At 72.5% G+C, this 43229-nt stretch carries 40 protein-coding genes and 1 riboswitch; of the genes, 21 read left to right on the top strand and 19 right to left on the bottom strand.

Translation table 11 applies throughout. The features are described from left to right. Nucleotides 1–329: 329 nt before the first annotated feature. A complete protein-coding gene (locus IG62_RS0130650) occupies nucleotides 330–974 on the top strand; it encodes a pentapeptide repeat-containing protein (RefSeq protein WP_030810585.1) in 645 nt (214 codons plus the stop codon). A gap of 155 nt (nucleotides 975–1129) precedes the next feature. Here IG62_RS0130650 and IG62_RS0130645 read toward each other — a convergent pair whose 3' ends face one another. The 3 genes from IG62_RS0130645 to IG62_RS42490 all read right to left on the bottom strand — a co-directional run bounded on the left by IG62_RS0130645 (nucleotide 1130) and on the right by IG62_RS42490 (nucleotide 4447). Then, nucleotides 1130–1627, bottom strand: a complete 498-nt coding sequence (locus IG62_RS0130645; RefSeq protein WP_030810582.1) for a hypothetical protein — start codon at nucleotides 1625–1627, stop codon at nucleotides 1130–1132. Nucleotides 1628–2060: 433 nt separating this feature from the next. After that, nucleotides 2061–2957, bottom strand: a complete 897-nt coding sequence (locus IG62_RS0130640; RefSeq protein WP_037839688.1) for a response regulator — start codon at nucleotides 2955–2957, stop codon at nucleotides 2061–2063. Then, nucleotides 2954–4447 carry a sensor histidine kinase gene (locus IG62_RS42490; RefSeq protein WP_037839707.1) on the bottom strand — a complete coding sequence of 498 codons (1494 nt, stop codon included), beginning with the start codon at nucleotides 4445–4447 and terminating at the stop codon, nucleotides 2954–2956. Before IG62_RS42490 ends, IG62_RS0130640 begins: the two co-directional genes overlap by 4 nt. 704 nt (nucleotides 4448–5151) lie before the next feature. On the opposite strand from IG62_RS42490, the gene IG62_RS0130630 reads away from it, so the two are divergent. After that, on the top strand, nucleotides 5152–5718 hold the full coding sequence (locus IG62_RS0130630; protein ID WP_037839703.1) for a heme-binding protein: 567 nt from the start codon (nucleotides 5152–5154) through the stop codon (nucleotides 5716–5718). Nucleotides 5719–5960: 242 nt separating this feature from the next. Here IG62_RS0130630 and map read toward each other — a convergent pair whose 3' ends face one another. Continuing rightward, a complete protein-coding gene (gene map / locus IG62_RS0130625) occupies nucleotides 5961–6728 on the bottom strand; it encodes a type I methionyl aminopeptidase (RefSeq protein WP_030810570.1) in 768 nt (255 codons plus the stop codon). An 81-nt stretch (nucleotides 6729–6809) separates the two neighbouring features. Between map and IG62_RS0130620 the strand changes: the two genes are divergently transcribed. Continuing rightward, nucleotides 6810–7097 carry a helix-turn-helix domain-containing protein gene (locus IG62_RS0130620; RefSeq protein WP_030810567.1) on the top strand — a complete coding sequence of 96 codons (288 nt, stop codon included), beginning with the start codon at nucleotides 6810–6812 and terminating at the stop codon, nucleotides 7095–7097. A gap of 359 nt (nucleotides 7098–7456) precedes the next feature. Here IG62_RS0130620 and IG62_RS0130615 read toward each other — a convergent pair whose 3' ends face one another. After that, nucleotides 7457–8032, bottom strand: coding sequence for a TerD family protein (locus IG62_RS0130615; protein ID WP_030810564.1), 576 nt, complete (start codon nucleotides 8030–8032; stop codon nucleotides 7457–7459). Nucleotides 8033–8326: 294 nt separating this feature from the next. Between IG62_RS0130615 and arfB the strand changes: the two genes are divergently transcribed. Next, nucleotides 8327–8755 (top strand): alternative ribosome rescue aminoacyl-tRNA hydrolase ArfB, encoded by a 429-nt coding sequence (gene arfB / locus IG62_RS0130610; protein ID WP_030810561.1) that lies wholly within the window; start codon nucleotides 8327–8329, stop codon nucleotides 8753–8755. A gap of 122 nt (nucleotides 8756–8877) precedes the next feature. Here the strand turns inward: arfB and IG62_RS0130605 are convergent, their stop codons facing one another. Beyond that, complete coding sequence (locus IG62_RS0130605; RefSeq protein WP_420711134.1) at nucleotides 8878–9378, bottom strand: flavin reductase family protein; 501 nt, start codon at nucleotides 9376–9378, stop codon at nucleotides 8878–8880. Between the two features lie 437 nt (nucleotides 9379–9815). Here IG62_RS0130605 and cdgB point away from each other — a divergent pair, with 437 nt between their 5' ends. The 3 genes from cdgB (at nucleotide 9816) to IG62_RS45440 (ending at nucleotide 13165) form a co-directional block, all read left to right on the top strand. Then, nucleotides 9816–11483, top strand: a complete 1668-nt coding sequence (gene cdgB / locus IG62_RS0130600; RefSeq protein WP_030810554.1) for a diguanylate cyclase CdgB — start codon at nucleotides 9816–9818, stop codon at nucleotides 11481–11483. A gap of 303 nt (nucleotides 11484–11786) precedes the next feature. Beyond that, on the top strand, nucleotides 11787–12707 hold the full coding sequence (locus IG62_RS0130595; protein ID WP_030810551.1) for a CBM35 domain-containing protein: 921 nt from the start codon (nucleotides 11787–11789) through the stop codon (nucleotides 12705–12707). Nucleotides 12708–12829: 122 nt separating this feature from the next. After that, a complete protein-coding gene (locus tag IG62_RS45440; RefSeq protein ID WP_078872337.1) occupies nucleotides 12830–13165 on the top strand; it encodes a peptidase inhibitor family I36 protein in 336 nt (111 codons plus the stop codon). Nucleotides 13166–13272: 107 nt separating this feature from the next. On the opposite strand, the gene pfkB is transcribed toward IG62_RS45440, so the two are convergent. The 3 genes from pfkB to IG62_RS0130580 all read right to left on the bottom strand — a co-directional run bounded on the left by pfkB (nucleotide 13273) and on the right by IG62_RS0130580 (nucleotide 16481). After that, nucleotides 13273–14220, bottom strand: a complete 948-nt coding sequence (pfkB, locus tag IG62_RS0130590) for a 1-phosphofructokinase (protein ID WP_030810548.1) — start codon at nucleotides 14218–14220, stop codon at nucleotides 13273–13275. Between the two features lie 141 nt (nucleotides 14221–14361). Further along, nucleotides 14362–15564 (bottom strand): N-acetylglucosamine-6-phosphate deacetylase, encoded by a 1203-nt coding sequence (gene nagA / locus IG62_RS0130585; protein WP_030810545.1) that lies wholly within the window; start codon nucleotides 15562–15564, stop codon nucleotides 14362–14364. Then, nucleotides 15564–16481 carry an ROK family protein gene (locus tag IG62_RS0130580; RefSeq protein WP_051798816.1) on the bottom strand — a complete coding sequence of 306 codons (918 nt, stop codon included), beginning with the start codon at nucleotides 16479–16481 and terminating at the stop codon, nucleotides 15564–15566. Before IG62_RS0130580 ends, nagA begins: the two co-directional genes overlap by 1 nt. Before the next feature lie 270 nt (nucleotides 16482–16751). On the opposite strand from IG62_RS0130580, the gene IG62_RS0130575 reads away from it, so the two are divergent. From IG62_RS0130575 to otsB, 3 genes are all read left to right on the top strand, one after another. After that, a complete protein-coding gene (locus IG62_RS0130575) occupies nucleotides 16752–18020 on the top strand; it encodes an extracellular solute-binding protein (protein ID WP_030810540.1) in 1269 nt (422 codons plus the stop codon). Between the two features lie 73 nt (nucleotides 18021–18093). Then, nucleotides 18094–18375, top strand: coding sequence for a DUF3263 domain-containing protein (locus tag IG62_RS0130570; protein ID WP_030810538.1), 282 nt, complete (start codon nucleotides 18094–18096; stop codon nucleotides 18373–18375). Nucleotides 18376–18488: 113 nt separating this feature from the next. After that, entirely contained in the window at nucleotides 18489–19352 is an 864-nt protein-coding gene (otsB, locus tag IG62_RS0130565) for a trehalose-phosphatase (RefSeq protein WP_030810536.1), read from the top strand. 296 nt (nucleotides 19353–19648) lie between these two features. On the opposite strand, the gene IG62_RS0130560 is transcribed toward otsB, so the two are convergent. The 3 genes from IG62_RS0130560 to IG62_RS0130550 all read right to left on the bottom strand — a co-directional run bounded on the left by IG62_RS0130560 (nucleotide 19649) and on the right by IG62_RS0130550 (nucleotide 22893). Then, complete coding sequence (locus IG62_RS0130560) at nucleotides 19649–20344, bottom strand: hypothetical protein (protein WP_030810534.1); 696 nt, start codon at nucleotides 20342–20344, stop codon at nucleotides 19649–19651. A 96-nt stretch (nucleotides 20345–20440) separates the two neighbouring features. Beyond that, nucleotides 20441–21883, bottom strand: coding sequence for an alpha,alpha-trehalose-phosphate synthase (UDP-forming) (locus IG62_RS0130555; protein ID WP_030810531.1), 1443 nt, complete (start codon nucleotides 21881–21883; stop codon nucleotides 20441–20443). A gap of 47 nt (nucleotides 21884–21930) precedes the next feature. Further along, the gene (locus IG62_RS0130550) at nucleotides 21931–22893 is read right to left on the bottom strand and encodes a glucosyl-3-phosphoglycerate synthase (RefSeq protein ID WP_030810528.1); all 963 of its coding nucleotides are present in this window, start codon (nucleotides 22891–22893) and stop codon (nucleotides 21931–21933) included. Between the two features lie 186 nt (nucleotides 22894–23079). Continuing rightward, a riboswitch (SAM riboswitch) is annotated at nucleotides 23080–23224 on the top strand. Nucleotides 23225–23241: 17 nt separating this feature from the next. Here IG62_RS0130550 and thrC point away from each other — a divergent pair. The 7 genes from thrC to IG62_RS0130515 all read left to right on the top strand — a co-directional run bounded on the left by thrC (nucleotide 23242) and on the right by IG62_RS0130515 (nucleotide 30992). Further along, nucleotides 23242–24543 (top strand): threonine synthase, encoded by a 1302-nt coding sequence (thrC, locus tag IG62_RS0130545; RefSeq protein ID WP_030810525.1) that lies wholly within the window; start codon nucleotides 23242–23244, stop codon nucleotides 24541–24543. Nucleotides 24544–24598: 55 nt separating this feature from the next. Further along, nucleotides 24599–24877, top strand: a complete 279-nt coding sequence (locus IG62_RS0130540; RefSeq protein ID WP_030414914.1) for a MoaD/ThiS family protein — start codon at nucleotides 24599–24601, stop codon at nucleotides 24875–24877. A gap of 504 nt (nucleotides 24878–25381) precedes the next feature. Then, nucleotides 25382–25585 carry a cold-shock protein gene (locus tag IG62_RS0130535; protein ID WP_003986833.1) on the top strand — a complete coding sequence of 68 codons (204 nt, stop codon included), beginning with the start codon at nucleotides 25382–25384 and terminating at the stop codon, nucleotides 25583–25585. A 363-nt stretch (nucleotides 25586–25948) separates the two neighbouring features. Continuing rightward, nucleotides 25949–27571 carry a chaperonin GroEL gene (gene groL / locus IG62_RS0130530; RefSeq protein ID WP_030810521.1) on the top strand — a complete coding sequence of 541 codons (1623 nt, stop codon included), beginning with the start codon at nucleotides 25949–25951 and terminating at the stop codon, nucleotides 27569–27571. Nucleotides 27572–27865: 294 nt separating this feature from the next. Continuing rightward, entirely contained in the window at nucleotides 27866–28666 is an 801-nt protein-coding gene (locus tag IG62_RS0130525) for a DUF998 domain-containing protein (protein ID WP_078872336.1), read from the top strand. A gap of 403 nt (nucleotides 28667–29069) precedes the next feature. Beyond that, entirely contained in the window at nucleotides 29070–30551 is a 1482-nt protein-coding gene (locus tag IG62_RS0130520; protein ID WP_030810515.1) for an FG-GAP-like repeat-containing protein, read from the top strand. Nucleotides 30552–30713: 162 nt separating this feature from the next. Next, entirely contained in the window at nucleotides 30714–30992 is a 279-nt protein-coding gene (locus IG62_RS0130515; protein ID WP_051798812.1) for a hypothetical protein, read from the top strand. 16 nt (nucleotides 30993–31008) lie between these two features. Here the strand turns inward: IG62_RS0130515 and IG62_RS0130510 are convergent, their stop codons facing one another. The 3 genes from IG62_RS0130510 to IG62_RS0130500 all read right to left on the bottom strand — a co-directional run bounded on the left by IG62_RS0130510 (nucleotide 31009) and on the right by IG62_RS0130500 (nucleotide 34824). Further along, nucleotides 31009–32736, bottom strand: coding sequence for a PTS transporter subunit EIIC (locus IG62_RS0130510; protein ID WP_051798810.1), 1728 nt, complete (start codon nucleotides 32734–32736; stop codon nucleotides 31009–31011). A 151-nt stretch (nucleotides 32737–32887) separates the two neighbouring features. Further along, entirely contained in the window at nucleotides 32888–33835 is a 948-nt protein-coding gene (murQ, locus tag IG62_RS0130505) for an N-acetylmuramic acid 6-phosphate etherase (protein ID WP_030810497.1), read from the bottom strand. A 56-nt stretch (nucleotides 33836–33891) separates the two neighbouring features. Beyond that, complete coding sequence (locus IG62_RS0130500; protein ID WP_030810494.1) at nucleotides 33892–34824, bottom strand: MurR/RpiR family transcriptional regulator; 933 nt, start codon at nucleotides 34822–34824, stop codon at nucleotides 33892–33894. 132 nt (nucleotides 34825–34956) lie between these two features. Between IG62_RS0130500 and IG62_RS0130495 the strand changes: the two genes are divergently transcribed. Both IG62_RS0130495 and IG62_RS0130490 read left to right on the top strand, forming a co-directional pair. Next, nucleotides 34957–35319 carry a hypothetical protein gene (locus tag IG62_RS0130495; RefSeq protein WP_030810491.1) on the top strand — a complete coding sequence of 121 codons (363 nt, stop codon included), beginning with the start codon at nucleotides 34957–34959 and terminating at the stop codon, nucleotides 35317–35319. A gap of 8 nt (nucleotides 35320–35327) precedes the next feature. Continuing rightward, nucleotides 35328–35603 (top strand): DUF4031 domain-containing protein, encoded by a 276-nt coding sequence (locus IG62_RS0130490; RefSeq protein WP_030810488.1) that lies wholly within the window; start codon nucleotides 35328–35330, stop codon nucleotides 35601–35603. 164 nt (nucleotides 35604–35767) lie between these two features. Here the strand turns inward: IG62_RS0130490 and IG62_RS0130485 are convergent, their stop codons facing one another. Both IG62_RS0130485 and IG62_RS0130480 read right to left on the bottom strand, forming a co-directional pair. Beyond that, nucleotides 35768–37057, bottom strand: coding sequence for a Cmx/CmrA family chloramphenicol efflux MFS transporter (locus IG62_RS0130485; RefSeq protein ID WP_030810484.1), 1290 nt, complete (start codon nucleotides 37055–37057; stop codon nucleotides 35768–35770). An 85-nt stretch (nucleotides 37058–37142) separates the two neighbouring features. Then, nucleotides 37143–37850, bottom strand: a complete 708-nt coding sequence (locus IG62_RS0130480; protein WP_037839683.1) for a hypothetical protein — start codon at nucleotides 37848–37850, stop codon at nucleotides 37143–37145. 119 nt (nucleotides 37851–37969) lie between these two features. Between IG62_RS0130480 and IG62_RS0130475 the strand changes: the two genes are divergently transcribed. Next, complete coding sequence (locus tag IG62_RS0130475) at nucleotides 37970–38716, top strand: copper homeostasis protein CutC (protein ID WP_051798808.1); 747 nt, start codon at nucleotides 37970–37972, stop codon at nucleotides 38714–38716. A gap of 196 nt (nucleotides 38717–38912) precedes the next feature. Here the strand turns inward: IG62_RS0130475 and IG62_RS0130470 are convergent, their stop codons facing one another. Beyond that, complete coding sequence (locus IG62_RS0130470; RefSeq protein WP_078872335.1) at nucleotides 38913–40172, bottom strand: MFS transporter; 1260 nt, start codon at nucleotides 40170–40172, stop codon at nucleotides 38913–38915. A 217-nt stretch (nucleotides 40173–40389) separates the two neighbouring features. Between IG62_RS0130470 and IG62_RS0130465 the strand changes: the two genes are divergently transcribed. After that, the gene (locus IG62_RS0130465) at nucleotides 40390–40770 is read left to right on the top strand and encodes an ArsR/SmtB family transcription factor (protein WP_234326810.1); all 381 of its coding nucleotides are present in this window, start codon (nucleotides 40390–40392) and stop codon (nucleotides 40768–40770) included. 130 nt (nucleotides 40771–40900) lie between these two features. On the opposite strand, the gene IG62_RS0130460 is transcribed toward IG62_RS0130465, so the two are convergent. Then, the gene (locus IG62_RS0130460) at nucleotides 40901–42976 is read right to left on the bottom strand and encodes a HelD family protein (RefSeq protein ID WP_030810468.1); all 2076 of its coding nucleotides are present in this window, start codon (nucleotides 42974–42976) and stop codon (nucleotides 40901–40903) included. Nucleotides 42977–43229: the final 253 nt, after the last annotated feature.

The following is a 43229-nucleotide window of genomic DNA, read 5'->3' as shown; positions in this document are numbered from 1 at the left end:
GAGGACGGCGGGTGGGGGTGAGGGGCGAGGGCGGCGGGTGGGGGGTCTTCGCGCTGGTCAGGGCGTGTTGTCAGTGGGGTGGTTCACGATGGGTTGTGACGGGTTCCGACGGAGGGATTCCGGCGGAGCGTGACGGGTTCCGACGGAGGGATTTCGGCGGAGTGTGACGGGTTGCGTTGTGCGGGTGCGGGTGCGGGTGCGGGTGCGGGTGCGGGTGCGGGTGCGGATGCGGATGCGGATGCGGATGCGGGTGCGGGTGCGGGACGGGCGACGTGTAGGCGGTCGAGGGTGAAAGGGGTGATCGCGTGGCCGGGCGCGGTAAGGAGACGGTGCGGGCGGTGCGGCGTCCGGAGGTGCGGCTGCCGGAGCTGGTGGCGTACGACGGCGCGGAGTTGGAGGAGGACGGGGATTACGACGGGCTGGAGTTCGCGGACGCCGACTGGGCGGGGCAGTCGGCGCGTGGGGCGCGGTTCATGGACTGTGCGCTGCGTCGTTGCGGGCTCGACGAGACGGCGCTCGGCCGGGCCCGGATCATCGACAGCGTGCTGAGTGGGGTGCGTGGGGTGGGGACGGACCTGTCCGGGGCGACCCTGCGCGATGTGGAGGTCTCGGACGCCAGGCTCGGCGGGACGCAGCTGCACGGGGCGGTCCTGGAGCGGGTCGTGGTGCGCGGCGGGAAGATCGACTTCCCCAATCTGCGGAGCGCGAAGCTGCGGGACGTCGCCTTCGAGGGGTGCGTGCTGATCGAGGCGGACTTCGCGGGTGCCGAGCTGGAGCGGGTCACGTTCGACGACTGCACCTTGGCGCGGATCGATTTCTCCGAGGCGCGGATGAAGGACGTCGATCTGCGCGGCGCGGTGGCGGTGGACATCGCGCGGGGGATCGACCGGCTGTCGGGCGCGGTGATCAGTACGGCTCAACTGATGGATCTGGCACCGGCGTTCGCGGCGCAGGTGGGGGTGCGGGTGGAGTAGGGGAGGAGCGGGAGAGGGGGGAGGTGGAGAGGGCGGCGGGTTCTTTCGCGGGAGCCTGAGTTCGATGTTCGGGTCGGGCGGTTGGTGGCCGGTGGTCGGTTCGGGCGGGGGTCGTGTCTGCTCGGGCGACCGGTGTCCGGGCGGCCCGGTGGGGCTCAGACGCGGGGGAAGCGGGACTGGAGGTCCCAGATCACGGGGTTGTCTTCGAGGCCGTCGTGCATGTCGGTGAGGTCGGCGATCAGGTCGTGCAGGAAGTCGCGAGCCTCGCGGCGGAGCGCGGCGTGGTTGAAGGTGAGCGGGGGCTCGTCGGCCGGCATCCAGTCGGCCTCGACGTCCACCCAGCCGAAGCGCCGCTCGAACCGCATCCGGTCGGCGGATTCCGTGAAGTCGAGCTCGGCGTGGACGGGACGGGCCGAGCGGCTGCCGCGGGGGTCGGTGTCGAGCTGCTCGACGATGTCGCACAGCGCCCAGGCGAAGTCGAGGACCGGCACCCAGCCCCAGGCGGTGGACAGTTCGCGGTCCGCCGTGGTGTCCGCGAGGTAGACGTCGCCGCAGAAGAGGTCATGGCGGAGCGCGTGTACCCCCGCGGTCCGGTAGTCCGTCTGCGGTGGGTCCGGAAAGCGGCGGGAGAGGGAATAGCCGAGGTCGATCACGCCTTGATGGTGTCACGCCGGTCGGCGGACGGACGTTCGCACCGGCACTGACCGGGACCCGGCACCGACCGGCACTGACCGGGGCCGGCACTGACCGGGACCGGACTGACTGGGGCCGGCGCTGACCGGGACCCGCACCGACCGGGACCGCTCGCGGCCCGGAAGATGCGAGCGGTAGACGCGGAGGGCGCGACTGGCAGGGCCGGAGGGCGCGAGTGGCAGCGGCATCGGGCCATGGGATCCGGCGATGACGTCGGGCCATGACTGGGCGGTAACGGGGGGGCATGGCGTCTGTGACTTCCGTCCGTGACGTCCGTCCCTGACGTCCGTCCGCGACGTCGGGCGATGACCTCGGGTCCGTCTGGGCGCGGAGGTCATCTGTGGGGTGGGGCTCTGGCTTGCCTTGTGGGAACGGGGGGTGGGGGCGGCGCCGTCAGGGCAGCAGGCGTTGTTCCTTGGCTACGGAGACCGCGCCGGCCCGGGTGTCCACGGAGAGTTTGTCGTAGATGCGGCCGAGGTGGGTCTTGACCGTGGCCTCGCTGATGAACAGGGCGCGGGCGATCTCCCGGTTGCTCAGTCCGCGGGCGAGCTGGCCGAGGATGTCGAGCTCGCGGTCGGTGAGGGTGGGGCGCGGGCTGCGCATCTGGGCCAGTACCCGGTGGGCGACCGGCCCGGAGAGGGTGCTGCGTCCCGTGGCCGCGGCCCGGATGGCGGCGAACAGTTCCTCCGGTCGCTCGGCCTTGAGGAGATAGCCGGTGGCACCGGCGTCGATGGCGCGGGTGATATCGGCGTCGGTGTCGTAGGTGGTCAGGACGAGGACGTGGGGTATCGGGACGGTCGGGTGGGCCGAGCTCGTCGAGCGGGCGGGGCCGGTCGGGCTGGTGGGGCTGGTACCGGCGGGGCTGGTCGAGCGGGCGGGGCCGGTACCGGCGGGTGCGGTTTTGGTGGGGCGGGCGGCCGGCGGAGTGTGTGCGGCTGACGTAGCACCCGCGGGGTTGTCGGTTCCTGGGGTTTCCCGGGCGCCCGATACCCCTACGGTGTTGCCGCCCTTGGCGTGCTCCCTGGCGTGGGCAGTGATGCGGCGGGTGGCTTCGATGCCGTCGATGCCCGAGCCGAGTTGGAGGTCCATCAGGACGACGTCGGGGCGGAGCGCGGCGGCCAGCGCCACGGCCTCCTCGCCGTCGCCGGCCTCGGCGATGACCTCGATGCCGGGGGCGCTGCTGAGCAGGGCGAGCAGCCCGGCGCGGACGACCGCGTGGTCGTCGCAGAGCAGGACGCGTACGGGGGTGTGCGGCGCTTCGCCTGTGGAGGAGGTCGCGGAGGAGGTCATGGCGTGCGCTCCAGGGGGACGGCGGCGGACAGGACGGTGCCCTCGCCCGGTGCGGATTCAATGGTGAGCGTCCCGCCGAGTTGCCGCATCCGGGCGTGCATGGCGGGCAGGCCGTGGCCGCGCCCGTGCGCGGCGGCGGTGGTGAAGCCCCGGCCGTCGTCGGCGATGTCGAGGACGACCTGGTCGTCCAGGTAGCTGAGGGTGAGGGTTACGGTGCGCGCGGCGGCGTGCTCACGGACGTTCGCGAGGGCGCCCTGGGCGATGCGTAGCAGCGCGGACTGGACCCGGTCCGGGAGCGGTACGGGGGTGCCGTCCTGGTGGAAGCGCACGCTCAGCCGCCCGTCGGGCCCGCCGCCGCCCGGCCCGCCCGTGGCGGCGCCGGTCGTGGAGCCCGTTGTGGGACCTGTCGTGGGACTTGTCGTGGGGCCGCTCGTCGGTCCCGTCGAGTGATCGGTCGTGGGAACCGTCGCGTGAACGGACGCGTGAACGGACGCGTGACCGGTCGGGCGGCCCGTCGGGGGACCGGACGTGGGAGGACGCGTCGTGGGCCCCGTCGAGTGATCGGTCGTGGGACCCGTCGTACGGGTGGCCAGCCGGCGGAGGGCCTCCGGGAGGGGGGTGCCGCCGGCCAGGTCGGCCGGGGCGAGGTCGTGGACGAAGCGGCGGGCCTCGGCGAGGTTGCGGGCGGTGATCTCGGTGGCCGTACGCAGATGACCGCGGGCGGTCGCCGGGTCGCCGTCCCAGGTCCGGTCGGCGGCCTGCAGCAGCATCTGCTGGCTGGACAGGCCCTGGGCGAGGGTGTCGTGGATCTCCATCGAGAGGCGCTGCCGCTCGGCGAGCGTGCCCTCGCGCCGCTCGGTGGCGGCCAGTTCGCGGCGGGTCCGCAGCAGATCGTCGATCAGCGCGCGCTGGCGGGCCGCCTGCCGCTCCATGTGGACGAAGACGGCGGTGGCGAGCGCGGCGACGGCCGGCGGGGCCAGCACCAGGATGGGGTCGAAATCGGTGGACAGCCGGAGTTGGGCGGCCACGACGAACGCGGTGAGGAGGCCGACCAGCACCGATGCGGCGCCGGCCGACAGCGTCCGCAGGCCGGTGTAGAAGAGCGGCACGGCACACCAGGCGAAGCTCGGCGCGAGCAGGACCACGACGACCCAGACCGTCACGACCGCAGCCAGCCAGAGCAGCCGGCGGGTGTCTGCCTGCCCGGCGTCTCGCGTGTGGGGCCTGTGGGGCCTGTAGAGCATATGGAGCGTACGGGTTGTGCGAGGTGTGTGGGGTGTACGGGGCGTACGGGGATGGCGGCCGAGGGTGGGGCCGAGGACGTGGAGCAGGGCCAGGGCGATGATCCACGGGGTGCGGGGCTCTCCCGGGTGCCGGAGCAGGAAGCGGGTGAGCGAGGCGGCGAGCAGCAGGAAGAACGTCAGGTGCAGCACCGGGCCGAACCAGCGGGCGTCGGGGTCGCGGTCCGGGGCCGGGGTCCTTCCCGTCAGGACCGCGGTCGAGCCCGGCCCCGGGGCGGCGGTCGAGCCCGGCCCCGGGGCGGCGGTCGAGCCCGCGCCCGGGACGGCGGCCGACCCCGGCTCGGGGATGGTGACCGCGTCCGGCTCGGGGACGGTGACCGCGTCCGGCTCGGGGACGGTGACCGCGTCCGTGTTCGCGTCTCCGCCCGGGTCCCGGTCCCGGTCCCGGTCCACGGCCCTGCCCGTTTCCCTGTCCCCGTTCGCGCCCCTGTCCGGCGGCTGCTGAGTGATGTGCACCGTGGTCTCCTCGTAGGCCGACGTCCGTCAGACGGGCCCTGGCCGGGCGCCGACCTCGTAGTCGTAACCGGGTAGTCGTAACCCGGGCGGAGCGGCGCCCGCATCAACCGATCGGTCGACACCGGTATCCCCCATCATGCACGGCGATCCCGGCCGGACCGCCGATCCGGGCGGGCCGGTCTTCCTCCGACGATGAGGGCATGAATCCGAGAACTCCGTTCCGCTCCCACAAGGCCTCCCGCAAGGTCTCCCACGAGGCCACCTACAAGGTGTCCCACGAGGCCTCCCACAGGGCATCCCCCGAGGTCTCCCACAACGCCTCCTCCGAGGTCTCTCACGAGGTCCCGCGCAAGGCCTCCCGCAAGATCTCCCGCAGGATCTCTCGTAAGGTCTCCGCGGTCGGTGCCGTCGCTGCGGCCGGCGTCGTCGCGACCGTCCTGGTGGGCGCGGGTGTCCTCGGTGGCGCCTCCGCGACCGCCGCGCCCTCGTCCACGCACTCCGCCGCCGCCTCCGCGACCGCCGCGCCCTCGTCCACGCACTCCGCCGCCGCGTCCACGGCCTCCGCCGCGTCCTCGCCCGCGAACGTCGGCAAGGGCCTCACGCGTACCACCACCCACCTCACCCTCGACGCCGCCACCAAGGCCGCCCAGGCCGCGTTGAAGGCGGCCGAGAAGGCCGGGCAGCGGGTCTCGGTGACCGTTGTGGACCGCAACGGCAGCACGCTGGTCGCGCTGCGGGGCGACGGCGCCGGGCCGCAGGCGTACGAGTCGGCGACCCGGAAGGCGTTCACGGCGGTCTCCTGGAACGCCCCCACCTCCGAACTGGTCAAGCGCCTCGACCAGGCGCCGACACTCAAGGACATCCCCGGCACCCTCTTCCTGGCGGGCGGTGCGCCGGTCCGGGACGGGGACGCGCCGATCGCCGGGATCGGGGTGGCGGGGGCGCCGAGCGGAACCCTCGACGAGCAGTTCGCCCAGGCCGGGGCGCACGCCCTCGACGGGTAGCCAGCCCAACGGGCCAGAGGGGCGGAGCGGCGTAAGGATGGGCGTAGGGGCGGGACGAGCCCGAGCGGCGGACGGGCCGCAGCATCCCCGGCCCGGCTACGCCAGCGCCGGCCCCCGCGGTCGGCTACAACAGCGCCACCACCAGCACCAGCCCCCAAGGCCCGCTGTGACCGCGCCAGCACCAGCCCCCGAGGCCCGGCCGTGACCGCCCCAGCACCCGCCCCCCCGCACCCTCGCGCCGGTTACGGCATCGTCAGCACCCGGGGCCCGTCCTCCGTCACCGCGATCGTGTGCTCGAAGTGGGCGGCCCGGCTGCCGTCGGCGGTGCGCAGGGTCCAGCCGTCATCGTCCGTGACGTAGGCGTCCGTGCCGCCGGCGAGGAACATCGGCTCGATGGCGATCACCAGGCCAGGGCGCAGCACGAAGCCGCGGCCCGGCCGGCCGTCGTTCGGGACCGGCGGGTCCTCGTGCATCTGCCGGCCGATGCCGTGGCCGCCGAAGTCGCGGGAGATGCCGTAGCCGGCGGCGCGTCCGATGCTGCCGATCGCATGGGAGACGTCGCCGATCCGGGCACCCGGTACGGCGGCCGCGATGCCGGCTGCCAGCGCCCGTTGGGTGGCGTCCATGAGCCGTTCGTCCTCGGGGCGCGGGGTGCCGACCGTGAAGCTGATGGCGGCGTCGCCGGCCCAGCCGTCCACCACCGCGCCGCAGTCGACGCTCACCAGGTCGCCGTCGCGCAGCCGGTAACCGTCCGGGATGCCGTGCACGATCGCGTCGTTGACGGACACGCAGATGACGGCCGGGAACGGGGTGGGCGCGAACGACGGGCGGTAGCCGAGGAAGGGCGAGGTGGCGCCGGCCTCGCGGAGCACCCCCCGGGCGACCTCGTCGAGGTCCAGCAGCCGCACGCCCGGCGCGGCGGCCGCGCGCGCCGCGGCCAGCGCGTCGGCGACGACCCGGCCGGTCAGCCGCATGGCGTCCACCGCGGGTTCCGTCTTGATTTCCACCATGGATGACCTCCGCAGGGCAGGGGGAGCGTAGGAGCGGTATTTCTTTACCGGTAATTGTTTACCGGTATTAGTATCACGGGCATGGTGCGAACTCCACTGACTCCTTGGGAGCGGGAACGCGGTGAACGGCTCGGCGCGCTGCTGCGGGTGGCGCGTGGCGGGCGGAGCATGGTCGAGGTCGCGGCGGCGGCGGGACTGTCCGCCGAGACGCTGCGGAAGATCGAGACCGGCCGGGCGCCCACCCCGGCGTTCTTCACGGTCGCGGCGCTGGCCGGCACGCTCGGACTGTCGCTGGACGAGGTGGCGGTGCTGGCCTCGCCACCCGAACCGGCGGAGGGGGAGGGGGAGGGGAACGGCGCGGCCGCCTGAAACGCGCGCAGGGCCGGCCCCCCGAAGGGGACCGGCCCTGAAGCAAGCCCGGGACTGCGCGCCGGTGCGTCCGCGCCTCGGGCGCGGGTCACTCAGATGCGGACCACTCAGATGCAGACCGCGCGGACGCAGGCTGCGTGGACGCAGACCGGGCCGACGCAGACTGTTCAGGCGCAGCCCGCGCGGACGCCGAGGACTCAGACGTCGTTGACGACTCAGACGCCGTTGAGGACCCAGACGTCGTTGAGGACTCAGACGTTGTCGAGGCCCCAAACGCCAAGGCCCCAAACGCCAAGGCCCCAAACGCCAAGGCCCCAAACGCCAAGGCCCCAGACGTCGAGGCCCCAGATGTCGACGACTCAGACGTTGACGCCGAAGTCCTTCGCGATGCCGACCAGGCCCGACGCGTAACCCTGGCCCACCGCGCGGAACTTCCACTCCGCGCCGTTGCGGTACAGCTCGCCGAAGACCATGGCGGTCTCGGTGGCCGCGTCCTCGCTCAGGTCGTAGCGCGCGATCTCCGCGCCACCGGCCTGGTTGACGATGCGGATGTAGGCGTTCCGCACCTGGCCGAAGTTCTGGCTGCGGTTGTCGGCGTCGTAGATGGACACCGGGAAGACGATCTTGTCGATGTCGGCCGGCAGTGCCGCCAGGTTGACGTTGATCTGCTCGTCGTCGCCCTCGCCCTGGCCGGTGACGTTGTCACCGGTGTGGACGATCGACTGGTCCGGCGTGCTCTTGTTGTTGAAGAAGACGAAGTGCTGGTCGGAGTAGACCTTGCCGGTCGCGTTCACCGCGATCGCGCTGGCGTCGAGGTCGAAGTCCGTGCCGGTGGTGGTGCGGACGTCCCAGCCGAGGCCCACCGTGACGGCGGTCAGGCCCGGTGCCTCCTTGGTGAGCGAGACGTTGCCGCCCTTGGACAGGCTTACAGCCATGGGGATGTCCCTTTCCTAGTCAACGCGTCGAATCGTCGGGCTCCGTGCTGGCACGAAGCTACCGTCACCCACCAGAACGTCGTCGGGGGACCGTGAGGTTCCAGGTCTCTTTACTTTCTTTGCCCAATCCTGATGCCGGTCTCCAGGGGGCTTGCCGGTGTCCGTGCGGCAGGCCGGTGTCCGTGCGGTGCACCGCGCCGCTTGGCCGCTCGTGGGCGGAATCTGATGTGCGGCCAGGTCAAGTGGTGCGAAAAGCGGGTGACGGTGGGGTCGGATCCGCGGGATCATAGGGGCATGTCCGGGCCCCATGTCATCCGCGGTTCGGTCGTCCTTCCCGAGGCCGAGCTCGTCTGGCGTTTCTCGCGGTCCTCGGGTCCGGGCGGCCAGCACGTCAACACCAGCGACAGCCAGGTCGAGCTGCGCTTCGACCTCGGCGGCACGCAGGCGCTGCCGCCGGTGTGGAAGGAGCGTGCGCTGGAGCGGCTGGCCGGCCGGCTGGTCGACGGCGTGCTGTCGGTACGCGCCTCCGACCACCGCTCCCAGTGGCGCAACCGCGAGACCGCGGCCGTCCGGATGGCCGCGCTGCTCGCCGAGGCCAGCGCACCGCCGCCCAAGCCGCGCCGGAAGTCGCGGATCCCACGGGGCATCAACGAACGCCGGCTGCGCGAGAAGAAGCAGCGCGGTGACACCAAGCGCGGCCGCTCGGGCCGCGACTGGACCTGAGCGGCGGGGCCGGCCGCCTGCCGCAACTGCCCCGTAGCTCGCCACCCCACCCTCCTGGCGCCGCAGCCCACCGGACCACACTCTGCTGGTGCCGCAGCCCACCGGACCGCTCTCCCGGCCCCTCACCCCAACTGCCGGTACCGTCCCCGGAAGTACGTCAGCGGTCCGTCGTCCTCGTTCGGGATTCCGGTGGCCAGCACCCGTCCGATGACGAGGGTGTGGTCGCCGGCCGTGACGCGCTGCTCGGTGCGGCACTCCAGGGTCGCCAGCGCACCGCCGATGAGCGGGGCGCCGGACGCTTCGCCCCGTACGTATGCGATGTCCTCGAAGAGAAGCCGGTCGCTGATGCGGCCCTTCATGGCGAATCGTCCGGCGATCTGCCGTTGGTGCCCTGAGAGGACGGAAACGGCCCACAGTGGCTGCTCCGCCAGCAGGTCGTCCATCCGGGAGCCGTTGCGAACGCTCACCATCACGAGTGGCGGGTCGAGCGACACGGAAAGGAAGGCGGTGGCGGTCATGCCGGCGTCCTCGCCGCGCGGCCCGGCGTCCGGGTCGTGGGCGGTGATCAGTACGACGCCGGCGGCGAGCCGGGACAGGGCGGCGCGGAACTCGTCGTCACTCACCCCCACAGCATGCGGGATCGGCGCGCCACCCGGCGTGGAGGCCGGCGCGACGGTGGGGGCGGCGGTGGCAACGGGCCGGGCGGCCGCCGCATCGACAGGGGTTTCCGTGAACACGCCATGAACGCTAACTTCCCGCCGTCCGGACGCGCATCGGCCCCCGGGACCACCCGCGTCCTAGGTCCAGCGACGGAGGTCGTATACAGGTGGCATAACCCTCGGAATTTGCGTTCAGAAAGTGTAGAAAGAGTGAAGGCGGGTTCTCTCGGACGGGGTGGTGGGGCACGGTCAACGCTCGCTCACCGTCTGTGACTTGAGTCACAGCGGCCTCTAATTGTTGACCCTGTGTACCGAGTGAAGAGCTCACTGTGATTCAGTGAGCGTGGAATCGGACGACAAGAATCCTGGAGTTTGCTGTCGAGGTCTCAGGGGAGCGAGCGATGGAGACCGAGTCGGAGCCATACGTCCGTCTTGCGACCCTGCGGCAGCTGCACCGAGTGGTCGCCGAACTGAACACCGCACGCAGCCTTGCGGACACCTTGCAGACCGTCGCCGACGGCGCCGTCAACGGCCTCGGCTTCGAACTGTCCGCGGTCAACCTCGTGCGGCCCGACGGTGACCTCGTGGTGGCCGCGGTCGCCGGCAGTGCGGGCGCCGAGGCCCTGATGGCCGGCCGGGTCGGCTCGCGCTCCTCCTGGGACCGCCGGCTGTCCATGGGGGAGCGGTGGGGCGACCTGTGCTTCATCCCGTACACCGAGGGCTGGGTGCTGGACGACGACGACGTACCGCAGTGGCACACGGCCGGGCCGGCGCCGCGCTTCCCCGACGAGTGGCACCCGATGGACCGCCTCTTCGCGCCCATGTACACCGCGGGCAACGGCGGCGGCGAACTGCTCGGCGTGATCTCCGTCGACCGCCCGCGCAACGGCCGCCGCCCCGGCCCCTGGGGCCAGGAAGCGCTGCAGATGTACGCCTTCCAGTCCGCGATCGCGATCAGCAACGCCCGGCTGCGGGCGAACATGCAGCGCGCCCTGGTCCGGCTGGAGCGCGAGCAGCAGGCCCTGCGCGCCAGCGAGGAAAGTTTCCGGCAGGCCTTCGAGTACGCGCCGAGCGGGATGGCCGTGGCCGAAATGGGCGGGGACCAGCACGGGCGGCTGCTACGGACCAACGACGCGCTGTGCCGGCTGCTCGGCCGTACGGCCTCCGGGCTGCGCCGCTACTCCTTCTCCGACCTCGTCCACCCCGAGGACATCGGCACCCTGCTGCGCACCTCCGCCGAGGGCGGCCGGGCCGAGCTGCGGCTGGCCCGCCGCGACGGCTCGTACGTGTGGGTCTCGCTGCGCAACTCCGTCGTCGCCGACACCGCCGACGGCCCCCGCTATCTGCTCACCCACGTCGAGGACATCGAGGAGCGCAAGCGGCACGAGCTCCAGCTCGCGCACCGGGCCAGCCACGACTCGCTGACCGGCCTGCCCAACAGCGCCGAACTGCGGGCCCGGCTCGGCGCCCGGCTGTGCTCCCGGCCGGCCGGCTCGCTGGCGGACGCCTACGCCTCCTCGGGCGGCGCGGACCCGCGGGACCCGCACGGCTTCCGGCCGGACGGCAAGGAACCCTTCGACGGCGTCGACGGCTTCGAGGGCAAGGCCCCGGTCCCGTTCGACCACCACGTCCACCTCGTCGCCCCTGCGGACGGGCCGGCCGACGACGGCTCCAAGGGGCTCGCGGTCCTCTTCTGCGACCTCGACGGCTTCAAGTCGATCAACGACCGCTTCGGGCACAACACCGGTGACGCCGTGCTGATCGAGGTCGCCCGCCGGCTGACCAGCGGCGTACGGGACGGCGACACGGTCGCCCGGCTCGGCGGCGACGAGTTCGTGGTGCTCGCCGACGGTCTGGGCACGGCCGACGCCCAGGACCTCGCGGTGCGGCTGCGGAACGCGATCATCCCGCCGATCCGGGTGGAGGGCCGGGCGGTCCGGGTGGGCGCCAGCTTCGGCATCGGCTGGGCGAGCTGCGGGATGACCGCCGAGGAGGTCCTGGAGTCGGCGGACCAGCGGATGTACGTCGAGAAGCGCTCCCGGTCGAAGGCGAACCGGCGGGCCGGCTGACGCCGGGCGGCGGACCGCGGGTGCCGTGCGGCGGGCCGGGCGGGAGCTCTGCGGTGGACCGCGGGCACCGCGCGGCGCATCTCACATCCGCGGCCGGCCGGCCCCCGCACCAGCAGTTCACCGATCCGTAGCGATCTTGTGGCCCGCCAGGCTCGGTGTGGTCCGGACGCGAGGGGGTAGGCTGCGCCGATGCGGCGCGGCGCCGCCGGGGGCCCGGACCAGATATTCGCGCAGAAGACGTCTGCGCACGCGTACCGACCGACGCGTTCACGACGCGCACACATCGCTTGGGAGTGACACGGAATGACGGCCGGCAACAACGGCGCGGACACGCCGGAGAACGACGACCCCTTCGCCTACCTCTACCGCGCGGAAGGCGGCGAGGGCGGGGCACCGGGCTCGCCGGGCGCCGGCGGGGCGGCCCGACAGCCGGGAGTGCCGCGCACGTCGTACAACCAGGTGCGGGCGGTCGGCCAGCGCCAGTACGGCCAGCAGGCCCAGCAGCCGGTCACCTACGGCCAGCAGAACGCGACCTACGCCGCGCCGGAGACACTGCCCGGCGGCGACCGCACCCGTGCCGTGCCGGCGCCCGGCCACGGCGGCGAGCCGGAGCCGCGCCGCCGCAACGGCCTGCTGATAGGCGCGGTCGCGGTGGTCGCGGTGGTCTGCATAGGCATCGGCGTCGCGATGCTCACCAACAACGGCAACGACACCAAGAACGCGAACGCCGGCAAGTCCGGCCCGACGGCCGGCGACACCGTCAAGCCGAGCGAACAGCCCCACAGCAAGCCCAAGCCGGGCGAACTCCCCAAGGAGGACGCCGGCAGCCTGCGACTGGACGGCGGGGCGACCACCGCGAAGGACGTCCAGGGCGCCCACTCGGCAAGTGGTTCCTACGTCACCGGCCTCAACCAGGTCGGGGCGAAGGTGCAGTGGACCGTGGATCTGCCGGACGCTGGTGATTACCGGCTGTACGTGCGCTACAGCATCCCGGGACAGGACGCCAACGCCACGCTTACGGTCAACGGCAAGCCCAACAACCAGCCGCTGGGCCTGAAGAACTTCATCCACTCGCCGGAGGGCGACTGGAAGAAGGGCTGGCAGTCGACCTGGGCCCCGGTCACCCTGAACAAGGGCACCAACACCGTTGAGATCGCCTGTGCGCAGGGCAACCAGTGCAACGCCATCCTGGACCAGCTGTGGCTGGCGGGTGCCAACCGCTAACGCTTGACCGGGACTTCCGCAGCTCGGACCAGCATGTCCGATTGCGATGCATCCACTTGCCGGAGTCGTTTCGATCAAGTGGACTGGGACCGAGCCGACCCACTCGATCTGCGGAGGTCCATATGAAGATGCGCGCTCTAGCCCTGACCGGGGCTGCACTGTTAGCCACTCTGCCGCTCACCGTCGGAACAGCCGATGCGGCTGCCAAGTGCCCGAAGGGCAATGTGTGCGGCTGGTCACAGCCGAACTTCGGGGGACGCGCCTACAGCATCATCAGTCCCACGTCGGGGTGCAACGGATTTGACGGCGATGCCCGGTCGGTGTCCAACCAGAACAGGCACAGGGTGACCCTGTACAGCGACAGTGGGTGCTACGGAAAGCGCTTCGACCTGACCTTCGGACACTACTCGGCCAAGACTCCGTGGCCGGTGAAGAGCATTGCGGTCTGGGGACCGTGACGGTGCAACGGTTCACCTTGCGCTGACAGGGAGCCGAGGACGCGTCCGGGCGGGTGTGTCCTCGGCCCTCTCGTTCGTCGGAGTACTGCCCCTTCCGCGCAGCGCAGCTACCGGCCTCCTGGCCAGCGATCCTTGGTGCCGGCAAGAGAGGCGGTCACCACCTGCTCCTGCAGCTCCTCGTACGTCGCCCGGTCGAACTCGCCGGCTGCCGGGGCCCGGACCGTGGCTGCGGACAGGGCCACCGCGCGGGCGAGGCGTGCGGGCCACGGCAGGTCCTCCACCAGTCCGGACAGCAGGCCGGCGACCGCGGAGTCGCCGGCGCCGGTCGGGTTGCCGGCGAACCGCCGGGGCGGGGCGGCCTGCCAGGCGCCGTCGGCGGTGACCGCCAGCATTCCGTCCGGGCCCAGTGAGGCGGCCACCGCGTGCGCGCCGCGGCGGCGGGTGTCGCGGGCGGCGCGCAGCGGCTCGGTGCTGCCGGTCAGGGCGGCCAGCTCGTCGGCGTTGGGCTTGGCGAGGTCGGGGCGGGCGGCCAGACCCCGGCGCAGCGGTTCGCCGCTGGTGTCGAGGAGGACGGGGACGCCGGCGGTGCGCGCGGCGCGGGTGAGGCGGGCGTAGACATCGACCGGGACGCCCGGCGGCAGGCTGCCGCACAGGGCCACCGCCCGGGCCTCGCCCAGCAGTTCGCGGTAGGTGCCGAAGAAGGTGTCCCATTCGGCGGGGGAGACGGTCGGGCCCGGCTCGTTGAGCTGGGTGGTGTCCCCGGTGGTCGCGTCGACGACGGCGACCGTGCGGCGGGTGGCGCCGCCGACCGGGACCAGGGCGTCGGTGACCGCCGTCTCGGCGAGCAGGGCGCGCAGCGCGTCCCCGGTGCCGCCGCCCGCGAAGCCGGTGGCGACCGTGCGGTGGCCGAGCGCGGCCAGCACCCGGGCGACGTTCACGCCCTTGCCGCCGGGGCGCTCGGACACCTCGGTGATCCGGTTCGTGCGGTGCGGGCGGAGCCGGGGCACGCGGTAGGTGATGTCCAGGGCGGCGTTCAGCGTGACCGTGAGGATCATGGTCGCCCCTCCGGGCAGACATGGCCGGGCGGCGGCCGGGGTCGGGCAACCGCGCACGGCGGTGGCATGCGGACAAGTGCGCGAGCGATCATGCCATCGTCGGTGGCGGTTGGCCCAGACCCGCAGCTCACCTCACGCGCTCTACGGCCGCACCAGCCACTCGCCCCGGCGCATCACCCCGACCAGGGCGAACGCCGCGTCCAGCACCACCAGGTCGGCGTCCTTGCCGGCCGCCAGGGAGCCGGTGCGGTCGTCGATGCCCAGCAGGCGGGCCGGGGTGGCCGACAGCGCCTGGACGGCCTGATCCACCGTCAGGCCGTCGACGAGGACGGCGCGTTGGAACACCCGGTCCAGGGTGAGCGTGGAGCCCGCGATGGAGCCGGCCGTGGGGCCGTCGCTGATCCGGGCCACCCCGTCCCTGACCTCGACCTGCATGGGCCCGAGCGGATACATTCCGTCGTCCATACCGGCCGCGCCCATGGCGTCCGTGATGAACGCGACCCGGCCGCCGCCCGCCTCGCGGACGGCCAGCTGGAGCATCGCGGGGTGCAGATGGGTGCCGTCGTTGATCAGCTCGACGGTGATCCGCTCGTCCTCCAGGAGCGCGGCGACCGGCCCCGGCGCCCGGTGGCCGAGCGGCGGCATCGCGTTGAAGAGGTGGGTGGCGACGGTGGCGCCCGCGTCGATGGCCTGCCGGGCCGCCTCGTAGGACGAGTCGGTGTGGCCGACGGCGGCGATCACCCCGGCGTCGGAGAGCAGCCGCACGGAGGCCAGGCCGCCGGGCAGTTCGGGGGCGACGGTCATCATCGCGGCGGTGCCGTGGGCCGCGTCGAGGAGCTTGCGGACGTCGGACGGGTCCGGGTCGCGCAGCAGTCCCGGCTGGTGGGCGCCGCAGCGCTGCGGGGAGATGAACGGGCCCTCGAAGTGGATCCCGGCCAGCTCGCCCTGCTGGACCAGTTCGGCCAGCACCCCGGCCTGCCGGGCGAGTTCGGACAGCTCGCCGGTGACCGTGGAGGCGACCATCGAGGTGGTGCCGTGCCGGCGGTGGGTCTCGACGACCGTCATGCACTCGCCGGGGTCGGCGGACGAGAACGAGCCGCCGCCCCCGCCGTGCACGTGCATGTCGATGAAGCCGGGCACGACCAGGTGGCCGGTCAGGTCCAGGGCGTCGGCGCCGCGGTCCTCGGCCAGGTCGGCGTCGCGGCTGTGCACCGCGGTGATCCGGCCACCCTCGACGATGATCCGGCCGCGCTCGACGACGCCGGACGGGCGGGCGATCCGGGCGCCGGTCAGGACGGTGCGCCGGGGACCCGCGGCCGGCTGCACGGACAGTTGCTGTGCCATCAGGCGGTTACCTCCGTGGAGAGAAGATCCCGGGCGAGGAGTCCCGCGCCCAGGCACCCGGCGGCGTCCCCGAGGGCCGCCGGAACGATCGAGGGGAGCCGCTGGAACGTAACGCGCCGCCGGACCGCTTCCCGCAGAGGCGTGAACAGCGTGTCGCCCGCCTCGGCCAGTCCGCCGCCGATGATCAGCATCTCCGGGTCGAGCAGGGTCAGCCCGGTGACCAGGCCGTCGGCCAGCGCGTCCACCGCGTCCCGCCACACCGCCAGGGCCCGTTCGTCGCCGGACGCCACGGCCTTGGCCGCGTCCGCCGCGCCGGCCGCGGGATCGCCGCAGGCCGCCGCCCAGTCCCGGCCGACCGCGGCGGCCGAGGCCAGCGTCTCCAGACAGCCCCGCTGCCCGCAGCCGCAGGCCCGCCCCCCGGGCCGTACGACGATGTGGCCGATCTCGCCGGCGCTGCCGTGCGCCCCGGCCTCGATGCGGCCGCCGATGCCGATGGCACCGGCGATGCCGGTGCCCAGCGGGACGAACAGGAAGCGGCCGGCGTCCCGGCCGGCGCCGATCCGGCCCTCGGCCAGGCCGCCGGTGCGCACGTCATGGCCGAGCGCGACCGGGATCCCGCCGAGCCGCTCGGAGAGCAGCGCCCGCAACGGAACGTCCCGCCAGCCGAGGTTCGCGGCGTAGACGGCGGTGCCCGAGGTCTCGTCGACGATGCCGGGGACCGCGACGCCGGCGGCCTCGGCGGGGGTGCCGAAGCGGGCGGTGCCGAGGTCGCGGAGCTCGGCGGCGAAGCCGAGGATCGTCTCGACCACCGCGTCGGGGCCGCGTTCCCGGCCGGTGGGCCGCCGTGCCTCGTAGAGCAGGGCGGGCGGTGTCTTCCCGGACGGTTCGGGATCCAGCCCTACGAGGGCGGCCTTCATCCCGGTGCCGCCCACATCCAGGGCGATGACATGTCTCACGGGAACAGTTTCGCGCGATGCGCCCCGAAAGGTCTAGTCCACTCACCGGTGCGGTCCGGGTGAAGGAAGTGCGGGAGCCCGATACCGAAGCGCAATCACCGGTGGTGTAGACCTTGTATCGGACACGGGTGGAAACTCGCTGTTCACGCCGGGCGAGGGCGATCCCCGAGACGGTGTCGAGGAACCCGGCAAGCACGGAATTTCGGGACAGGAAAAGGGCGGTAACAGCGGGTGCAGCGGCGGTACTTGAGCCTGGCGGCGGCAGCAACGGCCACCACCATGACACTGACACTCACCGGCTGCGGCGGCGGATCGGGGGACGGCGACGTCACCCTCAAGCTGATCGCCGCGGACTACGGTGACAGCGAGGCCAACAGCTCCCAGCACTACTGGGACCAGCTCGCCCGCGCCTTCGAGAAGAAGAACCCCGGCATCAAGGTCGACGTCGAGGTCGACAGCTGGACCAATGTCGACAAGCACGTCGAGGACCTGGTCAAGGCGGGCAAGGCCCCCGACCTCGCGCAGATAGGCGCGTACGCCGACTACGCGGCCAAGGGCAAGCTCTACAGCGCCGACCAGCTGCTCTCCATACCGGTGCAGGCCGACTTCACCCCCGCCCTCGCGGAGACCGGCGAATACCACCGCGTCCAGTACGGCCTGCCCTTCGGCGCCAGCACCCGGCGGCTCTTCTACAACAAGAAGCTGTTCACCCAGGCCGGCATCACCAGCCCGCCGAAGACCTGGGACGACATCGCCCACGACGCCGCCCTGCTGAAGGCACACGGCGTCAAGATGCCCTACGCACTGCCGCTCGGCCCCGAGGAGACCCAGGCCGAGACGCTGATGTGGATGCTCAGCGGCGGCGGCAGCTACACCGACAGCATCGGCAAGTACCAGATCAACTCGTCCCAGAACATCGAGACCTTCAACTGGCTGAAGAACGACCTCGTCGGCAAGGGCCTGACCGGCAGCGACCCCGCCAAGCTCAACCGCGAGGACGCCTTCGCCGGCTTCGCCGCCGGCGACGTCGGCATGCTCAACGGCCACCCCACCCTCATGAAGCAGGCCGAGGCCAAGGGCATCGACTACGGCACCGTCGACCTGCCCGGCGTCAACGGCCCGGCCAAGGCCACCATGGGCGTCGCCGACTGGATGATGGCGTTCAAGCAGAACGGCCACCGCGCCGAGGCCGGCAAGTTCCTCGACTTCGTCTACAGCGACAAGAACGTCGAGAAGTTCTCCGGCGAGTACGGCCTGCTGCCCGTCACCACCTCCGCCTCCCAGGCGATGATGGCCGACGACCACTACGCCAAGCTGCACAGCTTCCTCAAGCAGCTGGCCGGCGCCGAGTTCTACCCGGCGGACAAGACCTCCTGGCCGCTGGTCTCCAAGACCATCAAGGCCAGGATGGGCGCCGCGGTCGGCCCGAACGGCAACCCGTCCGGCGTGCTCACCGACATCCAGAACACCGCGGACACCGAGGACAACAGCGGCGAGTGACACCGCGCGCGGGGGACCGGGCCACCCGCCCGGCCCCCGCCCCGTCCGACCGTGCGCTTATCGTGGGAACGTGATGACGAGCGGCACCGGCAGTACGGACGACCCGCAGGCCACCGGCGGCGCGGGCGGTTCCGGGCTGTCCGCCCGGGACGAGGCGGTGCTCGCCGTCGAGCGCCGCTCCTGGCCGGGCCCGGGCCCCAAGGAACGGGCCATCCGCGAACGCCTCGGCCTCTCCCCGACCCGCTATTACCAGCTCCTCAACGCCCTGCTGGACGACCCCCGCGCGCTCGCCCACGACCCCGTCACCATCAACCGCCTGCGCCGGATACGCGAGGCGCGCCGCGCCCGCCGCTGACCGGACGCGCCTGCCGCACGCGTCTGCCGCGGCCCGGACGGTGCCGCGACCCGTCGGCCCGATGCGCCCGTGCACCGGCCGTGCGCCCGCCCACCGCCGGTAGGGTCGGCGGCATGGGCAGCCCCCCGAACGTGCCGACTCCCGTCACCCCCGCCGGCCGCGACGGCCTCGCCGCGCTGCTGGCCCACCCGGAACGCGCCGTCGTCGCCCTCGACTTCGACGGCACCCTCGCCGACATCGTCCCCGACCCGGAAAAGGCCCGCGCCCACGACGGCGCGGTCGCCGCCCTCGGGCGCCTCGTACCGCACCTGCGCGCCGCCGCGGTGATCACCGGCCGCCCGGCCACCGTCGCGGTCCGCCTCGGCGGCTTCGCCGCCGTCCCCGGACTGGACCACCTCACCGTCCTCGGCCACTACGGCGCCGAGCGCTGGGAGGCGTCCACCGGCACCGTGCACGCCCCACCGCCGCACCCCGGCATCGCCGCCATACAGGCCGAACTCCCCGGCGTCCTGGACACCTCCGGCGTCTGGCACGGCACCTGGGTCGAGACCGCCATCGAGCGCAAGGGCGGCCGGGCCATCGCCATCCACACCCGCCGCGCCGACGACCCCCAGGGCGCCTTCGAGCGGCTGCGCGCACCGCTCACCGCGCTGGCCGAACGCCACGGCCTGATCGTCGAACCGGGCCGCCTGGTCCTCGAACTCCGTCCGCCCGGGATGGACAAGGGCGTCGCGCTCGCCGACTGGATCCGCGAAACCGGCGCCTCGACGGTCCTCTACGCCGGCGACGACCTCGGCGACCTGGCCGCCTTCGCCGCCGTCGAAAAACTCCGCTCCGAGGGCCTGACCGGCCTCCTGGTCTGCAGCGGCAGCAACGAGGTCACCGAACTCGCCGACCGCGCCGACCTGGTCGTCGCCGGCCCGACCGGCGTCGTGGACCTGCTCGGCGCGCTGGCGAACCACCTCGCCAACCGCTGAGCCGGGCCGGTCACGGCCGGGTCGTTTACGGCTGGGCCGCTCACGGCCTGTCCGGTCACCGTCGGTCCGGTCGCCGTCGGGTCGTGCATCGTCGGTCCGGTCACCGTCGGGCCGTGCAGCGCCGGGATACGGCCCGCCGTGTCCCGCCCCGTCGGGAATACCCCGCCCCACCGGCTCGTTGTGGCCCCGCAGGGGGCCTCGCGTCCCCTACGGGATCTGTTCGACCCTCCCGTAGGGGACCCACCCCCGCCGAGGCCGGGCCCAGCGGGGCCCGGGGCCGCAAGCTGCCCCCGCCCCTACCTCCCCGCCCGCTCGATCCCCAGTACCGCCTCCGCCGTCGTCCAGTCCCGTGCGATGGCCTCCTGGGCCTTCGTCAGGTCGGCCTTGCCCGCGCAGATCGCGGCCTTGAGGCGGTTCTCCACCACGTCCTTGGGGTTGTTGGGGCCGGCGCCCGGCCGGTGCCCGGGTGACGGCGGCTCGACCCAGAGGTTGCGCGGATCGTTGGGGTCGCCGCCCAGCTGGAGGCTGATGAGGTGGTCGTACTCGGCGTCGTGCAGCGGGCCGGTGTAGCCGTACGACGCGGCGTTGGCCTTCTTCTCCCGGCCGGTGATGTTCACCGGGGGCCGGATGTCCTTGGTGTAGCCGCTCCGGCAGATCGTCGACCTGAGGGTCGCCGCCGTCACCTTGGGATTCGTCGCGCCCGGCGTGCACTTCGGGTCCGGCAGCGGCTGCTTGCCGGCGGTGTGGCGGACATGGCAGGTACCGGGGGCGGGCTGCCGCTGCACGGTGTACGCACCCTGCGGGCCCGGCCCCACGGCTATCGCCCCCGAGGGCGAGGCGGGGGACGACGCCCCCGAACTGCCCGAACCCCCCTTGGCGTCGGGATGGCTCCGGGCGGACGAACACCCGCCGGCCGCGAGGGCCAGCACGGCGACGGCCGCCATCGTGGACGTACGGACGGAAAACGGCAGGGCACGCGCGGAGTTCGGCATGGACAAGAACTACCCCACCGCGGCCGGGGACAGCCCACGCCCCGGTAGCGCACCCGGTAGCGGGGGAATCAAAGTGCTTCCCGGCGCCGCCCCGGATCACCCCTCCCGCAACGCCCTCAACTGGTCCAGGAACCAGCGGGCCGGCGGCAGCGCGGTGGCCGCCGCGGCCAGCCGCTCGGTGCGCTCCGCCCGCTCCCCGGCCTTCATCGACAGCGCCTCGTGCAGTGCCCGCGCCGTACCGCCCACGTCGTACGGATTGACCGTCAGCGCGGCGGCCCCCAACTCCTCGTGGGCGCCGGCCTCCCGCGACAGCACCAGCGCGCAGCCCTCCTCGGACACCACCGGGATCTCCTTCGCGACGAGGTTCATCCCGTCCCGGATCGGATTGACCAGCGCCACGTCCGCCAGCCGGTACGCCGCCAGCGACCGCGCGAAGTCGTCCTTCACGTGCAGCACCACCGGCCGCCAGCCCGCCGTGCCGAACTCGGCGTTGATCTCCTCGGCCAGCCGCCCCACCTCCGCGGTGTACTCCCGGTACACCGTCAGGTCCTGCCGCGAGGGGTACGCGAAGGCCACGTGCACCACCCGCTCCCGCCACTCCGGCCGGTCCACCAGCAGCTCCCGGTACGCCAGCAGTCCGCGCACGATGTTCTTCGACAGCTCCGTGCGGTCCACCCGCACGATGGTCCGGCGCGCCGCCCCGTCGGGCCCGGTGCCGATCTGCTCACGCAGCGCCGCCAGTCGCTCGTCCACGTCCGCCCGCCGCGACCGCTCCCGCAGGAACCCGGCGTCCGCCCCCAGCCCGTACACCCCGAGCCGGGTGCCGCCGGTGCCGCCCAGCACCTCGGCGCAGCAGGCGCTGAACGCGTCCGCCCAGCGGTGCGTCAGGAACCCCAGCTGGTCGGCGCCCGTCATCCCGCGCAGCAGCTGCTCGGCGATCCCGTCCGGCAGCATCCGGAAGTACTCCGGCGGCGCCCAGGGGGTGTGCGAGAAGTGCGCGATCTTCACGTCCGGCCGCAGCGCCCGCAGCATCCCCGGCACCAGCGCCAGGTGGTAGTCCTGCACCAGCACCGCCGCGCCCCGGCCCGCCTCGTCGGCGAGCGCCTGCGCGAAGGCGTGGTTGTACGCCTCGTACGCCCCCCACTGCCGCCGGAACTCCGCGTCGAAGACCGGCTCCAGCGGCGTCTGGTAGAGCATGTGGTGGACGAACCACAGCACCGAATTGGCGATGCCGTTGTAGGCGTCGGCGTGCACATGTGCCGGGATGTCCAGCATCCGGACGCGCTGTCCACCGGTGTCGGTCGGGTCCAGCGCGCCCCCGGTGCGCCGCGCCGCCTCCCGGTCGCCCTCACCGAGCGCGGCACACACCCACACCGCGTCGGTTTCGGGCCCGATCGCCGACAGCCCCGACACCAGCCCGCCCCCGCCCCGCTTCGCGGTCAGCGCCCCGTCCTCGCCCAGGGCGTACGAGACCGGTCCGCGATTGGACGCGACGAGAACCTCGGCACCTGCGTTCACCACACTGCGCTCGGAGACCATGTCGCGAGATTAACCAGTGACAGATCCGTGCAAACGTGCGACGCGGGTCAGGCCGCCCGCCTGGCCGCGTATTCCGGGATGTCGGCCATGGGGGGCCGTTCCTCGGTGTCCACGTCCGTGGTGCGGGGCACGAAACCCGCCTCACCGCGGTCGAACTGGGTGAGCCGGGGCCGCACCAAGTGGCCGCGGGCCAGCCGGAGTTGGGCGGTGCGGTAGATCGCGGCGGCCATCCGGCCGAGGGCCTGGCCGTCCTGATGGCGGTGCTTGCGTACGCCGACGTCCACCTGGGCGAGGGCGTCCAGGCCGACGGTGTGCAGCGCGTCGACGAGCAGGCCCAGCTCGACGCCGTAGCCGACCGGGAAGGGCAGCCGCTCCAGCAGGGCGCGGCGGGCCGCGTACTCGCCGCCCAGCGGCTGCACGAAACCGGCCAGCTGCGGCCAGTGGAGGTTGAGCAGCGGACGGGCGACGAGTTCGGTGACCCGGCCGCCCTGGCCCGGCCCCGCGCCCTCGCCCCCGGTCTCCAGCGGGCGGTCGTACATCGCCTTGACGAACTGCAGGTCCGGATCGGTCAGCAGCGGGCCGACGATCCCGGAGACGAAGGTCGCGGAGAACTCACGCAGATCGGCGTCGACGAAGCAGATGATGTCGCCGGTGGTCGCGAGGAGCGAGCGCCACAGCACCTCGCCCTTGCCGGGGACGGCGGGGATCCGCGGCAGGACCGCGTCACGGTGGACGACCTTGGCGCCGGCCGCCGCCGCGACCTCGGCCGTCCGGTCGGTGGAACCGGAATCCAGCACCACCAGCTCGTCGACCAGCGGGACGGCGTCGGTCATCAGCTCGGCACGGATCGTCGTCACGATCGTGCCGACCGTGGCCTCCTCGTCCAGCGCGGGCAGCACGACACTGACCGTCCGGCCCGTCTGGCGCTTGGCCGCCAGCAGCTGCTCCAATGGGCGATCGGCAGCCGACCAGGAGCGGCTGCGCAGCCAGCGCTCCACCTCATCCAGCACGTCTACGACTCCTCGGTGGCCGCCGGTGCGGCGGTCGCTATGTGATCCATTGTGTGATCCGTCTCGCGGTTCGGACGACTATCTCAACTGTCAGTGCCTTCGGTTACAGTCTTGAACAACGCGGATGACCCTCGCATGTCGGGGTCGCCACGCGACAAACGCCTGGGTTTCGGCCCAGCGCCATACCGCTCATCCAGAGGGGCAGAGGGATACGGCCCGTTGAAGCCCCGGCAACCCTCCAGTCGGTCTCCGCGTGCAGCGCGCGAGGCTCCCGGCTAGGGAAGGTGCCAAATCCGTCTCGTGGCGAGATGCGCCGCGAGGAAGATGAGGAGAAAGGGCCTCGCCTCCATGGCTGTGCAAGTCACCGAAACCTCCGAAACCGCCGCAAACGCGACCCCCGTCGCTCTGGGCCCCGCCGTCGCGCTGTCCTGCCGGGAGTGCGGTGAGCGCTTCGACCTCGGCCCGATCTTCGCCTGTGCCAGCTGTTTCGGGCCGCTCGAAGTCGCCTACGACCTGCCGAGCGGCGACCCCGAGGCCCTGAAGAAGCAGATCGAGGCCGGCCCGGCCAACATCTGGCGCTACGCCCCGCTGCTCCCGGTCCCCGCCGACGTGGCCGAGAAGCCGAACCTCAACCCCGGCTTCACCAAGCTCGTCAAGGCCGACCGGCTCGCCGCCGAGCTCGGCGTCACCGGCGGCCTGTACGTCAAGGACGACTCCGGCAACCCGACCCACTCCTTCAAGGACCGGGTCGTCGCGATCGCCGTCGAGGCCGCCCGCGCCTTCGGCTTCACCACCCTGTCCTGTTCCTCGACCGGCAACCTCGCCGGTGCGGTCGGCGCCGCGGCACGCCGCGCGGGCTTCAAGTCCTGCGTCTTCATCCCGCACGACCTGGAGGCCGGCAAGGTCGTCATGGCCGCGGTCTACGGCGGTGACCTGGTCGGCATCGAGGGCAACTACGACGACGTCAACCGCTTCTGCTCGGAGCTCATCGGCGACCCGCTCGGCGAGGGCTGGGGCTTCGTCAACGTCAACCTGCGGCCGTACTACGGCGAGGGTTCCAAGACGCTGGCGTACGAGATCTGCGAGCAGCTCGGCTGGCGGCTGCCGGACCAGATCGTCATCCCGATCGCGTCCGGCTCCCAGCTGACGAAGATCGACAAGGGTCTCAAGGAGCTGATCGCCCTCGGGCTGGTCGAGGACAAGCCGTACAAGATCTTCGGCGCCCAGGCGGAGGGCTGCTCCCCGGTGTCGACGGCCTTCAAGGCCGGGCACGACGTCGTGCGCCCGCAGAAGCCGAACACCATCGCCAAGTCGCTGGCGATCGGCAACCCGGCGGACGGCCCGTACGTGCTGGACATCGCGCGCCGTACGGGCGGTGCGGTGGAGGACGTCAACGACGAGCAGGTCGTGGACGCGATCAAGCTGCTGGCCCGTACGGAGGGCATCTTCGCGGAGACCGCGGGCGGCGTGACCGTCGGCGTGACCAAGAAGCTCATCGAGGAGGGTCTGCTCGATCCGGCGCTGACCACCGTTGTCCTCAATACGGGTGACGGCCTGAAGACACTGGACGCGGTCGCGCCGACCACCGGGCCCTCGGCCACGATCCGTCCGAACCTGGATGCGTTCCGCGCGGCCGGCCTGGCCGGCTGAGCCGGCGCCGCTCTTCGCACCCGTACTCCGTAATCCCTGTCCGGAAGGCAGAACCATGAGCGTCAAGGTCCGCATCCCCACCATCCTCCGCACGTACACCGGCGGCGAGGCCGAGGTCACCGCCGAGGGTGCGACCCTCTCCGAGGTGATCGCCGACCTGGAGAAGAACCACCAGGGCATCGCGGCCCGTGTGCTCGACGACGCCGGCAAGCTGCGGCGCTTCGTGAACGTCTACGTCAACGATGACGACGTCCGCTTCGAGCAGGGCCTTGAGACGCCGACGCCGGAGGGCGCGGGCGTCTCGATCATTCCCGCCGTCGCCGGAGGCTGCTGACCTTCTGTCCGGTTTCTTGAGTCGCGCGTTCCTCCTGGCGCGCGATGTCGTCCGGACGTCGTTGATCGAACAGGCGTGGATTTGCGCCATCTCTTCCCCCGCTTGACCGGAATTGCCCCGTCCATCGAAATCGGACGGGGCAATTCCGTTTCGTGAAAGGGGATAGCATTGTGGCGATCTCCTCGCTGTATATGTCCCGGGGTATGCCGAGCGCATAAGAAACCGCGCCGAGTTGTGCTCAAAGTGTGTGCGGCATTTGTCGGTTAGGCACGTCTATGCCCGGCCCGGCTTGCCCGGGAGAATCGCGATTTCGCCGCATATAGCCGATTCTCCGGCGCCAGAATTCTCGTCCGATTGACCTGTTGCGCTGGGCATCGGTCCAGATACATTCAGCGGCGGTCGACGCGTTCCGGCGCACACCCCACGGGCCTTTCGCGGGGTGAGGTCTGACCCGGGTCCGCGGAGTGCGGTCCTGCGCAAGGGCCAGTAATAGGGGAGTTAGGCATGGCTCAGGGCACCGTCAAGTGGTTCAACGCGGAGAAGGGGTACGGCTTCATCGCGGTCGACGGTGGTGCGGATGTATTCGTCCACTACAGCGCGATCCAGATGGACGGCTACCGCACCCTTGAGGAGGGCCAGCGGGTCGAGTTCGAGATCTCGCAGGGCCAGAAGGGGCCGCAGGCGGACATGGTCCGGGTGGCCGGCTGAGGCGCCGACCGACTGCTGCGTTGTGAAGGCCCGTACCCCTGAAGGGGTACGGGCCTTCTGACGTGCGGGGCGACCTCGGCGGTGCCGGCCGGCGACATCGCCCACGCCCTCCGGTGGCGCTCCCTCCAGCGGCTTGCGCCCGCCCGCCACCCCTCGACGACGCCCTCCGGCGGCTTGCACTCGCATGCCCCGAGTGCTAATCATTGCGTTAGCACTCTCCGAGTGAGAGTGACAATGAAGGACCGGGTCGGTGAGGCCCGCAGGCCGGGTGGGGCAAGGAACCACAGCAGGTCTGCAGGTCGTCCGTCGCGGGCGCCAGCGCGGTCCGGAGCAATCCACCCCAGTCCGGGAGGACCACTTCACATGGCCAAGATCATCGCGTTCGACGAGGAGGCACGGCGCGGTCTCGAGCGCGGGATGAACCAGCTCGCCGACGCCGTCAAGGTCACCCTCGGCCCCAAGGGCCGCAACGTCGTCCTCGAGAAGAAGTGGGGCGCCCCCACGATCACCAACGATGGTGTTTCCATCGCCAAGGAGATCGAGCTCGAGGACCCGTACGAGAAGATCGGCGCCGAGCTGGTCAAGGAGGTCGCGAAGAAGACGGACGACGTCGCCGGTGACGGCACGACGACCGCGACCGTCCTGGCCCAGGCTCTGGTCCGCGAGGGCCTGCGCAACGTCGCCGCCGGCGCCAACCCGATGGCCCTGAAGCGCGGTATCGAGAAGGCCGTCGAGGCCGTCTCCGCCGCCCTGCTGGAGCAGGCGAAGGACGTGGAGACCAAGGAGCAGATCGCTTCGACCGCCTCCATCTCCGCCGCCGACACCCAGATCGGCGAGCTGATCGCCGAGGCCATGGACAAGGTCGGCAAGGAAGGCGTCATCACCGTCGAGGAGTCCCAGACCTTCGGTCTGGAGCTGGAGCTCACCGAGGGTATGCGCTTCGACAAGGGCTACATCTCGGCGTACTTCGCCACCGACATGGAGCGTATGGAGGCGTCGCTCGACGACCCGTACATCCTCATCGTCAACTCCAAGATCGGCAACGTGAAGGACCTGCTGCCGCTCCTGGAGAAGGTCATGCAGTCCGGCAAGCCGCTGCTGATCATCGCCGAGGACGTCGAGGGCGAGGCCCTGTCGACCCTGGTCGTCAACAAGATCCGTGGCACCTTCAAGTCCGTCGCCGTCAAGGCCCCGGGCTTCGGTGACCGCCGCAAGGCCATGCTCGGCGACATCGCCATCCTCACCGGTGGCACCGTCATCTCCGAGGAGGTCGGCCTCAAGCTCGAGAACGCCGGTCTCGACCTGCTCGGCCGCGCCCGCAAGGTCGTCATCACCAAGGACGAGACCACCATCGTCGACGGTGCCGGTGACAGCGAGCAGGTCCAGGGCCGGGTCAACCAGATCCGCGCCGAGATCGAGAACAGCGACTCGGACTACGACCGCGAGAAGCTCCAGGAGCGTCTGGCGAAGCTGGCCGGCGGCGTGGCCGTCATCAAGGCCGGTGCCGCCACCGAGGTCGAGCTCAAGGAGCGCAAGCACCGCATCGAGGACGCCGTTCGCAACGCGAAGGCGGCCGTCGAGGAGGGCATCGTCGCCGGCGGTGGCGTGGCCCTGCTGCAGGCCTCCTCGGTCTTCGAGAAGATCGAGCTCGAGGGTGACGAGGCCACCGGTGCCGCGGCTGTGAAGCTGGCCCTGGAGGCCCCGCTGAAGCAGATCTCGGTCAACGCCGGCCTCGAAGGCGGCGTCGTGGTGGAGAAGGTGCGCAACCTGGCCGTCGGCCACGGTCTGAACGCCGCCACCGGCGAGTACGTCGACATGGTCGCCGAGGGCATCATCGACCCGGCCAAGGTCACCCGCTCCGCGCTGCAGAACGCCGCCTCCATCGCGGCGCTCTTCCTCACCACCGAGGCCGTCATCGCCGATAAGCCGGAGAAGGCCGCCGCGGCCGCTCCGGGCGGCATGCCGGGCGGTGACATGGACTTCTGATCCTTCGGATCAGAGCGCTGATCCTCCCGGATCACACGTCCTGAACGTCGGGGCGGCACCCTCCTCCCAGGGGGTGCCGCCCCGGCGGCGTTTGTGCCCCGGCCCGCCGCCGTGCCCTGAGCCTCTCGGGGCGCGGACGGCATGACGGTTACGCTGTGCACTGGGTCAACTATGGACAGTCACGGTCAAGGGTCTCGGGGTGGCCGCGCCCCCTGTGATCGCAAACGAAGGAGTGTTCGTGCGAGCCAGGGTGCGTAGAGGTCTGATCAGGTCCGATACAGGCGGCGACTGATCATGTCCGGGCAGGAGCGGAACGCGGACCGGCAGGGGGGACGGGCGCGAGGCGGTGACCGGGCGGTGCGGCCGCGGCGGGCGGGGAAAGCGGCGCCGCGGCACGCGGGCCGGCCCGGCGATCCGGGCCGCCGGGATGCCTGGGCGGCCCGGCTGCTCGCCGTGGCCGCCGTGCTCTACAACGGCTGGCTGCTGGAGTTCGTCCTGCCGACCGGCCTCGACCCCCGGCACTCGTACGTCAGCGAGCTGTACGCCGCCGACCAGCCACTGCGCGGTCTCTTCGGCGGCATCGAATGCGTCTGCGCCGCCCTCGTCGTCCTGGGGGCGCTGCTGGCGTACGGTCCGGCGGCGGGCCGCTGGTCCCGTGCCGGGTGGGCGGCGCTGGCCGGTCTCGGGCTGTCGTCGCTGGCCGACGTGGCGCTGCCGATGCGCTGCGCGCCCTCACTGGAGCCCGGGTGCGAGGCCGTGCACCCCTGGCACACGGCCACCAGCGCCCTGGCCCACTTCTTCCTCTTCGCGTCGATGGCGCTGCTCAGCCGCGCCGCCGTGGCCGAGCGCCCGCACCGGCAGCTGATCCGCCGGTGGGGGCCGCGGGTGCTGGCGCTGGCCCTGCCGGCCGCCGTGTGCACCGTGGGTCCGCTGTTCGGCCGGCCCGGCTGGCACGGCGTCCTGCAGCGCATCCATCTCGTGCTGGTGGGCGTGTGGTTCGCGCTGCTGGCCGCCGAATCGCTCCGGTCGGCCGCGGCGGCCCGGGCGTCCGCGGTACGCCCTGCGGAGATCCCGGCGCCTGCGCCTACTCCCTGAGCGGTCGTCACACGACGCAGGGGAGTCCGCTGGGCGGCTGGCACGCGGCGGCGGGGGTGGCAGCGTACGGTCGTGCGTACGGCACTGGGGGCGGGCCGGTTGTCACGCGGCGGCGGGGGTGTCACAGGTTGGTGGTTGCGCGGCGGTGGGGGTCTCACAGGTTGGTGGTTGCGCGGCGGCGGGGTGCCCTCGGCTGACCGTCATACGGTGTCGGGGCGCCACGGGCCGGTCGTCACGCGGTGTCGGAGGTCACCGTCCAGCTGTCGCGCGGCGGCAGGGCGCACACACTCCCTGCGCGCCACCTTCACTGCTCCACTACAACCCTCTTTCTCTCTCGCGGGTCTCCTCAACGCTCAACGCGCCACCCCAACTGCCCCCGCACACCTGGGAGATCGAGCTCCGTATGGCCCACCACCTGCGTACGACCCTGGCTGCCGCGGCCGCGACCGCGCTCGCCGCCGGACTGCTGACCGCCGCCTCCGGCACCGCCTCGGCGGCGGGCCGCGCCGACGCCCCCGCCGCCGCTGCCAACGGCCGGCAGGGCGACTTCAACGGTGACGGCTACCGCGACCTGGCCGTTGCCGCGCCCGCCGCGACCGTCGACGGCAAGCTGCGCGCCGGCGCCGTCACCGTCTTCTACGGCTCCGCGCACGGCATCGACGCCGCCCGGTACACCACCCTCACCCAGAACTCCCCGGGCGTTCCGGGCGCGGCCGAGGCCGGCGACCTGTTCGGGGCGGCGCTGGCCGCCGGCGACTTCGACTCCGACGGCTTCGCGGACCTGGCCGTCGCGGCGCCCTCCGAGGACGTCTCGGGTGATGCCGACGGCGGGACCGTTCAGATCCTGTGGGGCGCGTCCGGCGGCCTCTCCGGGAGGGGCAGCGCCACCCTCGCCGATCCGGCCCCCGCGGAGCACGACCGCCTCGGTGCGGCGCTGGCCGCCGGCGACTTCGACCGGGACGGCAGGGCCGACCTGGCCGTCGGCACCTCGTCGTCGAAGCTCCACGTCTTCAAGGGCGGCTTCAGCCGGGCCGGCATACCCGGTGCCCACACATCTCTCTCCCTGCCGATCCTCGGCGAGGGCACCAACGGCATCCTCAACCTGACGGCCGGCGAGGTCACCGATCAGGGCTACACCGACCTGGTGGTGAGCGGGTACGACAACCGGAGCCCCTACGCCAACGTCAACTACTACCTGCCGGGCACCCCGTCCGGGCTGTCCGGGGCCGCTGCCAAGCGGCTGCCGGCCGGCATCATCACGGCCATCGGCGACGTCGACGGCGATGGCTTCGGCGACCTGGTCACCGGGGTGACGTTCGAGGACATCCCCGGCGGTGTCACGGGCGGCAAGGTCAACGTCATCCACGGCTCGGCCGGCGGCCCGCGCGTCGACCGGGTCGACACCCTCACCCAGGAATCGGGTGCGATCCCCGGCAGCTCGGAGAAGGGCGACGGCTTCGGCTACGAGGTCAGCCTGGGCGACATCGACGGCGACGGCCGGCAGGACCTGGCCGTCTCCGCCGCGAAGGAGGCCATCGACGGGGTGAGCAGGACCGGCGCGGTCACCGTCCTGTACGGCTCCCCCTGGGGCCTCGACACCGGCCACCGCGTCCAGTACTTCCACCAGAACTCCCCGGGCGTCCCCGGCGCCAACGAGAAGGACGACCTCTTCGGCGGCGAGGTCTTCCTCTCCGACCTCAATGGCGACAAGAGGGCCGATCTGACGGTGGGCGTCACCTACGAGAACGGCGGCGACGGCGCGGTCATCACCCTTCCCTCCGACGACAGCCGCCTCACCACCACCGGCTCCCGCTTCCTTTCCCCGTCGGCGGCAGGCGTCTCGACGGCGGGTGCGCCGCAGTTCGGCAGCGTGATGGCGGGCTGAGCGACCCGGCCGGCCGGGCGGCGGGCAGCGGGTGGCGGACGGCGCCGGTCGTCAACCGCAGGGGGTGCTCTCACTCCTTAGTGGGTGGCGGATGTCCGGGGGCCCCGGTATTTGACCGAACCGATCGATGGCTGCGCGCCGGACGCGTACGCTGCTCCGACGATGACCGAGTTTGTCGAAGAAGTCCGTTCCCGTGTGGTGCGCCTGCTCCGAATGGCCAACACCACGGACGACCGACTGCGCAAGCAGATCATCGCCTACGCCGACGCGACCCCCGAGCCGCCGCTGATGGGGGCGGACGGGATCGGCACGACGGGCTGCCCCCGCTGCCGCCGCACGATGTGGCAGCAGCGGGACGCCGAAGGACCCGTCTGGGTCTGCGCGTTCTGCGGCCATGTCGAGGTGGTGGCCACCCGCACGCACGAGGGCTCCGGGGCGTAAGGAGGCTGTCCCCTCCTTACGTTCCGGCGGTTGCCCGGGTGGTGGCGGGCGGCGCGGCGGGGGCCGCAGTCGCCGTTTCCACTGCTTCTGTTGCCTCCGCTGCTTCCGCTGCTTCCGCTGCTTGCGCCGGTGCCGGTGCTTCCGGCGTTTCCGTTGTGTGGGGTGGGGCGTTGAGGTCGGTGCGCATCTGCTTGCTGAAGCCGAAGAGGTACGTCGCCAGGAAGCCGGTCAGATAGCCGACGGCCAGCCCCGTCGCGTAGACCGCGAGCGTGGTGACGATGCCGTGGTTGCCCTGGACCAGGGGGAACAGCGCCCAGCCGGAAGGGCCGATGGCGGTGGCGCCGACGGTGTCGCCGATTTGGTGGAACAGGCCGATGAACCCGCCGCCGAACGCGCCGCCGAGGCAGGCGGTGACGAAGGGCCGCCCGAGGGGCAGTGACACGCCGTAGATCAGCGGCTCGCCGACGCCCAGGAAGCCCGCGGGCAGGGCCGACTTGATGGTCGTACGGACCGAGCGGTTGCGGGGCAGGCGGACGAAGACGGCGAGGGCGGCGCCGACCTGGCCCGCGCCGGCCATGGCGAGGATCGGCAGCAGGACGGTGTAGCCCTGCTGCTGGATGAGGGTGGTGTGCAGCGGGATGAGGGCCTGATGGAGGCCCAGCATGACGAGGGGGAGGAAGAGCCCGCCCAGCAGGAAGCCGGCCGCCGCGCCGCCGTGCGCGAGCAGCCAGGTGGCGAAGGAGCCGATGGCGGTGGCGGCCGCACCGGCGACGTACATCAGGCCGAAGAGCGTGACCAGGCCGGTGACCAGGACCGTCAGGGTGGGGGTGAGGAGGACGTCGAGCGCCTCGGGGATTCTTTTGCGGCAATGCTTCTCCACCTGCACGGCGAGCAGCGCGGCGGCCAGTGCGCCCAGGACGCCGCCCTGGCCCGGGGAGAGGTGCCGGCCGAAGGCGGTGATGTGGGCGACGCCGGGGAAGACGATGACCGCGGCGACCGCACCGCCGAGCACCGGTGTCCCGCCGAACTCCTTGGCGGTGTGGTAGCCCACGAACACCGCGATCAGCGACATGAAGCCGGCGGCGATGGCGGTCAGGGCGGGGACGACGGACGGCAGCCAGCCGAGGTTGATGAGCAGTCCGTTGATCCCGGCGACGATGCCGCAGCCGATCAGCGCGGGGATCAGCGGGACGAAGATGTTCGCCACCCGGCGCAGGAACAGCTTGACCGGGGTGGCGTTCCGGGCCTTCCGGCGCGCCTTGAGCGCGGCCCCCTGCGCGGCGAGGTGCTCGGCGGTGGTGGGCGGTGCTGTGCCGGCGGGCGGTGCGGTGGCGGGCGGTGCGGCGGTGGTGGCGGGTTGTGCGGTGCTGGTGGGCCGTGCGTCTGCCGGGGCCGGGGCCGGGGTCTGGGGGGTCGGGGGCGGGGCGGTGGCTGTCGCGGTCTCGGTTCCCCCGGCGTCGGTTTCCGGTTCCTCCGCGTCGCGGGCCTGGGCCAGCAGGGTTTCGAAGGCAGGGGTGACCCGGGCGACCGCGCCGGGTCCCAGCACGATCTGGTACGTGGACCCGTCCTCGACCACTCCCATGACAGCGGGCAGCGCCTTGAGGTCCTCTCCTTGGACCAGGGAGGGGTCCCGGATGCCGAGGCGGAGCCGGGTCATGCAGTGGGCGACGGAGGTGACGTTGGGGGCGCCGCCGACAAGCGGGAGGAGCGCGGCGGCGGTGGCGCGGTGGGTGTCTTCGGACATGTGCGGTGCCTTGCTGTGCGGACGAACCGGAGGTGGGGTCGGCGCGGGCGGGGCGAAGGGACGGACGGGTGACCGGAGTGACGAGGGCGTCTGCTGCCCGGGCGGCGTGAGCCGCCGCCGCAGGGCGGACGGCCGGTGCGCCGGGCGGTGCTCAGCGGGCTCGGGCGGCTTCCAGGGCCGCGCGCAGATGGCCGTCGGAGGCGGCGAGGAGGCGGGCGGCGGTCGGGCCGTCGACGCCGGCGAGCAGGGTGAGGATGGCGTTCTTCACCTCGCCGTCCGTTATGGCCAGCGCGGTCTCGATCTCGGCGTCGGTGGCGCCGGTGGCGAGCGCGACGATCCGCCGCGAGCGGGCCCGCAGCTTGTCGTTGGAGGCGCGGACGTCGACCATCAGGTTCCCGTAGGTCTTGCCCAGCCGGATCATGGTGATGGTCGAGAGCATGTTGAGCACCAGCTTCTGCGCGGTGCCCGCCTTGAGCCGGGTGGAGCCGGTCAGCAGCTCGGGGCCGACGACGATCTCGATGCCGTGCTCGGCGGCCGCGGCCAGCGCCGAACCGGCGTTGCAGGACAGGCCGATGGTCAGGGCGCCGCGGGCCCGGGCGTGCTCGACCGCGCCGATCGCGTAGGGCGTGCGGCCGGAGGCCGAGACGCCGACCACGGTGTCCCGCTCGGTCAGCCCGATCGCGGTCAGGTCCTCGGCGGCGAACTCCTTGCTGTCCTCGGCACCTTCGACGGCCGTGACCAGTGCGGACGGGCCGCCGGCGATCAGGCCGAGGACCTCGGAGGGGTCGGTGTTGAAGGTTGGCGGGCATTCGCTGGCGTCCAGCACCCCGAGCCGGCCGGCGGTGCCGGCGCCGGCGTAGACCAGCCGGCCGCCACGGGCCATCCGGGCGGCGGCGGCGTCGATGGCGGCGGCGATCTCGGGGAGCCGGCGGGCGACCGCGGCGGGGACGGTGGCGTCCTCGTCGTTCATCGTGCGGGCGATGTCGAGGGTGGAGCGGCGGTCGATCTCGGCGAGGTCGGGACGGAACGCCTCGGTGGTGAGGCGGTCCAACTCGGCGCGCAGATCGGCGTAGTGGGGGTGGTCGGCGGTGGAGGTCATGGCTCGGCGGCTCTTTCCGGGTCGGGCGCATGCCGCCCCCGTGCGGCGGGCGGCGGTCAGGGCTGGTGGCGGTGGGCCAGCGCCTCGTAGGAGGCGGAGAGGGCGGGGGCGGCGGTCTCGTACGTCCGCTGCGCGACGCCTATGAACAGGCAGTCCACGACCAGCAGTTGACTCGTCCGGGAGGACATCGCGGCCGGGCGCAGCTCGCTCTCGCGCGCGGTGGAGGTGGTCAGGATGTGGTCGGCGTACGCGGCGATCTCGCCGTCCGGGCGGCCGGTGATGGCGATGGTCGTCGCGCCGTGGTCGAAGGCCACCCGCAGGGGCTCTATGACGTCGGTGGTCCGGCCGGAGTGGGTGATCGCCAGGGCGACGTCACCGGTCCGCATCTGCACGGCGTTCGTCACCGCGAGGTGGGGATCGGCGTGCGCATGCGCGATCAGGCCGATGCGCAGCAGCTTCTGGGCGAGGTCCTGGCCGACGAGGTTGGACGCGCCGATGCCGTACACATCGATCCGGCGGGCGGAGGCGAGCGCGGCGACCGCCGCTTCGAGCTGGGTGACGTCCAGCGCGGCCGCGGTGTCGGCCAAGCACTGCTGCTCTTCCTGCGCCAGCTTGGCGACGACATCGACCAGGGAGTCGTCGACCGCTATGTCGGCGGTCACCGCGGGCGCGCCGCCGGCCGCCTGCTGCGCGGCGAGCGCGGCGAGCGCCAGTCGGAGGTCGCGGTAGCCCGGATAGCCGAGCAGCCTCGACGTGCGTACGACGGTGGCTTCGCTGGTGCCGGTGCGCTCCGCGAGGCCGGTGACGGTCAGTGCGGCGCAGCCGGCCGGGTCGCTCGCGACGGTCTCGGCGACCCGCTGCATGGAGCGGGTCATCGTCGGCGCGAGGGTGCGGACCTTGGCGGCCAGCGCCGCGGGGGCGGGTGGGGCCGGGGCCGGTCGGGTCTCGACGGCCACGTCCTTGAAAGTTTCCTTCAGGCTGCTGCTCACACTTGAAAAATAATTTCAGCACCGGCACCGCGTCAATACCCTCCGTGAGGGCTGTGGACAACGGCCGGCCTCCGCCGCCGGGCCTGTGGACAACGCCGAGCGGCGTCCGGCGCACGGGAGACAATGGGGGACATGGAGCTGGAACAGGCATTGCACGCCGCGCGGGCGCTGGTGCTCGCCGACCTGATGGCGGACGAGGTGGCCGACGCCGACATCGTCTCGCTCGTGGAGGATGCGGTGGTCCACCGCCGGTGGTGGGTGGAGCAATGGCCTGAAGGCGCGGCGTTCGTCGCGGGACTGATCGCGCAGGACGTCCAGGACGCCCTCCTGGAGCGGTACGGCCGCTGGCCGCTGTGCCCGGTGTGTATGGAATCGGGCGACCCCCATGCCCTGGATGTGGAGCCGGAGTTGGGGCCCGACCCGCACTGGGTCTGTCCCAAGACGGCGGTCGCGGTCGCCCCCGTCGGCCGGCTCCGCGCCCCGGTGGAAGGCTGAGGTGGCCGTTGGCGATCTACATAGACCCGCCGATATGGCCGGGGCACGGCCGGATGTGGTCGCACCTGGTCAGCGATGTGTCCTTCGCCGAGCTGCACGCCTTCGCCGCCCGCATCGGCGTGCCCCGGGGCGCCTTCGAGCGTGACCACTACGACCTGCCGGCCGAGCGGTACGGCGATGCGGTACGCGCCGGGGCCGTGGAGGTCGGCAGCAAGGAACTGCTCCGCCGGCTGACGGCCGCCGGCCTGCGCCGGCCCAAGCACCGGCCGGCGCGCATGCCGTAGGAACGCGAGAGTCATACGGACGCCAGCCGTACGGGCGCGAGCCGTACGGGCCCCCGCTGTACGGAAGCGGCCCGGCGCGCCTGTCGGTGCGCCGGGCCGCCGGCCCGCTGTCGCAGATGTCCGGAGTTGCCTCGCGGTCTGTCTCCGGAGCTGCCTCGCCGTCCCTAGAGCTGCTTCGCCGTCTCCGGCACGGCCGTCGTGGCGGGAGTCGTGCCCGCCGTCCCCGTCGACGTGTCCGTCCCCGACGACGCGACCAGCCGTGAGCGGTTCGTCGTGCGGTGCAGCCGGAAGGCGACGGCGGTGGTGAGGACGGCTGCCGCGGCCAGCGCCGCACCCGTCCAGGCCACGGACGGGTAGCCCCAGCCCGCGCCGATGGCCAGGCCGCCGAGCCAGGGGCCGACGGTGTTGCCGAGGTTGAAGGCGGCGGTAGTGGTCGCACCGGCCAGCGTGGGCGCGGCGTTCGCCACGTCGAACATCCGGGCGTTCAGGGCCGGGGCCGTGGCGAACGAGGTCATCCCCAGCATCAGCGACAGCGCGATCGCGGCCACCGGGCTGTGGGCGGTCAGCGCCAGGACGGCCAGCACCACCGTGGACGCGGAGATGCCGCCGAAGAGCGTCCCGAAGAGGTGCGCATCGGCGACCCGGCCGCCGATGAACGTGCCGATCAGCGCGCCGACACCGAACAGCGCCAGCACCGTCGGCACCCAGCTCTCGGCGAGCCCGGCGGTGTCGGTCAGCAGCGGCGAGAGGTAGGAGAACAGCGCGAAGACCGCGGCGCCGTTCATGGCGGTCGCGGTCAGCGCCAGCCACACCTGCTTGTCCTTGTAGATGGTCAGCTCGCGGCGCAGCTGCGGGCGGTCCGCGCCCGTCGGCACGCTCGTCCGCGGCACCAGCGCGACGACGCCCAGCAGCCCCACCGCGGCGAGCCCGGCCACGGCCCAGAAGGCCGCACGCCACCCGGCGTGCTGACCGAGGAGCGCGCCGGCCGGGACGCCCGCGATGTTGGCGATGCTCAGCCCGCCGACCATCACGGCCATCGCCCGGGCCCGCGCGGTCACCGGCACCAGCGAGACCGCCACCGCCGCACCGACCGCCCAGAAGCCCGCGCAGGCGAGCGCGCTGACCACCCGGGAGACGAACAGCACGCCGTACGTCGGGGCCAGCGCGCCCGCCACCTGGCCCAGACCGAAGACGGCGAGCAGCGCGATCAGCGTCGTACGGCGCGGCAGGCGGAGGGTGGCCGCGGCGAGCACCGGCGCGCCCACCACCATGCCGATCGCGAAGGCGGAAACCAGGAGCCCGGCCTGCGGAATGGAGACCCTCAGATCACGGGCCAGGGGCTGGAGGATCCCGGACAGCATGAACTCGGACGTGCCGAGGGCGAAGACGGAGAGGCCGAGGACGTATACGGCGATGGGCAGTCGGGCACGGTCGGACGGTGCGGGAGCTGGCATGTCAGCTACTAACACCGATAGGACGCCTTACATTCCCGCCGCCGGTGATCGATGGCCCGGCAGCCCGTCGACGCCGTCCTTCCGGTCAGCCGCCGCCGGACAGCAGGTCCAGCTCCGTCGCCAGGTTGCGGCGGGCCAGGTGTTCCCACCGGTCGTAGCCCTGCGGGGTCCTGAACAGGCGTGGCAGCGCCAGGAGTTGGCGCAGTACGGCGGAGCGGCCGGCCGCGAAGTCCGTGTCGGGCACGAAGGCGTACTCGTCGCGGACCGAGGCGGCGTAGGCGGCGTACGCGTCGGGCGAACCGGCGAGCACCGCGAGATCGGCGTCACACAGCACCTCGCCGTCCGGGTCGTCGGGCGCCGGGTCGTGGGTGACGGTGAGCCGCACCAGCCGGGCCACCTCGGCCGTACGGGCCGCGCCGACGCCCAGTTCGGGCAGTGCGCGCTCGGCCAGGGCCGCGCTGCGCTCCTCGTTCTCCGAGCGGTCCGGCCGGTAGACCGCGTCGTGGAACCACGCCGCCAACTGGACGACGGGCAGGTCATCGGCGTGCTCGGCGAGTTCGTCGATCCGGTCGAGGACCGCGGCCAGGTGCGCGACGGTGTGGTACCGCCGCTGCGGCTCGCTCCAACGGGAGAGCAGGTTGTCCGCGTAGGGGGTGGGGTCGGGCGCCGGGGCGCCTCCGGGCGCGGCGGACCTCCTGGTGCCGCGGGCCGCGGCGACCGTGGCGGCCCAGCGCGTGCGCAGCTCCGGTACCGGGTCGAAGGTGCTGCCTGCCGTACGGGACACGGACGTCATGCGAATCATTGTGCCTTGCGCCTGGCGACCCCGTAGGCTGGGAATATTGGACTAGACCTGTTGAGTGGTGTGCGGACGCAGGGCTTCCGCGCCACTTGTCGCCGAAGGATTGGGGTCATATGAGCAAGCGCGCACTCCTTGAGGTGATCGCGCTCGGCCCGCAGGACGCGGTCGCCGCCCAGGAAGGCGGTGCCGACCGCCTGGAACTGGTCACCGACATGGCGGCCGACGGGCTCACGCCCGCGACGGCCACCTTCGCGGCGATCCGGGCGGCGGTGGATCTGCCGCTGCGGGTGATGCTGCGGTTGGCCGACGGCTTCGCGGCCGGCGATCTCCCGGCGCTCTGCGGCCGGGCGGTGGCCCTGCGGGAGGCGGGGGCCGAGGAGTTCGTCCTCGGCTTCCTGACGCCGGACGGGCGGCCGGACCTCGCTGCGGTGACGGCGCTGGCCGACGTGATCGACGGCTGCCCCTGGACCTTCCACCGGGCCATCGACCGGGCCGCCGACCGGGACGCGCTGCGCAAGGAGCTGGCCGGCACGGCGAGCGCCGGGCCCGACACGTATCTGACCGCCGGCGATCCCCGGGGCGTGGCGGCCGGGCGGGCGGTCCTGGTGGCCGAACAGGCCCGTACGGCCGCGGGTGAGCCCGGGTACGCGCCGCGCATCCTGGTGGGCGGCGGCCTCGGCCTCGACCACGTCCCGGCGCTGCGCGCGGCCGGCCTCGACGCCTTCCACATCGGCGGCGCCGCCCGCCCCGACGGCTGGTCCGCACCGGTGGACGCGGCCGCGGTACGCCGGTGGCGCGAGGTGCTGGACCAGGAGGAGGCACTGGACCGGGAGGCGGAGCAGCCGGCTCCGCTGGGGTGAGCGGCGGGGCCGGGGTGAGCGGACGCGCGACCTACGGACGTATCCCTCGCGGACGTGACTCTCGCGGAGGTGCCTCTTACGGAGCCGCCTCTCGCGTAGGTGCCTCTTACGGAGCTGCCTCTTACGGAGCCGCCTCTCGCGTAGGTGCCTCTTACGGAGCTGCCTCTTACGGAGCTGCCTCTCGCGGCGTTGCTCCTCAGGGGCGTGCCGCCGGAGCCCCGGCCCTCGATACGGGAGCGGCGGCGGGGGACGCAGCAGGCACGACCGCCCCAGTTGCTCCAGCCGTCCCGCCCACCCCGGCGGCCCCGTCCGCCCCAGCCTGCCGCCGGCGGGTCGTGACCGCCGCCAGGACGACCGCCACCAGGCTCAGTGCGGTCGAGGTGAGCGGGAACCACCGGTCGCCGAGCATGGTGAGGGCGAGACTGCCGACGCCGCCCGCGGCCGCCATGCCCAGATAGAGCGCACTGCTGTTGAGGGAGATCAGCAGTGGCGCGTTGGGCGGGTCCAGAGAGGCGAGACGGTGCGGCAGCGCCACCGAGACCGCCCATCCGGCGAGCGGCGAGAGTGCCGCGTACGCCAGCGCGCCGGGCATCGTCGCCGAGGCCCAGGGCAGCGCGAGGAAGGCGAGGGCGGCCAGCGAGCCGCCGGTGAGCAGGACGGTCCGGACGCCCAGCCGGTCGACCGCCCGGCCGCCCAGCCAGTTGCCGGCGATCGAGGCGAGGCCGGACACCAGCATGATCAGGCTGAGTCGGCCCGCATCGCCTCCGGTGGCGGGGCGTACGACCGTGCCGAGGTAGATGTAAACCGTGTTGAGGGCCAGGAAGAACACCAGCGTGGTGGCCGCGGCGGCCAGCACGTTCCCGTTGCGCAGCGGTGCGAGGCGGGCGCGCAGGCCGGGCGCGGTGGCCGGCGCCGGCAGGTCGCGCAGCAGCAGGGCGAGGCCCAGGAACGCCGCGGCGCCCAGTGCGACCACCAGCCACATGGTCAGCCGCCAGTCCGTCCGCCCTATGTAGGTGCCGAGGGGCACGCCGAGCGCGGTGGCCACCGTCATGCCGCCGAGCACGGTCGCCAGCGCCCGGCCGCGCCGTTCGGTGGGTACGAGCGTGGTGGCCACGGCGTTGGCGGTCGGGGTGTACAGGGCAGCACCGGCCGCGGCCAGCACCCGAGTGGCCAGCAGGAGGGGGTAGTTGGGCGCCAGGGCGCTCAGCGCGTTGGCGGCCGTGAAGACGGTGAGTGCGGTCAGCAGGACACGGCGGCGCGGCCACCGGGCGGCGGCGGTGGCGAGCACGGGGGCGAGCACGGCGTAGGAGAGCGCGAAAACGGTGACCATCTGGCCGGCGGCCGGCACGGAAACGCCCAGGTCATGGGCGATCAGTCCGAGGATGCCGGCCATCACCATGGAATCGGTGCCCATGGCGAAGGTGCCGAGGGCGAGCAGGAGCAAGCGGAGACGCACGGGTGTCCTTCCCGGTACGAACGGGGACGTGGTGATGCGCAAGGTGATGCGCAACTACGCAGCAGCCGCACGCGAGGGACGTGGCGACGCGGGCGCGGCGTATGTTTGATGTGCGTCAAACAATATTGATTGTTGGATGGATGTCAAACAGGTTGGGCGGGGAAATCGGGGAAATACAGTGGGACGTGAACGAGCGACGGAAGGAGGCCGGACGGCCGTGGTGAGTGGCGTCGGTACGGACGGCGGTGACGGCGCGCTGCTGGCGCAGCCGGAGACCGAGGACATCCAGCTGGTGAAGGTGCTGCACGCGCTCGGCGACCCGGCCCGGCTGCATCTGCTGCGGATCTACGCGAGCGGGCAGCAGTACGACTGCTCGTCGGAACGGCTGGGCCTCGGCCATCTGCACAAGTCGACCGTCTCGCACCACATGCGGACCATGCGCGAGGCCGGGCTCACCTCCACCCGGGTCGTCGGCCGCAACCGCTATGTGCAACTACGCCGCGCCGACCTCGACGCGCGATTCCCCGGCCTCCTGGACGCACTGCTCCACTCCGTCGAGGGGGAGGACCTGTTGGGGTCGGGCGGTGACGGGGCCTGAACCGGAGGCCCGGGGCGGTGGTGCTGCGGCGGCCGACCCGCGGACTGCGCCGGAGGCCGGCCCGGGGCCCGTTGGCGCTGCGGCGGCCGACCCGTGGAACGCCGCTGGGCCGGCCGTCCGGGGGGCGGCTCTAGGCGGGCCCGTCCGCCAGTTGCTCCGGCAGGGGCGCCGCGTGGACCACCGTCAGGCCGGAGACCGGGCGGGTCAGGCAGACGTACAGGCGGCGCAGGCCGGTCCGCTCGTCCGGTTCGCCGTCGACGATCGCGGCCGGCTCGTCCAGCACCACGTAGTCGTACTCCAGGCCCTTGGCGAGCGTGGCCGGCACCAGCGTCAGCCGGGACCCGGCCGAGGTCTCCTCGCCCGGGGCCAGCACGGTCACCCCGGCCGCCTCCAGCGCCGCGCGCAGCTCCGGAATGCGCGCCTCCGCCGCGATCAGGCCGATCGAGCCCTCCTTCGTCAGCGCATCGTCGCAGGCCGCGAGGGTCGCCGCGGTCAGCTCCGCGGCCCCGACCCGACGGATCGCGAAATCGCCCGCCGCTTCACGGATCGAGGTGGCCTCCGTCAGATCCGGCGCGATGGCCGGCAGCAGCCGGGACGCGTACGCGATCACCTCGCGCGGCACCCGGAAACCCTGTGTGAGTTCCTCGACCGCCGCCCCCGGCTTGCCCAGATGGGCCAGCGCCTCCTCCCAGGTGTCGGTCGCCCACGGCGTCGTCCCCTGGGCGATGTCGCCCAGGATCGTCACCGAACCCGTCGTGCAGCGCCGGCCGACCGCCCGGTACTGCATCGGCGAGAGGTCCTGCGCCTCGTCCAGCACCACATGGCCGAGCGAGGGGGTGCGCTCCACCAGGTCCGTCACCTCGTCGATCAACACCGCATCCGCCGCGGACCACTTGGCGCTCTTCACGCTGCGCGCCGGTTTGGCCCACAGGATCGTCTTCTGCTCCTCGGGGGAGAGGATCCCCTCGGCCTGCTCGGCGAGGAACTCGGCATCGCCCAGCAGCCGCAGCACCAACTTCGCCGGATCGACCGGCGGCCAGACCTCCTTGACCACGGCCTTCACGGCGGCGTTCCGGGCCACCGCGTTCTGCACCCGGTCGTCCGGCGCCTCCCCGGCCTGCTCCATCCGCACCAGGACGGCATGCGCGATCCGCTGCGGAAGCGCCTCCCGGGCCGCGCCGTAACGGATGTCGCGCGCCATCAACTCCTGCACGATCTCCTGCAGTTCGTACGCCGGTACGCGCCAGTGGCGGGAGCCGCGGACCACCACGCAGGGCTCCTGCGGCAGCGTGATGTGCGAGCGGACGGCCCGCCGCAGGACCTCCGCCATCCGGGCGTCCCCCTTGACCGTCGCCGCGGCCGCCTCGTCCGTACCGCGCACCTCGACATGTCCCACCAGGTCGTCGACCGTGGCCTGCTTGACCTCCAGCTCGCCCAGCGCCGGCAGCACCTGCTCGATGTACTGCAGGAAGGAACGGTTCGGGCCGATGACGAGGGTGCCCGCCCGCGCCAGCCGCTCGCGGTGCGCGTACAGCAGGTATGCCACACGGTGCAGACCGACCGCCGTCTTTCCGGTGCCCGGCGCCCCCTGCACACACACCGAACCGGTGATGCCGGCGCGCACGATCTCGTCCTGCTCGGGCTGGATCGTCGCGACGATGTCCCGCATCGGGCCGACACGCGGCCGCTCGATCTCCGACTGCAGGAGCCGGCTGGTCCGCTCCAGTTCTGCGGGGTCGGTGAGGTGCTCGTCCTCGTAGGCGGTCAACTCGCCGCCGGTGTAACCGAAGCGGCGGCGCAGCCTGAGGTCCATCGGGTCCTTCTTGGAGGCCCGGTAGAACGGCTGGGAGACGGGCGCGCGCCAGTCGATGACCATCGGATCGCCGTCGGCGTCGTGGACGTGCCGCCGGCCGATGTAGAAGTTCTCCCCGTCCGCCCCCTCGGCGAGGTCGAGACCCGGGGCGTGGAGATAGTCGAGGCGGCCGAAGAACAACGGGGTGTGGGAGAGGTCGGCGAGTGCCTTGATCCGGGCTTCGATCTCGCCCTGGAGCACCTCGGCGTTGACCCAGTTCGCGGTGACGTCCGCGATGTTCAGCGACTCGGCGTCGGCGCGCATGGCACGGAGCGCGGCGCGGGAAGCGGCGAGATGGGCGCGTTCGCGCTGGAGCGGCTCGTCGTCGGACAGGTCGTGGGCGTGCGAGGGCACGGCGTTGCCTCCGGTGGCGGTACTGCGGCGGGCGCGCCATGGTGCGCGGGCGCGGCGGGCCGGTGTCGGTGCGTAGCGCAGGTCATGCGATGCGCGGGTCAGCGGCGTGAAGCGAAGGCCGGCCGGTTTCCGACCGGTCGGCGGCACTCCTCGGCGGGAGGCAGGCAGACGCGCGATTGTAGTCAGGGGTGGATGGGGGCGCCAACGAATTATTGGCGGGCCGGGGCGGGAGCCGAAGGGAGAGGCCGGGGGG

Origin of the sequence: Streptomyces sp. NRRL S-337, assembly GCF_000720175.1 — a bacterium.
GTDB classification, from domain to species: Bacteria; Actinomycetota; Actinomycetes; order Streptomycetales; family Streptomycetaceae; genus Streptomyces; species Streptomyces siderophoricus.
The sequence above is the reverse complement of the archived record's forward strand: the minus strand, read 5'-3'. Positions and strand labels throughout refer to the sequence as shown.

Excerpts from the sequence above, each read along its gene's own strand:
- IG62_RS0130640 (WP_037839688.1), bottom strand. The coding sequence starts at position 2,957 with ATGACCTCCTCCGCGACCTCCTCCACAGGCGAAGCGCCGCACACCCCC.
- map (WP_030810570.1), bottom strand. The coding sequence starts at position 6,728 with ATGGTGGAAATCAAGACGGAACCCGCGGTGGACGCCATGCGGCTGACC.
- IG62_RS0130620 (WP_030810567.1), top strand. The coding sequence starts at position 6,810 with ATGGTGCGAACTCCACTGACTCCTTGGGAGCGGGAACGCGGTGAACGG.
- IG62_RS0130615 (WP_030810564.1), bottom strand. The coding sequence starts at position 8,032 with ATGGCTGTAAGCCTGTCCAAGGGCGGCAACGTCTCGCTCACCAAGGAG.
- arfB (WP_030810561.1), top strand. The coding sequence starts at position 8,327 with ATGTCCGGGCCCCATGTCATCCGCGGTTCGGTCGTCCTTCCCGAGGCC.
- cdgB (WP_030810554.1), top strand. The coding sequence starts at position 9,816 with ATGGAGACCGAGTCGGAGCCATACGTCCGTCTTGCGACCCTGCGGCAG.
- IG62_RS0130595 (WP_030810551.1), top strand. The coding sequence starts at position 11,787 with ATGACGGCCGGCAACAACGGCGCGGACACGCCGGAGAACGACGACCCC.
- IG62_RS45440 (WP_078872337.1), top strand. The coding sequence starts at position 12,830 with ATGAAGATGCGCGCTCTAGCCCTGACCGGGGCTGCACTGTTAGCCACT.
- pfkB (WP_030810548.1), bottom strand. The coding sequence starts at position 14,220 with ATGATCCTCACGGTCACGCTGAACGCCGCCCTGGACATCACCTACCGC.
- nagA (WP_030810545.1), bottom strand. The coding sequence starts at position 15,564 with ATGGCACAGCAACTGTCCGTGCAGCCGGCCGCGGGTCCCCGGCGCACC.
- IG62_RS0130580 (WP_051798816.1), bottom strand. The coding sequence starts at position 16,481 with ATGAAGGCCGCCCTCGTAGGGCTGGATCCCGAACCGTCCGGGAAGACA.
- IG62_RS0130570 (WP_030810538.1), top strand. The coding sequence starts at position 18,094 with ATGACGAGCGGCACCGGCAGTACGGACGACCCGCAGGCCACCGGCGGC.
- otsB (WP_030810536.1), top strand. The coding sequence starts at position 18,489 with ATGGGCAGCCCCCCGAACGTGCCGACTCCCGTCACCCCCGCCGGCCGC.
- IG62_RS0130560 (WP_030810534.1), bottom strand. The coding sequence starts at position 20,344 with ATGCCGAACTCCGCGCGTGCCCTGCCGTTTTCCGTCCGTACGTCCACG.
- IG62_RS0130555 (WP_030810531.1), bottom strand. The coding sequence starts at position 21,883 with ATGGTCTCCGAGCGCAGTGTGGTGAACGCAGGTGCCGAGGTTCTCGTC.
- thrC (WP_030810525.1), top strand. The coding sequence starts at position 23,242 with ATGGCTGTGCAAGTCACCGAAACCTCCGAAACCGCCGCAAACGCGACC.
- IG62_RS0130540 (WP_030414914.1), top strand. The coding sequence starts at position 24,599 with ATGAGCGTCAAGGTCCGCATCCCCACCATCCTCCGCACGTACACCGGC.
- IG62_RS0130535 (WP_003986833.1), top strand. The coding sequence starts at position 25,382 with ATGGCTCAGGGCACCGTCAAGTGGTTCAACGCGGAGAAGGGGTACGGC.
- groL (WP_030810521.1), top strand. The coding sequence starts at position 25,949 with ATGGCCAAGATCATCGCGTTCGACGAGGAGGCACGGCGCGGTCTCGAG.
- IG62_RS0130525 (WP_078872336.1), top strand. The coding sequence starts at position 27,866 with ATGTCCGGGCAGGAGCGGAACGCGGACCGGCAGGGGGGACGGGCGCGA.
- IG62_RS0130520 (WP_030810515.1), top strand. The coding sequence starts at position 29,070 with ATGGCCCACCACCTGCGTACGACCCTGGCTGCCGCGGCCGCGACCGCG.
- IG62_RS0130515 (WP_051798812.1), top strand. The coding sequence starts at position 30,714 with ATGACCGAGTTTGTCGAAGAAGTCCGTTCCCGTGTGGTGCGCCTGCTC.
- IG62_RS0130510 (WP_051798810.1), bottom strand. The coding sequence starts at position 32,736 with ATGTCCGAAGACACCCACCGCGCCACCGCCGCCGCGCTCCTCCCGCTT.
- murQ (WP_030810497.1), bottom strand. The coding sequence starts at position 33,835 with ATGACCTCCACCGCCGACCACCCCCACTACGCCGATCTGCGCGCCGAG.
- IG62_RS0130495 (WP_030810491.1), top strand. The coding sequence starts at position 34,957 with ATGGAGCTGGAACAGGCATTGCACGCCGCGCGGGCGCTGGTGCTCGCC.
- IG62_RS0130485 (WP_030810484.1), bottom strand. The coding sequence starts at position 37,057 with ATGCCAGCTCCCGCACCGTCCGACCGTGCCCGACTGCCCATCGCCGTA.
- IG62_RS0130480 (WP_037839683.1), bottom strand. The coding sequence starts at position 37,850 with ATGACGTCCGTGTCCCGTACGGCAGGCAGCACCTTCGACCCGGTACCG.
- IG62_RS0130475 (WP_051798808.1), top strand. The coding sequence starts at position 37,970 with ATGAGCAAGCGCGCACTCCTTGAGGTGATCGCGCTCGGCCCGCAGGAC.